48 protein-coding genes are annotated in these 57671 nt (G+C 44.1%); 23 read left to right on the top strand and 25 right to left on the bottom strand.

The annotated features are described in order from the left end of the window. Window positions 1–50: 50 nt before the first annotated feature. Window positions 51–704: a GTP cyclohydrolase I FolE gene (gene folE, locus KIV41_RS13055; protein WP_005373478.1), complete on the bottom strand. Its 654-nt coding sequence runs from the start codon at window positions 702–704 to the stop codon at window positions 51–53. Between the two features lie 286 nt (window positions 705–990). On the opposite strand from folE, the gene moeA reads away from it, so the two are divergent. The 6 genes from moeA to KIV41_RS13085 all read left to right on the top strand — a co-directional run bounded on the left by moeA (window position 991) and on the right by KIV41_RS13085 (window position 9350). Further along, window positions 991–2226, top strand: coding sequence for a molybdopterin molybdotransferase MoeA (gene moeA / locus KIV41_RS13060; protein ID WP_252042556.1), 1236 nt, complete (start codon window positions 991–993; stop codon window positions 2224–2226). Between the two features lie 9 nt (window positions 2227–2235). Continuing rightward, window positions 2236–2985, top strand: a complete 750-nt coding sequence (gene moeB, locus KIV41_RS13065) for a molybdopterin-synthase adenylyltransferase MoeB (RefSeq protein WP_252042555.1) — start codon at window positions 2236–2238, stop codon at window positions 2983–2985. Between the two features lie 206 nt (window positions 2986–3191). Next, the gene (locus tag KIV41_RS13070; protein WP_045394493.1) at window positions 3192–5306 is read left to right on the top strand and encodes an LruC domain-containing protein; all 2115 of its coding nucleotides are present in this window, start codon (window positions 3192–3194) and stop codon (window positions 5304–5306) included. Window positions 5307–5317: 11 nt separating this feature from the next. Continuing rightward, window positions 5318–5749, top strand: a complete 432-nt coding sequence (locus tag KIV41_RS13075; protein WP_252042554.1) for a hypothetical protein — start codon at window positions 5318–5320, stop codon at window positions 5747–5749. Window positions 5750–6205: 456 nt separating this feature from the next. Continuing rightward, entirely contained in the window at window positions 6206–7039 is an 834-nt protein-coding gene (locus KIV41_RS13080) for a sulfurtransferase (protein ID WP_252042553.1), read from the top strand. Window positions 7040–7058: 19 nt separating this feature from the next. Next, window positions 7059–9350: an EAL domain-containing protein gene (locus KIV41_RS13085; RefSeq protein WP_252042552.1), complete on the top strand. Its 2292-nt coding sequence runs from the start codon at window positions 7059–7061 to the stop codon at window positions 9348–9350. Window positions 9351–9379: 29 nt separating this feature from the next. On the opposite strand, the gene KIV41_RS13090 is transcribed toward KIV41_RS13085, so the two are convergent. Both KIV41_RS13090 and KIV41_RS13095 read right to left on the bottom strand, forming a co-directional pair. Further along, window positions 9380–10675 carry a glycoside hydrolase family 18 protein gene (locus tag KIV41_RS13090; protein ID WP_252042550.1) on the bottom strand — a complete coding sequence of 432 codons (1296 nt, stop codon included), beginning with the start codon at window positions 10673–10675 and terminating at the stop codon, window positions 9380–9382. A 126-nt stretch (window positions 10676–10801) separates the two neighbouring features. After that, a complete protein-coding gene (locus KIV41_RS13095; RefSeq protein ID WP_005435602.1) occupies window positions 10802–11803 on the bottom strand; it encodes a sugar-binding transcriptional regulator in 1002 nt (333 codons plus the stop codon). 465 nt (window positions 11804–12268) lie between these two features. Here KIV41_RS13095 and tal point away from each other — a divergent pair, with 465 nt between their 5' ends. Both tal and tkt read left to right on the top strand, forming a co-directional pair. Further along, window positions 12269–13219: a transaldolase gene (gene tal / locus KIV41_RS13100; protein ID WP_005425862.1), complete on the top strand. Its 951-nt coding sequence runs from the start codon at window positions 12269–12271 to the stop codon at window positions 13217–13219. Window positions 13220–13344: 125 nt separating this feature from the next. Continuing rightward, window positions 13345–15336, top strand: coding sequence for a transketolase (tkt, locus tag KIV41_RS13105; protein WP_252042549.1), 1992 nt, complete (start codon window positions 13345–13347; stop codon window positions 15334–15336). Between the two features lie 121 nt (window positions 15337–15457). Here the strand turns inward: tkt and KIV41_RS13110 are convergent, their stop codons facing one another. From KIV41_RS13110 to aroG, 3 genes are all read right to left on the bottom strand, one after another. Then, window positions 15458–17020, bottom strand: coding sequence for a methyl-accepting chemotaxis protein (locus tag KIV41_RS13110; protein WP_045394512.1), 1563 nt, complete (start codon window positions 17018–17020; stop codon window positions 15458–15460). 195 nt (window positions 17021–17215) lie between these two features. After that, window positions 17216–18394 (bottom strand): MFS transporter, encoded by a 1179-nt coding sequence (locus KIV41_RS13115; protein WP_285336644.1) that lies wholly within the window; start codon window positions 18392–18394, stop codon window positions 17216–17218. Between the two features lie 187 nt (window positions 18395–18581). Continuing rightward, complete coding sequence (gene aroG, locus KIV41_RS13120) at window positions 18582–19634, bottom strand: 3-deoxy-7-phosphoheptulonate synthase AroG (protein WP_038882937.1); 1053 nt, start codon at window positions 19632–19634, stop codon at window positions 18582–18584. Window positions 19635–20087: 453 nt separating this feature from the next. On the opposite strand from aroG, the gene KIV41_RS13125 reads away from it, so the two are divergent. Next, window positions 20088–21086: an OmpA family protein gene (locus KIV41_RS13125; protein ID WP_285336645.1), complete on the top strand. Its 999-nt coding sequence runs from the start codon at window positions 20088–20090 to the stop codon at window positions 21084–21086. A gap of 348 nt (window positions 21087–21434) precedes the next feature. Here KIV41_RS13125 and cyoE read toward each other — a convergent pair whose 3' ends face one another. Genes cyoE through KIV41_RS13145 form a run of 4 tightly spaced genes read right to left on the bottom strand, consistent with a single transcriptional unit; the run spans window position 21435 to window position 24674 of the window. Continuing rightward, entirely contained in the window at window positions 21435–22349 is a 915-nt protein-coding gene (cyoE, locus tag KIV41_RS13130; RefSeq protein ID WP_045394523.1) for a heme o synthase, read from the bottom strand. Continuing rightward, complete coding sequence (locus tag KIV41_RS13135) at window positions 22342–23361, bottom strand: heme A synthase (RefSeq protein WP_285336646.1); 1020 nt, start codon at window positions 23359–23361, stop codon at window positions 22342–22344. Before KIV41_RS13135 ends, cyoE begins: the two co-directional genes overlap by 8 nt. A gap of 12 nt (window positions 23362–23373) precedes the next feature. Next, the gene (locus KIV41_RS13140) at window positions 23374–23910 is read right to left on the bottom strand and encodes a cytochrome oxidase biogenesis cluster protein (RefSeq protein ID WP_143693572.1); all 537 of its coding nucleotides are present in this window, start codon (window positions 23908–23910) and stop codon (window positions 23374–23376) included. Further along, entirely contained in the window at window positions 23907–24674 is a 768-nt protein-coding gene (locus KIV41_RS13145) for an SURF1 family protein (protein ID WP_045394532.1), read from the bottom strand. The genes KIV41_RS13140 and KIV41_RS13145 overlap by 4 nt, the downstream gene beginning before the upstream one ends. On the opposite strand from KIV41_RS13145, the gene KIV41_RS13150 reads away from it, so the two are divergent. Continuing rightward, window positions 24673–24909: a DUF2909 family protein gene (locus KIV41_RS13150; RefSeq protein WP_005425979.1), complete on the top strand. Its 237-nt coding sequence runs from the start codon at window positions 24673–24675 to the stop codon at window positions 24907–24909. The genes KIV41_RS13145 and KIV41_RS13150 overlap by 2 nt on opposite strands. A gap of 2 nt (window positions 24910–24911) precedes the next feature. Here the strand turns inward: KIV41_RS13150 and KIV41_RS13155 are convergent, their stop codons facing one another. Genes KIV41_RS13155 through coxB form a run of 4 tightly spaced genes read right to left on the bottom strand, consistent with a single transcriptional unit; the run spans window position 24912 to window position 29219 of the window. Beyond that, entirely contained in the window at window positions 24912–25796 is an 885-nt protein-coding gene (locus tag KIV41_RS13155; RefSeq protein ID WP_285336647.1) for a cytochrome c oxidase subunit 3, read from the bottom strand. Between the two features lie 11 nt (window positions 25797–25807). After that, window positions 25808–26398, bottom strand: a complete 591-nt coding sequence (locus KIV41_RS13160; RefSeq protein ID WP_005535543.1) for a cytochrome c oxidase assembly protein — start codon at window positions 26396–26398, stop codon at window positions 25808–25810. A gap of 20 nt (window positions 26399–26418) precedes the next feature. Beyond that, window positions 26419–28059, bottom strand: coding sequence for a cytochrome c oxidase subunit I (ctaD, locus tag KIV41_RS13165; RefSeq protein WP_005425998.1), 1641 nt, complete (start codon window positions 28057–28059; stop codon window positions 26419–26421). Further along, window positions 28056–29219, bottom strand: coding sequence for a cytochrome c oxidase subunit II (coxB, locus tag KIV41_RS13170; protein WP_045394535.1), 1164 nt, complete (start codon window positions 29217–29219; stop codon window positions 28056–28058). Before coxB ends, ctaD begins: the two co-directional genes overlap by 4 nt. Before the next feature lie 330 nt (window positions 29220–29549). On the opposite strand from coxB, the gene KIV41_RS13175 reads away from it, so the two are divergent. Continuing rightward, window positions 29550–31244, top strand: coding sequence for a phospho-sugar mutase (locus tag KIV41_RS13175; RefSeq protein WP_045394537.1), 1695 nt, complete (start codon window positions 29550–29552; stop codon window positions 31242–31244). An 87-nt stretch (window positions 31245–31331) separates the two neighbouring features. On the opposite strand, the gene KIV41_RS13180 is transcribed toward KIV41_RS13175, so the two are convergent. Then, the gene (locus tag KIV41_RS13180; RefSeq protein ID WP_045394539.1) at window positions 31332–31751 is read right to left on the bottom strand and encodes a GNAT family N-acetyltransferase; all 420 of its coding nucleotides are present in this window, start codon (window positions 31749–31751) and stop codon (window positions 31332–31334) included. Window positions 31752–31839: 88 nt separating this feature from the next. Next, window positions 31840–32472 (bottom strand): LysE family translocator, encoded by a 633-nt coding sequence (locus KIV41_RS13185; RefSeq protein ID WP_285336648.1) that lies wholly within the window; start codon window positions 32470–32472, stop codon window positions 31840–31842. Between the two features lie 244 nt (window positions 32473–32716). On the opposite strand from KIV41_RS13185, the gene KIV41_RS13190 reads away from it, so the two are divergent. The 3 genes from KIV41_RS13190 to KIV41_RS13200 all read left to right on the top strand — a co-directional run bounded on the left by KIV41_RS13190 (window position 32717) and on the right by KIV41_RS13200 (window position 34668). Beyond that, window positions 32717–33544, top strand: coding sequence for an AraC family transcriptional regulator (locus tag KIV41_RS13190; protein WP_010452583.1), 828 nt, complete (start codon window positions 32717–32719; stop codon window positions 33542–33544). Window positions 33545–33616: 72 nt separating this feature from the next. After that, a complete protein-coding gene (locus KIV41_RS13195) occupies window positions 33617–34360 on the top strand; it encodes an AzlC family ABC transporter permease (protein ID WP_045394541.1) in 744 nt (247 codons plus the stop codon). Further along, on the top strand, window positions 34357–34668 hold the full coding sequence (locus KIV41_RS13200; protein ID WP_010452587.1) for an AzlD domain-containing protein: 312 nt from the start codon (window positions 34357–34359) through the stop codon (window positions 34666–34668). Before KIV41_RS13195 ends, KIV41_RS13200 begins: the two co-directional genes overlap by 4 nt. Before the next feature lie 8 nt (window positions 34669–34676). Here the strand turns inward: KIV41_RS13200 and KIV41_RS13205 are convergent, their stop codons facing one another. Together KIV41_RS13205 and KIV41_RS13210 are read right to left on the bottom strand one after the other, a co-directional pair. Continuing rightward, window positions 34677–35291 carry a fumarylacetoacetate hydrolase family protein gene (locus KIV41_RS13205; protein WP_010452589.1) on the bottom strand — a complete coding sequence of 205 codons (615 nt, stop codon included), beginning with the start codon at window positions 35289–35291 and terminating at the stop codon, window positions 34677–34679. Between the two features lie 206 nt (window positions 35292–35497). Then, complete coding sequence (locus KIV41_RS13210) at window positions 35498–36574, bottom strand: porin (RefSeq protein ID WP_045394543.1); 1077 nt, start codon at window positions 36572–36574, stop codon at window positions 35498–35500. Between the two features lie 564 nt (window positions 36575–37138). On the opposite strand from KIV41_RS13210, the gene KIV41_RS13215 reads away from it, so the two are divergent. From KIV41_RS13215 to KIV41_RS13225, 3 genes are all read left to right on the top strand, one after another. Next, window positions 37139–38071, top strand: coding sequence for a porin (locus KIV41_RS13215; RefSeq protein WP_045394544.1), 933 nt, complete (start codon window positions 37139–37141; stop codon window positions 38069–38071). Window positions 38072–38475: 404 nt separating this feature from the next. Continuing rightward, window positions 38476–39321 (top strand): DMT family transporter, encoded by an 846-nt coding sequence (locus KIV41_RS13220; protein WP_045394545.1) that lies wholly within the window; start codon window positions 38476–38478, stop codon window positions 39319–39321. Window positions 39322–39377: 56 nt separating this feature from the next. After that, entirely contained in the window at window positions 39378–39992 is a 615-nt protein-coding gene (locus KIV41_RS13225) for a glutaredoxin domain-containing protein (protein ID WP_045394546.1), read from the top strand. A gap of 71 nt (window positions 39993–40063) precedes the next feature. Here KIV41_RS13225 and KIV41_RS13230 read toward each other — a convergent pair whose 3' ends face one another. The 3 genes from KIV41_RS13230 to KIV41_RS13240 form a co-directional block, all read right to left on the bottom strand. After that, window positions 40064–40198 (bottom strand): hypothetical protein, encoded by a 135-nt coding sequence (locus tag KIV41_RS13230; RefSeq protein ID WP_010452602.1) that lies wholly within the window; start codon window positions 40196–40198, stop codon window positions 40064–40066. A 134-nt stretch (window positions 40199–40332) separates the two neighbouring features. After that, window positions 40333–40680 (bottom strand): hypothetical protein, encoded by a 348-nt coding sequence (locus tag KIV41_RS13235; protein WP_045394547.1) that lies wholly within the window; start codon window positions 40678–40680, stop codon window positions 40333–40335. A gap of 116 nt (window positions 40681–40796) precedes the next feature. Continuing rightward, window positions 40797–41990 (bottom strand): multidrug effflux MFS transporter, encoded by a 1194-nt coding sequence (locus KIV41_RS13240; protein ID WP_285336649.1) that lies wholly within the window; start codon window positions 41988–41990, stop codon window positions 40797–40799. 111 nt (window positions 41991–42101) lie between these two features. Here KIV41_RS13240 and KIV41_RS13245 point away from each other — a divergent pair, with 111 nt between their 5' ends. Both KIV41_RS13245 and KIV41_RS13250 read left to right on the top strand, forming a co-directional pair. Further along, window positions 42102–43001 carry a LysR family transcriptional regulator gene (locus KIV41_RS13245; RefSeq protein ID WP_010452610.1) on the top strand — a complete coding sequence of 300 codons (900 nt, stop codon included), beginning with the start codon at window positions 42102–42104 and terminating at the stop codon, window positions 42999–43001. A gap of 198 nt (window positions 43002–43199) precedes the next feature. Next, window positions 43200–45032 (top strand): bifunctional diguanylate cyclase/phosphodiesterase, encoded by a 1833-nt coding sequence (locus KIV41_RS13250; protein WP_285336650.1) that lies wholly within the window; start codon window positions 43200–43202, stop codon window positions 45030–45032. Between the two features lie 32 nt (window positions 45033–45064). Here KIV41_RS13250 and KIV41_RS13255 read toward each other — a convergent pair whose 3' ends face one another. Next, window positions 45065–46354 (bottom strand): peptidoglycan DD-metalloendopeptidase family protein, encoded by a 1290-nt coding sequence (locus KIV41_RS13255; protein ID WP_071235019.1) that lies wholly within the window; start codon window positions 46352–46354, stop codon window positions 45065–45067. 123 nt (window positions 46355–46477) lie between these two features. Further along, a complete protein-coding gene (locus KIV41_RS13260) occupies window positions 46478–47107 on the bottom strand; it encodes a hypothetical protein (protein WP_285336651.1) in 630 nt (209 codons plus the stop codon). 198 nt (window positions 47108–47305) lie between these two features. On the opposite strand from KIV41_RS13260, the gene KIV41_RS13265 reads away from it, so the two are divergent. From KIV41_RS13265 to KIV41_RS13280, 4 genes are all read left to right on the top strand, one after another. After that, a complete protein-coding gene (locus KIV41_RS13265; RefSeq protein WP_045394554.1) occupies window positions 47306–47707 on the top strand; it encodes a GFA family protein in 402 nt (133 codons plus the stop codon). A gap of 152 nt (window positions 47708–47859) precedes the next feature. Further along, on the top strand, window positions 47860–48531 hold the full coding sequence (locus KIV41_RS13270) for a YoaK family protein (RefSeq protein WP_038882723.1): 672 nt from the start codon (window positions 47860–47862) through the stop codon (window positions 48529–48531). 459 nt (window positions 48532–48990) lie between these two features. After that, a complete protein-coding gene (locus tag KIV41_RS13275; RefSeq protein WP_045394555.1) occupies window positions 48991–50355 on the top strand; it encodes a YjiH family protein in 1365 nt (454 codons plus the stop codon). A 456-nt stretch (window positions 50356–50811) separates the two neighbouring features. Then, complete coding sequence (locus tag KIV41_RS13280) at window positions 50812–52683, top strand: methyl-accepting chemotaxis protein (RefSeq protein WP_038882720.1); 1872 nt, start codon at window positions 50812–50814, stop codon at window positions 52681–52683. A gap of 355 nt (window positions 52684–53038) precedes the next feature. Here the strand turns inward: KIV41_RS13280 and KIV41_RS13285 are convergent, their stop codons facing one another. Together KIV41_RS13285 and KIV41_RS13290 are read right to left on the bottom strand one after the other, a co-directional pair. Then, complete coding sequence (locus KIV41_RS13285) at window positions 53039–54196, bottom strand: aromatic amino acid transport family protein (protein WP_285336652.1); 1158 nt, start codon at window positions 54194–54196, stop codon at window positions 53039–53041. 990 nt (window positions 54197–55186) lie between these two features. Further along, complete coding sequence (locus tag KIV41_RS13290) at window positions 55187–57283, bottom strand: methyl-accepting chemotaxis protein (RefSeq protein ID WP_285336653.1); 2097 nt, start codon at window positions 57281–57283, stop codon at window positions 55187–55189. Between the last annotated feature and the right edge of the window lie 388 nt (window positions 57284–57671).

Below are 57671 nucleotides of genomic sequence, written 5' to 3' on the forward strand. Positions count from 1 at the left end.
ATATAATTAAGGATGGCGTTTGCCATCCTCTTAGAAACTTGCTTAGTTACTTAACGTAAACCGTGGAGAAACTCAGCACGTGTCGCTGGGTTGCTTTTGAAAATACCGCCCAATGCTGTTGTTGTCGTTTCGCTAGTTGCATCCATCACACCGCGAGATTTCACACAGTAGTGGGTTGCGTCGATCGTCACTGCCACATCATCGGACTCAAGTAACGTTTGAAGTGCTACAAGAATTTGCTGAGTCATACGCTCTTGCACTTGTGGACGCTGCGCGAAGAAGCGAACAATACGGTTGATCTTCGATAAACCAATGATTTTACCACGCGGGATGTACGCTACGGCAGCTTTGCCATCGATCGTCACAAGGTGGTGCTCACAGGTACTGGTCACCGTGATGTCTTTCACACGAACCATCTCACTTACGTTCATCTTGTTTTCGATCACAGTAATTTTAGGGAAGTTGGAGTAATCCAGACCAGAGAAGATTTCGTCCACGTACATCTTAGCGATACGATGCGGCGTTTCCTCTAAACTATCGTCAGTAAGGTCAAGTTGAAGTAGACCTAAGATCTCACGCATATGGTGCTCGATCTTCTCTTTCTTCTCTTCACGACTTACGTTGTTTGGACGCATTGGCGTTTCCAAACCGCGTTGCTCTAGCGCTTCTTTTACTAACTTCGCTGACTCGCTAAGACCTGACATTCCACTTCCTCTTTTGTTACTTCCGCTTTGATACGAACCCAATCAAAATTGCATTCATACTTTTCGCTTTGCGCTGCTCAGTTCGTGTCTTCACACCAAGGCACATCAAATGTAGGTACTGAGCTGATTTTCTTGAGCTCCGCAGGTTTTTTACCCCTTTCGGATGGCTGACAAGGATACTCGGATTTTTGAATAATTACACCCATATTTTATAGGTGGACATTCTTACTCAGTCCCCTTTTTATGGTAAAGTTGCCACAAAACAAAAGAACACAGGATTTTCTCAATGGGCTGCTGCGACGCACCTGGCTTGATGCCAATTGAAGAAGCGATGGACAAAATGCTATCGCGAATCAAACCTATCCAAACTACGCTTTCTCTTCCACTTGCTGAAGCACTCGGTTTTGTACTGGCGGAAGACATCTTGTCTCCTATTCACGTACCGCCATTCGATAACTCAGCAATGGATGGTTACGCAATTCGCATTCAAGATCTTGAGTCGTCTTCTGTATTGCCTCTAGCAGGTAAATCATTTGCAGGACAACCTTTTGAAGGTGAATGGCCACAAGGCACTTGTGTTCGTATCATGACTGGCGCCAAAATCCCTGAAGGTTGCGACGCCGTTATCATGCAAGAAAACACAGAAGTCACGGATGCTGGCATTCAGTTCAACCAAACTGATGTGAAACTGCAAAACAACATCCGCCCAACAGGTGACGACATCAAGCAGGGCGACATCGTGCTTGCACAAGGTGCGCGTTTAACACCTCGCGATATTCCGATGATTGCGTCTCTTGGTGTAAGCCATGTGACGGTAGTGCGTAAACCGAAAGTTGCTTTCTTCTCTACTGGTGATGAACTTAAACCACTAGGCGAACCATTAGACGAAGGTCAGATCTACGACAGCAACCGTTACGGTATTAAGCCGCTTATCGAGAACTTCGGTTGTGAGGCGATTGATCTTGGCATCATTCCAGATTGCCCAGAGACTCTGAAAGCAACTTTTGAACAAGCGCAAACGTTGGCTGATGTCGTTGTTACCTCTGGTGGTGTTAGCGTCGGCGAAGCGGATTACACCAAGGACATTCTTGAAGAGCTTGGTGAAATTGGCTTCTGGAAGCTAGCAATCAAGCCGGGTAAACCTTTCGCATTTGGCAAGCTAAGTACTGCTTGGTTCTGTGGCCTGCCGGGTAACCCTGTTTCTGCTGTACTTACCATGTACGTACTTGTTCAACCAATGCTGGCAAAACTTGCAGGCCATACAGAATTGAAAGCACCTGAGTCTATTCCTGCAACAACCAAAACCGCCTTTAAGAAAGCGCCAGGTCGTACCGATTACCAACGTGGTATCTACACATTGGAAGATGGCAAGTTTGTAGTTGAAACAACCGGTAACCAAAGCTCTGGCGCATTCCGCTCCATGAGCCTAGCGAACTGTTTTGTTGTGTTAGAGCGTGAGCGCGGCCGTGTTGAAGTAGGTGAAACGGTTCAGATCCAACTATTCAACTCAACCCTATACTAGGAAATCGTTGTGGATATTCTTTCCGATCAGGAAATGCTGCGTTACAACCGCCAGATCATTCTTCGTCAATTTGACTTTGAAGGGCAAGAGGCGCTCAAACAAGCGTCAGTATTGATGCTTGGTGCTGGCGGCTTAGGTTGTGCATCAAGCCAATATTTGGCCACTGCTGGTGTCGGTAAAATCACGCTGATTGATGATGATATCGTCGAGTTGTCTAACCTTCAGCGCCAAGTGCTGCATCACGATGCGGATATTGGTCGTAAGAAAGTAGACTCGGCGGCCGATGCACTGCGCGAGCTTAACCCGCACATCATTGTAGATACCATCGCAAAACGTCTTGATGATACAGCGTTAGAGAGCCTAATTAAGCAACACACTATTGTTGTCGATGCATCAGATAACGTCGATACGCGCAATCAACTTAACCGCCTATGTTTTGCGACCAAAACACCGCTGATTTCAGGTGCGGCCATTCGCATGGAGGGGCAAGTAAGCGTGTTTACTTACGATGACCCAGCGCAACCATGTTATCAGTGCCTGAGTGCCTTGTTTGGCAGCGGTGCACTAAGTTGCGTTGAAGCTGGAGTAATGGCGCCTGTTGTCGGTATTGTCGGTGCAGTCCAAGCGATGGAAGCGATTAAAGTGATTGCTAACTACGGGCAACCAAAAAAAGGTAAAATCCTGATTTTGGATGCGCTCAGCATGTCTTGGCGAGAAATGAATCTGATGAAAATGCCAACCTGTCCGGTTTGCGGTTAGTTCTATACCCAAGTCACCCCAAGATGCTTGGGTATACACTTCAAATCACTCCCAAAAAGCCCAACACCGAGTTGGGCTTTTTCTCATTTTGACAATCATAAATAAAACCCCTTCTCACTTCAAAAACAATTCGTTTAAAATCATAACTTTAAAACATGGCACATTCCTTTCATTGCATATATCACAAACCAATGAGAGGGCGAATTATGGAAAGGACATCACTACTACTTGGGTCTCTAATAGTGAGCGCTTATGCACAAGCGGCGCCATTTGACACATGCCCAAGCAAAGCATACCTATTTCAATCAACCCCCGTTCAAATCTATGGCGTCAATTTGGTTACAGGTTCAACGACTCTTTTAGAGGACGACACAGGTTTGGCTTCGGGCATCAACGGTGTTGGCTTTAACTTCACCGACCGTTATATCTACGGCTACGACACCACAAACAAAAAGATTGTTCGTCTTGGTCAAGACTTCCAAGCAGAGACGCTTGATGTTTCAGGCCTGCCAACAAGCCACACATTTTACGTAGGTGACGTTTACAACCACGTTTACTACTTGTACCGCAAAGGCAAAGGACTTTTTTCTATTGACCTTTCTCCGCTCGATTCTGATCCAAATGCGACATTGAGCATCGTGAAAATTAGCTCTACAGCGACTGTGAACCTAACCGACTTTGCATTCCATCCAGGCGACGGTTCCCTTTACGGCATCGACAATAACTCTGGAGTTCTATACCAGTTCAACCCATCGGATGGTAGTACGACTGCGATAGGTGACACCGGCGAGTTAGGCACATTTGGTGCTGGCTACTTCGACGTAAATGGTAACTATTACGTGTCACGCAACCAAGATGGCAAAATCTATCGCGTTGACCTTTCGGAAGGCAACGCAGCCAATATCGCAGCGGGTATCGTTCCTGCAGTTGAGTTTGTATCAAACGGACCAAGCTCAAGTCAGAATGATGGTGCACGATGTGCAAATGCCCCTGTTATTGATGAAGACGATCCTATCGATTTTGGTGACGCACCCGATAGTTACAGTACAACGCTTGCTTCGAATGGCCCCCGCCACGAAGTGGACGGCGTAACTTGGTTGGGCCCTTTAGGGCCAGACGGCGACGCTGATGGTCAAGTCGCACCTTCAGGCGATAACAAGGTCGGCATTGCAGATGAAGATGGTGTGGGTTTTGTCTTCGCTCTTGATCCAGGCGTCGGATCTGTAGTGACAGTGAACGCGTCAACTTCCGGTTATTTGAACGCTTGGTTCGATTGGAATCGTGATGGTGATTTTGATGATGAAAACGAACATGTATTCACTGACCAGCTTCTATCACCAGGCAACAATGTCTTGCCATTTACTGTATCCATGACCGCCACTGCTGGTAACAGTTGGAGCCGTTTCCGCTTTAGCCAACAAACTGGGCTCAACTACGATGGAGGTTCGACATCTGGCGAGGTAGAAGATCATCCCATTACGATTACCAATAACGGTTACTCTATTCAGCATTTTCCAAGTGCAAGTGGCTACGCGACTGTTGCTTATGAAGATAACTGGCCGTATACCGCAGACTACGATATGAATGATCTCGTTATGAAATTTAATATCAAGGAAACCAGTTTAAGCGGCGAAGTAAAAAACATTAAGATTGTTGGGGATTTGGCTGCGTATGGCGCAAGTTATAGCAACGGTTTTGCGTTTCGACTGCCAGGAATATCTAGAAGTGATATTAACTCATCCATCTCAACGCTCTCTTACAATGACGTTATTCAAGACAGTAACGGTTTAGAAAATGACGCCAGTGAAGCAATTTTTATTATTCACGAAAACTTAAGTGACTATGCTTCATCCAGTTGTAAGTTCTTCCGAACACAAGAAGGATGCAACGATAATACAACATTCTCGTTCACTTTAGATATCTACCTAAATGATGATGTGGATACCAGTAGCCTGCAGGCTATGCCGTATGACCCTTTCATATTCGCAACACCAAACACATATCACGGAGATGGGATTACTTTTCAGCCCGGGCGTAAGTGGGAAGTACACCTCGCCGATCAAAGCCCTACAGAAAAGTTTGATGGAAACAACTTGTTCGGCATTGGCGTAGATGCTAGCAACCCTTCTACAGGTACCTACTTTAAAACAGCCAACAACCTCCCCTGGGCACTACTCATTGTAGAAAGCTGGCAATGGCCTCTAGAAACCGTCGATCTTGTTGAAGCCTACCCCTCATTTGCAGGTTATGCAGAATCAGGAGGAACCCAATCAACAAGTTGGCATCAACTCCCTCAAGCAAGCAAATGTTATACGCCATAGGAGGCCGTAATATGAAACGTTATTTTGCTCTAAATACTATCCTATTACTGGCCGCATGTGGCGGCGGTGACAGTGGTGGTAGCTCAACACCACCGACTACGCCAACTCCTGTGAAGGCACCTACAATGCACGAACTTGAAGTGCCTGATGGATTTGACTATAACCCAGTGGTTAAGGGGACGTTAAGGGTAGACATTAGCAACTATTCGACTAAAAGAGCTCATTTAACTATCTACACAAACTTTAAGAGTGATGGTTCAGACCGCTATATAGCAGACTACAACAGTGTTATTGCATCTGCTTCACTCAACCAAGGAGCCACCAAACTTAGGTATTCAACATCAGATAGCCAAGGACAGTTATTAGTAGAAATTTGGTTGCTCGACCAAACTCAACCACTACAGAAAGTCATTACTAAAGAAGAAACAAACTGGGCACTTTAAATTGTTCAAATATTGAACTGGAGCGCATTATCTCTTTGATAGTGTGCTTTTTTTATTGTAAAACAAATAGGTGTTAAAAAAGCAAGGACGTAAATGGATAACGCAAAGATATACATTTATTCGTTTCTGGGATTAACCGTTGTATTGCTAGTGTTTTTACTGCTTAGCAAGTCAGAAAGTGAGCAAAGTATAGTAACGATGACGGTAGAAAGTAATACTTTGACGCAATCTCTCGACGGTCACAGGCGATACTTAGTTGTGCGATCCGAACAATATGGTCAGCAAAGAGTATCTGTACCACCATCCTCAGACTGCCCTGTAGGTGCCAATGCCTCATTCGAAGTAACGTCTACACTAATTTCTGCTACGCATTTCAAGTTTCTAAGCTGCCGATACGAATAGTTACGAATACATTCATATAATCTCACTGCCCCGTAAAAAAGATAGGTTCACAAAATGAGTAATCTGATTTCAGCAATACAACTTAAAGAGTTAATGGAAACCAGATCGGTAAAACTCCTAGATGCGAGCATCACATTCCAGATACCTTCAGAAGCACCAAAAATAACCGACCAATGGATAGCTGGCTCAATACGATTTGATTATGACCATGAGTTTTGTGCACTCGATTCAGACCTACCTCATATGATGCCCAGCGTAACGGTATTTCAAAAAAAAGCTCGAGCGCTAGGGCTAAATAACAGCGATTGTATCGTTGTTTATGACAACTCAGGAACACTCGCGTCACCTCGAGCATGGTGGATGTTATCCGCGATGGGGGCAACAAATGTATTAGTGTTGAACGGAGGTTTACCCGCTTGGATTGAAGCAGGGTTTGAAACCGTTGAAAAACTTAATGAACCGCAAGGTGGTGGAAGTTTTTTGGCCAAAAACAACGCATCTGCATTTATCTCCGCTGCAGAGGTACTCAAATTTTCAACAGATCAATCTGCCAATATTCTAGACGCGCGATCTAAAGCTCGTTTTTATGGGGAAGTGCCTGAACCAAGAGAAGGTTTACGTAGTGGTCACATACCATATTCAATAAATTTGCCGTTTGGTCGCCTACTCAATAATGGGGCTTTTAAACCGCTTGAAGATCTTAGAGATGCATATGCGGATTTAGATTTAGATGCTGATAAGCCACTGGTGTTCAGTTGTGGGTCTGGCGTAACTGCATGCATTCTATTGCTTGCTGCTCACGAAATAGGGTTTCGTAGCCTCTCCATATACGATGGGTCATGGACAGAATGGGGCGCAGACACCTCACTGCCAATTAAATGCGAATAAGATAACTAAGAAGTAATGTATGGCTGGAATTAAGAAAAATATTTGGACTCTTTACCTAATACTGCTAGCAGCCAGTATCGGATTATTCCTTCTATTTGGCCATTATCATTACGAATCAAATCTAAACAAGTACAAAGACAAGCAACTGCTCCAGCTTGAACTTTTTTCCAACTCTGTTGAATCGCTTTTAAAAGGGCAGGAATCATTACTTGAAGTTGTTGGGTACCAGCTTGTTAGCCAAAATGATTTTACTCGCACAGCGGCACTGCAAATTCGCCCAATTTTAGACAACCTATTGAATATTCACCCTGTAATTGCAGGGTTCGGTCTGGCAAACCCTAATGGTGACTTTCTTGCGGTTAGTTCAAACTTAAACTTATCCAAACTACATAACCTTAAGCAAGATCCTGTAACAAGAGATACATTCATTGAAGCTTTAGGCTCCGATAGAATGATCCTTGGCAGAACCTACTTTATGCCAGCGCTGGACTCTTTGGTTATTCCAATAAGAAAAGCCATTCGAGATAGCAGAGGTAATACACTTGCCGTCATGACGGCAGGATTGAAAATGAACTCCACACTGGTTTTTCGAAGTGATGTTCATGCCCATCAACATAATCAAGTGAGCCTAATACGTGAGGACGGCTACCTCATGTTTACTTCTTCAGCAGGAGCTTCTTACAGAAACTATCAACAACCAGTAACGACCTCGAACCAAAAAATTCTAAAATCTTTATTCGAAAAGGAGCTAGGCTTAACCCCGGAGCAAGTTAGAACATCAAATAAGACATACAATATCGTTAGCTCCGATCCAAAAGTAGACAAGCTAATCACACTAAAATATCTACCCGACTACTCTTTATGGGCAATTTCGTCCACTAGCCTGAGTTATATTCAAAGCACATTTCTAGAACAATTTTCGCTATATTTCTTGGTTTTCATCTTTATTCAAGCGAGTTTCTATGCACTGGTTAAGTCCATTGCGAGCAATGAATTGGCGACTAGACAACAACTCTATTTTCAGGCGACTCACGACACATTAACAGCCCTGCCTAATAGAGAATACTTAAGGGATAATATTCACAAATGGACAGACGGCAAAGCCGAGCCATTTGCTCTCTTGTTTGTTGATATGGATAACTTCAAATCAGTCAACGATACGCATGGCCATGAGTTTGGCGATCTTGTTTTGAAGCAAATAGCCAGACGACTCAAACATTTTGACTCTCACAGACACCTGATCGTTCGAGAGGCCAGTGATGAGTTCATTATTTTGACCAAAGCGATAGATGAAGAGCAATTGCAGCAATTTGCTCGCGAACTAATTATGGCTTTATCGCAACCTTATGCTATTACAGACAACCAATTCTTGTTGAGTTGCAGCATCGGGGTTTCTCACTATCCTGAGCACGGAAAAGATTTAGACGCTTTGTTGCTTTCTTCCGATATTGCCATGTACAAAGCGAAGCAAGAAAGAAACGCATACTGCCTTTTTAATGAAGAGATGCAGGCTCAACACCTAAGAAAAATGAGAATTGAGCAACGCCTACGTATTGCGGTTGAGCATCGAGATATCTTTATGGTTTACCAACCGCAACTGTGTAAACAAGGTAAAGTGTATGGAGCAGAAGCGTTGGTGCGCTGGATTGACCATGAATTAGGCTTTGTACCACCAAATGAGTTTATCCCAGTTGCCGAAAGCTCTGGGTTAATGGTTAGATTAGGCAGACTGATTCTAGAAAAAAGCATCGAAGATATCGCCAGCTTATACGCAAATGTAGAGCAGCCAATCCGCATATCGGTAAATATATCGGTCAAACAATTTCTACAAAGAGACTTTATTGAACACCTAGTATCAACACTTAATGCTCACAATGTATCTAGTCACGTTATAACGCTTGAGATTACAGAAAACTTATTTATTGAAGATCTAGATAAGTTTTCACCAATCTGTCAGCAATTACACCTGATGGGTTTCCAAATATCGCTTGACGACTTTGGTACAGGTTACTCCTCTTTGAGTATGCTTAAAGCCTTGCCAATTGATGAGCTGAAAATTGACAAAAGCTTCATCGACAACATTGAAACTGATGAGAAAGCCCTCAACATGGCAAAAAACATCATCGATATTGGCAAAAACTTTGGTATGACTGTACTCGCCGAAGGCGTCGAAACCTTAAAACAGCAAGAAAAACTAACCCAATGTGGGTGCGATTTGTATCAAGGGTATCTTTTTTCAAAACCAATACCAATTGATGAGTTAGAGAGCTATGTAATGCAAAACCAAAAAACAAAAGAAGCCGCCATATAGGCAGCTTCTGCTCGGCTTGAAGCACTGTTCTAGTTTTGCATTTCCTGATACATGACTTCAACAAGCTCGCCTTTCGGGTCACCTGATAACTCCCACGTAAAGATACCGCCAAGATTAGTTTGCTTCGCCCAATCTGCTTTGGCTTTGATAGAACGTTTATCTTCAAATGAGATGAACACTTTCTTGTCTGGGTTCCATAAGTAAGGGGCTTGAGACTGTTCATCGTACTTATATTGGTAACCTTGTTTTTCGCTGTAGTTCTTCATAAGGTCCCAGAACATGAAGTAGCCATTCTCACCAGTACCGAACTGCGCGCCTTGTTCAGAAACTAGGTCTTGCGTTGGTAGGTCACCAGAGAAGTCTTTAGTTCCTTGCCAACCACGACCATAAAACGCAGCACCAATGACTAACTTTTCACTCGGAATACCCAGCTCAATCATTTGATTAATGAACACGTCAGCGCCCATGCCCCACCAACTGCGGTCCGTGGCATGCAAGTTTGTTGTGTGCCCTGTTTGTTGTCCCCAGCCGCCAAGGAAGTCATACGTCATAGCAAACATATTGGTTAAGTAAGGCTGGGCAGCTTTCCAGTCAATGCCCGCGGCTTTTGGACCGACACCCACCGCTGTTGAAAGCTCATACTCTCGCTTGGTCTGTTTCGCTAGAGCATCTAGATCACCACGCATGGTTTTAACGAGGTAAGTGAAAGCGTCGCGCTCTAAAGCTTTCTGCTCATCCGTAAGCTTGGTATCTGGATTCCAAGGCGAAGTCGTTAAGCCGCCGCCACCTGGGTATTCCCAATCCAAATCTATACCATCAAAGAAATCGTACTTTGCAATCAACTCGACAGCCGTTTTAGAGAACTGATCCATGGCTTGCTGGTTTTTAGCCATCGCGTGGAAAGGCTCTGACATGGTCCAGCCACCAAAAGAAGGGAGAATTTTTAGGTCAGGGTGTTGCTTCTTAAGCTCGGCGAGTTGAGCGAAGTGGCCTTTATATGGCACATCAACAGAAACAGGACCAAAGTCTTTTTCGAGTGCCGCCTCGGTATCAACCAGAATCGCGCTATACGGTTCTTTACCTTCACACTGTTTTGCGACCAGTTTTTGTATGGTTTCTGACGCGCCAGTATGAGGACCACACATGCTCAAAAACGCGTAGATAATATGAGTCAGGTTATTAGCTGGAATGTCTTTTACCGTATATGGGTTATCTGCGTTAGCGTACTGCCAGTCAGCAAAATAGCCTGCCACGACTTTTTGCTCGGCTTGCGCCATGCCTGTTAACCCCGTAAATAGTGCAGCTGCGAGAAGTGCCTTTTTCATAATTTCCTCCAGATTAATTAACTACAAACTACTCCTGAGGATTATTTTTAACTTGGAAACGAAATCAGGCTGCGAGTCATTTATAAATCCTCGCAGCCTGATTACATAGTTTGCATATTATTTGTGCTAAACCTCTGATGTGCTGTTGCCATGCATCTGCTCATCCAAGTTAAGAACCGTCAGTGCATTACTAACGCTGGTTGCAATAACATCTATCGCCCCAGTTCTTAAAGCACCTAATAGTGCGAGTGGCTTACTGTTTTCCGCCGCAATCGCAATCACTTCTGCAATCGGTCTAAACTCTTCGATACCTAAACCGATTACTCGGTCACTCATCACGGTGTTTGCGACGTTGCCATGGATATCAAAGAAGTCGTAGCCAGCAAAATCCCCGACGACACCTTGCATTAAACGAGATTGCACCACTTCATCTGGAGTGAACCATCCAAGGTCGACCATATAGCTGTTTTCACTCATATCGCCTATACCGACAAGGGCTACATCTGCTTTACGTGCAAGATCGAGCGTTTGTTTAACCGTAGCATTTTGCATGAAGGCAATTTTCTGCTCTCGGTTTTCAGCGTAAGCTGGTGCATAAAGGGTTTCGGAGGTTCCGCCATATTTCTTAGCAAACTGTCGGCAAATGTGGTCGGCGTTAAACATACCGCCACGTGGGTGGATCCCGCCGATACCACACACAAACTTACAATCACGCGGCGTAATAACACCAATGTGGTGAGCCACGGAAGATACGTTACGCCCTTGCCCAACCGTTACTACCATGCCGTTCTTGAGCGTGCTAGTGAGATAGTTAGAGACCAAACCTGACACTTGAAGGCGCTGCGCTTCTTCATTGGGCTGATCCAATGCCACCAGCGCACGTTTCACACCAAAGCGGTCAATCAAGCGTTGCTCGATCTTGGCGCTGAACACTGGATGGTACTTTACTGTGATTTCAACAATCCCTTCATCACGTGCCTGCTTGAGCATTCGCCCTACTTTGGCACGAGAAATGGAAAATTTTCTGGATATCTCTTCCTGTGTTGCACCATCTTGATAATAAGCAACGGAAATTTCCGTTAGTAAGTCTGTGCTTTCAATAGAAATATCTTGGTTAGAACTGCTCATGGTTTTTCTCGCCCTTTTAGAGGATCGACATTATATGCATTGGTGAGCATCCGCTCATTGACTTAGCATATGTTACCCTCCAATTTTACTGCGACATTTGCTCACTGCAATGACATTTTCTCACTGCGTGATTTTATTAATATCAGCACTGCTCAAGCCTTGAACAATAAGGGCAAACGTTTATTTCGGCCATGCTCTGAACACACAGCAAAAAAACGTTGATGAACTTCACTTAAAGTCGGTTTCGGCGATTGACTTTCAGCATGGATAGGATAAATATGGATTCATCATTTACTCAGCTACCGATCAAATGTTCATAGCAAATGTTCGGTACCGAAATTTTCCGTAGTTGGCTGAGCAGATGTCTCGTTAAATATGATGAGACGATTAGCCGACACGCTTGCAAATGCACAAGCTGTGGTATTGAAAACCACACTTAAGCCCATTTATATAGGATGATCGATTATGAGCAACAAGTTAGAGCAACTTCGTAAACTAACAACTGTAGTAGCGGACACTGGTGAAATTGACGCAATCAAAAAGTACCAACCTGAAGATGCAACAACGAACCCATCTCTTATCCTAAAAGCGGCTCAAATCGAAGAGTACGCACCTCTAATCGACGCTTCTATCGAATACGCAAAAGCACAAAGCAACGACAAAGCACAACAAGTACAAGACACTTGTGACATGCTTGCAGTAAACATCGGTAAAGAGATCCTAAAAACTATCCCTGGCCGTATCTCTACAGAAGTAGATGCTCGTCTTTCTTACGACACAGAAGGCAGCGTTGCTAAAGCTCGCCAGCTTGTAAAAATGTACAACGACGCAGGCATCACTAACGACCGCATCCTAATCAAACTGGCTTCTACTTGGGAAGGTATCCGCGCTGCAGAGATCCTAGAGAAAGAAGGCATCAACTGTAACCTAACGCTTCTATTCTCATTCGCTCAGGCTCGTGCATGTGCTGAAGCAGGCGTATTCCTAATCTCGCCATTCGTTGGCCGCATCATGGACTGGTACAAAGCGAAAGAAGGTCGTGACTTTGAAGCTTCAGAAGATCCAGGTGTAATCTCAGTAACAGACATCTACAACTACTACAAAGACTACGGTTACAACACTGTTGTTATGGGCGCAAGCTTCCGTAACATCGGCGAGATCCTAGAACTTGCTGGCTGTGACCGTCTAACTATCGCTCCTGCTCTTCTTGCTGAGCTAGAAGCTGCTGAAGGCGAAGTTGTAGAGAAACTGGTTGATTCTAAAGGTTCTAAAGAGCGTCCAGCTCCAATGTCTCACGCTGAGTTCCTATGGGAGCACAACCTAGACGCAATGGCTGTTGAGAAAGTAGCTGAAGGTATCCGTAACTTCGCGGTAGACCAAGGCAAACTAGAAGACATGATCGCAGCTAAGCTTTAATTGCTTACCAAAAGCGAGTAGCCAGCCTACTCGCTTTTAGCATCAGCGCTTTATTCAGAAAATTCTATTTGAACTTGTTCCGACGAGTTCCCTCTATTTAAATCAAATATCGAGAAGTAACTACTATGGATCGTAAATATCTAGCTAATGCAATCCGTGCACTAAGCATGGACGGTGTTCAACAAGCTAACTCTGGTCACCCAGGTGCACCTATGGGTATGGCTGACATCGCTGAAGTTCTTTGGCGCTCTCACCTAAACCACAACCCATCAAACCCAGAGTGGGCTGATCGCGACCGTTTCGTACTGTCTAACGGCCACGGCTCTATGCTCATCTACTCTCTACTGCACCTTGCAGGCTACGAGCTATCTATCGACGATCTGAAGAACTTCCGTCAGCTTCACTCTAAGACTCCTGGTCACCCAGAGTACGGTTACGCACCTGGTATCGAGACAACAACAGGCCCTCTAGGTCAAGGCATCACTAATGCTGTTGGTATGGCAATGGCTGAGAAAGCACTAGCGGCTCAGTTCAACAAAGAAGGCCACGACATCGTTGACCACTTCACTTACGTGTTCATGGGTGACGGCTGTCTGATGGAAGGCATCTCGCACGAGGCATGTTCTCTTGCTGGTACACTAGGCCTTGGTAAACTGATCGCATTCTGGGATGACAACGGCATCTCTATCGACGGTCACGTTGAAGGTTGGTTCTCTGACGATACACCTAAGCGTTTTGAATCGTACGGCTGGCACGTAATCCCTGCTGTAGATGGTCACGATGCAGAAGCAATCAACGCAGCAATCGAAGCGGCAAAAGCAGATCCACGCCCTACGCTTATCTGTACTAAAACTATCATCGGTTTTGGTTCTCCAAACAAATCTGGTTCACACGACTGTCACGGTGCGCCACTAGGTGCTGAAGAAATTGCAGCAACACGTAAAGAACTAGGTTGGGAGCACGGTCCTTTTGAAATTCCGCAGGAAGTCTACGCAGAATGGTCAGCGAAAGAAGCAGGCGCAGCTAAGGAAGCTGCGTGGGACGAGAAATTTGCAGCTTATGAAGCAGCGCACCCTGAGCTGGCAGCTGAATTCAAACGCCGCGTAAACGGTGACCTACCTGCACAGTGGGAAGAGAAAGCAAACCAAATCATTGCTGACCTTCAAGCAAACCCAGCGAACATCGCATCACGTAAAGCATCTCAAAACGCACTAGAAGCGTTTGGTCAAATGCTTCCAGAATTCATGGGCGGCTCTGCTGACCTAGCGCCTTCTAACCTTACTATGTGGTCTGGTTCTAAATCTCTAGAAGCGAACGACTTCTCTGGTAACTACATCCACTACGGTGTACGTGAATTCGGTATGACTGCAATCATGAACGGTATCGCACTACACGGTGGTTTCGTTCCTTACGGCGCGACATTCCTAATGTTCATGGAATACGCACGTAATGCAATGCGTATGGCTGCTCTGATGAAAGTTCAGAACATCCAAGTTTACACGCACGACTCTATCGGTCTTGGCGAAGATGGTCCAACTCACCAACCAGTTGAGCAAATCGCGTCTCTACGCCTGACTCCAAACATGAGCACATGGCGTCCATGTGACCAAGTTGAGTCTGCGGTAGCTTGGAAACTAGCAATTGAACGTAAAGATGGTCCATCAGCACTTATCTTCTCTCGTCAAAACCTAGCACAACAAGAGCGTACTGCTGAACAAGTTGCAGACATCGCAAAAGGTGGTTACATCCTGAAAGACAGCGATGGTAAGCCTGAGCTAATCCTAATCGCGACTGGTTCAGAAGTTGAGCTAGCTGTGAAAGCGGCAGAACAACTAACCGCTGAAGGTAAGAAAGTACGCGTGGTTTCAATGCCAGCTACTGATACTTTCGACAAGCAAGACGCGGCTTACCGTGAATCTGTGCTGCCTTCAGACGTGACTGCACGTGTTGCTGTAGAAGCAGGTATTGCAGACTTCTGGTACAAGTACGTTGGCTTCGAAGGTCGCATCGTCGGTATGACAACATTCGGTGAATCTGCGCCAGCAGACCAATTGTTCGAAATGTTTGGTTTCACTGTAGAAAATGTAGTGAATACAGCAAAAGAAGTTCTAGCTTAACCGCTTAGTATTATCAGTTTTCTCTATTGCGAAATTGAAAACTGCAAAGCCCCGCTTAGGCGGGGCTTTATTTTATCTATCCATTTTCAACAATGATTCAACGATCTAGTTCTAGTCCGAATCACTTCTCTTCAAACTGATTCGCAAGTCGATAGAAGTCTTGAACTTGCTCTTTCAACTGCTGACTGTTTTGCTCTACAGAGTGCGTCGCCGCTAGATTCTGCTCCGCTGTCGAGGCAATAGAATGAATGTGCTGATTCACGTCACTAGATAACTGCAACTGTTTATTGGCAGAGTCCGCGACATTAACCATCAAGCCACTCATGGTTTGCATCATTTGCTCTACCTCAGATAAACGCAATGCGCTTTGCTCAGCGACATTTGAGCATGTGTCAGTTTGTTCTTTGTTAGCAATAATATCTTTCTGCCAGCCATGAATCGTTGTCAACATGGTGTCGATGGATGCTTTAATTTGCTCAGTCGCGTTTGAAGTACGCCCAGAAAGCGCTCTTACTTCATCAGCAACAACAGCGAAGCCGCGACCTTGTTCACCCGCTCGCGCTGCTTCGATTGCAGCATTAAGCGCTAACAGGTTAGTTTGATCGGCTATCCCCCCAATCTCTTCCATTAATTGACTTACCTTTTGTGCTTGATCGCTCAATTGATATGTCGTTTCGGTCGCTTTCTCAGCCTGTAAGCTAAGTTGGGCTAAGTTGGTATGGGTTTGGTCGATGGTCTCTTTCGCCATCAGGCATGACTGCAACGTATCATCTATCAATAGATGCGCATCGTTCGTGCTGGATGACACCGAGTTTGCAGAAGCTTCCATCGACTCTGTCGCGTCTCGAACTTGCCTTATGTCTTTGTTCTGCTGAGTTAACGCCGCTGATACTTCTGCTGTGGTACTGTTAAGCTCTTCCGCACAACTTTGCAATGGTAGAGCGGAATCGGTCATACGCCCTAGAACGGTACGGATTCGAGCTGAAAGCATCTTGATGTGAAAGTCCGCAATCGAGAATTGATGATTACCGGAATACACTAGGCGACTAACACTATCGTATTGAGCTTGCAGCTTTTTAAACTGCTGAGGTGTATCGATAAGCTCTTGGCGAAATAGTACAGCCAAAACACTAGCAGGAAGCAATGTAGCAAGCCAAGCTAGTGGTCCTTCTAATGACAGAGCAAAGCTCGTTACGGGTGCTGCTAACGCCCCAAGAAGAATCGCATAGCGCAAGGTGTCATTTAACTTCAATGCCCACGCTCGACCAGATTTCTCTGCTTTTAACAGCCCTTGGTACGCTTTAGAAGCAATATCTACCCACTCTCGCTTGGGCTTAACACGAACCGATTGATAGCCCACTACTTGGCGGCCTTCATAAATGGGCGTTACATAAGCATCAACCCAGTAGTAACCACCTGATTTAGTGCTATTTTTTACAATTCCTCGCCACGCTTTTCCTTGTTTTAGGCGCGCCCACATATCACCAAATGCAGCTTTTGGCATATCTCCGTGACGAACGATATTGTGGTTTTGTCCGAGCAATTCATCGTGACTGTATTCAGCAATTCTGCAAAACGCGTCATTACAGTAAGTGATAACACCTTTGAGATCCGTAGTGGAGACCAGTTCGTCAGAATCTCCTACGAGGGTTTCTTGAGCTTTATTGGAAAGAGTGGCTGACATATATAATTTTCTTTGAAATTTCTATTTTTGTGGCGAGATATATACACAAATATCAAACTTATTACAAAATATTAGAGAAAAAGTCTTAACCAAACGACACTTTTTACTCAAAATTGGTTGTTTTTATTACAATCTTTCGCCAAAGATAAGCAGGTGAGCCAAATAACAAAAATATGACTTACTCAACAAGTAGCACTATTCGTTAATCGTCTCTTGTTGGGCTGTGCTTCTTTCCTTCGCTAAGAATATTGCCATCACCAGTAAAACAAAGGGCAATACATATAAGTTCAATTTCTGCCATCCCACAGTGGACTCTAACCAACCAGATAAAAGTGCGGTAATGGTGACGCAACTGAACACGAAAAACTCGTTGAGCGCCTGTGCTTTACTCTTATTCTTTGCTTTATAGCTCTGACTAAACAAGCTGGTTGCTGCAATGAACATAAAATTCCATCCAACCCCAAGTAAGATCAACGCCGCACTGAAATGCCAAATAGAAAGCCCATGCATATTAATCGCAATACAAGCAATAAAAAGTACACCGCCAGCCAATATCATCTTCTTTGCACCAAACTTCTCAATCAAGCTGCCGGTAAAGAAAGCGGGAACAAACATCCCCAATACATGCCATTCAATAACCCCAGCAGCTCTTGTAAAATCAAAGCCACAGCCAATCATTGCTAGCGGTGTTGCCGTCATTAGTATATTCATTACGGCATAAGCAACCATCGCTGCTAAGACCGCAATCATAAAGTTAGGGCGATAGATTATTTCTTTGAGAGTGTCGGGCTTTGCATGGACATTTTGAGCATGCGCCGGCGGAAATCGTATCGTTTGCAGTAATACTAATGCCGTGATGTACAAAACAATGAGTACCGCAAAAGCACTAATATAGAGTCCATCACCTGACCACTTTTGTGAGTAGACTGCAAGGTTTGGTCCTAATACTGCCGCTAATACCCCGCCCGCCATTGAAATAGAAATGGCGCGGTGTCTAGCGGATTCATCACAAACTTCAATCGCTGCAAATCGATAGAGTGTACCGAAGCCAATCCCTACTCCCAATAAAAAAGTAGAAGTACAAAACAAGGTGAAGTTCTCTAACGACAAAGCATACGTTGCCAATGATGCGCCAAGGATGCCAATAACGTTACCCAAACTGAAACCTAAACGGCGGCCAAGTTTGCCCATAATTAAAGAAGCAGGAATAGTCGCAGACATCAATCCTAAAAACTGAAATGCGACAGGGAGCGTGATCATACTTGGAGAAGGCGCGATTTGTTTGCCGATAAGAGCAATGACGGAAATAAGAAGTATGTTCCCAGTCATTAATAAAGCTTGGCAAAGTGAGAGTAGCCAGACGTTTTTATTCATCTCAATCCTTGAGTATATTTTAATCTATTCAGACACCATAACGGATTTGAGATTAAAACACATCGGATATGTGCAACAGATTGGCCTATGTAATCGAGTCATTTCGGCTATCAATGGGATAAAACAATTTCGAGCACTAAAAAAGCCAGCTGAGTGCTGGCTTTTCAAGGATTTGAAACGCTTACGTTTACTTGGCGCGACGTGCTTTCACTGCATCGGATAGCTGACGTAGAACTGTTTCTGTATCTTCCCAGCCGATACATGCATCAGTAATCGATTGACCGTATGTTGCAGTTTTTCCATCAACCAAATCTTGGCGACCTTCAATCAGGTGAGATTCAATCATCACACCGAAGATTGCCTCTTCACCACCAGTAATCTGCTCCGATACGTCATCAGAAACCAGCATTTGACGCTTGAACTGCTTAGAGCTGTTCGCGTGGCTAAAGTCGATCATCACTTTCTTCGGTAGACCTGCAGCGCCTAGCTCATCTTTGATTTGCGCTACATGAGATGCACTGTAGTTCGGCTCTTTACCACCACGCAGAATAATATGACAGTCAGGGTTACCTGCCGTTTCGACAATCGCAGAGTGACCGTACTTAGTAACTGATAAGAAGTGGTGCGATGCGCTTGCTGAGCGGATTGCATCACTCGCGATCTTGATGTTGCCGTCTGTGCCGTTTTTGAAGCCAACTGGGCAAGACAAACCTGACGCTAGCTCACGGTGTACCTGAGATTCAGTCGTACGTGCACCGATAGCACCCCAGCTAATAAGGTCCGCTACGTACTGTGGCGTGATCATATCTAAAAACTCACTTGCTGTAGGAAGCCCCATATCTGTTAGATCAAGTAACAGCTTACGACCAATTCGAAGACCGTCATTCAGCTTGTAAGTGTCGTTTAGATAAGGGTCATTAATGAGTCCTTTCCAACCTACTGTGGTACGCGGTTTTTCAAAGTAAACACGCATTACAACTTCCAGCTGCTCGCCGAGTTCATCACGAAGTATTTTGAGTTTTTTTCCGTATTCCACCGCTGCGTCTGGATCATGAATTGAACACGGGCCAACAATCACCAGAAGACGGTCATCTTTTCCTTCAAGGATATTATGAATCGCATTGCGGCATTCAAATGTTGTTGTGGAAGCTGTTTCAGTTGCCGGAAACTTCTCTAATACTGCTACAGGTGGCAATAACTCTTTTACTCTATTAATTCTTACATCATCAGTTTGAAACATTACTTCTACTTCCTAGTTGCTATCCCTGTCCCACAATTTCTTTCAATTTTGCTCAGGGCATACCTGCTCAGAATGCAAGCAAACACAAAGGCTGTGGGCTCATTTTATCTTATCGATACAGTTAACTTATCGGCTCAGGAGAATAGTTGCAAACACTTTTTTATATAAAATGCAATTCATGGAAGAGCGTTAACCTTAAAACACAGTGTAAATTATTACTTACACCCTCTCATCAGATTGTTCCTACTTTTTAATCAAGTACAAAAAAGCGTCTACAATGTAAGAAATATCAGAAGTTTGTCGCGGTTTATAGGAAAAAAGATGCATCAGGATATAAGATTATGTAGCGCAATGTTAAATGGCGTAAATATTAAACTAATATCCTATGACCAATAATCGCTCTGATTTGTCAGGAAAGTAAGAGTTAATATGCAATCAATACAAGGAAATACTATGAATAAAGTAGCAATTGCAATAGCAGCAGTGGTAGCAAGTGGTGGTGCCCTTATCGGCTCAGTTAACGCTGAACCGTATATTGGCGGCAAGATTGGACTTGGTACCTTAGATGACTCATGTTATGCAAGCAGCCCATGTGACGAAGAATCGTTCGCTGCAGGTTTACACATCGGCTACAGCTTTAATGATTATATTGATGCTGAATTTGGCGCTGATTACCTAGGCAACTTTGATAGTAATTTTAAAGTGCCTGCGGGATACAGCGGAGTGATAGATGACGACCTTTGGGCTCTTACCCTAGCACCTAAGTTTAACTTGCCTCTCAATGACTCTTGGCAACTATTCGCTAAAGTAGGTGCTGCATACATGATGTATGACAATGGTAAAGACTTCGTACCAACTGGCTCATTAGGTGTTGAGTACACATTGAACTATAACTTCAGCTTAAGGGCTGAATATCAACGATATCAAGATATGTCTGACGATATCATCGATGATATGGATGCAAACTTCTTCGGTATAGGATTCAGCTACAAATTCGGAGCAGCTCCTATCGCAGCTCCTATTATCGTAGAGGAAGTGGTAGAAGAAACTGTTGTCGAAGAAGCTGTTATGATGACAAAGATGCACAAAGAAGAGTACGGTACAGGTACGTTTGAATTCGACAGTGCTAAACTAACCGATTCAGTATCTGAACGTCTAGACAACTTCGTAAACTTCTTGAATGAGTACCCTCAAGCTCAAGTTGAAATCACTGGTTACACAGATAGCTCTGGTTCAGCTGTTTACAACCAAGAACTGTCTGAACGTCGTGCTCAATCTGTTGCTGACTACCTAATCGCAGCAGGTATTGACGCAGACCGCTTTACAGTTAAAGGTTTGGGCGAAGAAAACCCTGTTGCCGACAACAGCACACATGAAGGTCGAGAGAAGAACCGTCGTGTTGAAGTACTCGTTCCTGAGTTCCAATATGAAGAACTTGTACAACCAGAATAGGAGTTTGTGCTCTAATTCCTAGTCAAAGGGGTGCTTCAGCATCCCTTTTTGTTTACCTCCTATTTGTATTTACCACTCGAACCTCCCGAACTAGCATATGGCTTAACACAATATAGTTGTTCGCTCTCACACACTCTTGCTTCAAGCTCTTCTTCGTAAACAGCAATGCATAACCTGATACTCCCATAGCCAACCAGAGAACACTTCAAAGGTTACCAATAGCTAGCGAATAAGCTTAGGTAAGCAGTTTCAAAACGGTGTAGATTCCATAAAGTATGGCAATCAATGTGGGATACAAATAAAAACCGCGCCTCTTAAGCACGGTTTAATGCCGTTGACAAAGCGCATTTATTGCGCAAAGAACAAGCTAATATAGTGATCAGCTAACAAGGCTACAAACAGAGCGAGTAAGTGATAAATGGAGAATTTAAAGGTTTCCATTGCGCTGTTTTGCTCTGGGGAAAACTTCAACTTCCAAGCATGATACATAAAACCTGCATTGAGAAGCAGCGAAGAGAAAAGATAAACCGAACCAACCATACCCACCAACACAGGAAGAATACAAACAAGCGTGAGTAGAATCGTGTACAGAAGAATCGAAGTTTTGGTGTATTCAATGCCATGAGTCACGGGGAGCATCGGAATATCCACTTTGCGATAATCTTCAACTCGATGAATCGCGAGCGCCCAGAAATGTGGTGGTGTCCAAATAAAAATAATCATCACCAACAACCAAGCGTGAGCGTGTAACTCTCCCGTCACTGCAGTCCACCCTAAAAGTGGCGGCATAGCACCTGCAATTCCGGCAATTACAATGTTTTGTGGGGTCGCTCGTTTGAGATACATGGTGTAAACCACTGCGTAACCGAGCAAGCTTAAAAACGTCATCCAAGCTGTTAACGGATTAACCAGTGCGTACAAAAGTACAAAACCAACAACACCTAACGTAACAGCAAACAACGCGACTGATAACGGATTCGTGTCACCAGAAGGCAGAGGGCGCTTGTGAGTTCGAGCCATTCGCGCATCAATTCGGCGATCGATGAGGTGATTAAACGCTGCCGCGGAGCCAGCCATTAAGCCAATCCCGATAAGGCCAATCGCCGCTTGTAGCCAAGGAAAACTGGCCACCGGCGCTAAGCTCATTCCGACAATGGCGGTAATCAACATAAGCGCGACGACTTTAGGCTTTGTCAGTTTTAAATAGGTTGAACCAATCTTTTTCTTACCACTTTCCAGAGGTAACGCGATTTCTTTACTCATAGCGAACTCCTTTCGCTTGATGACTCCAACGAGCCTTACCCTGCCATAAATAGAACTGACTAACGCAGATAAGTGTAAGCATGATGGCTGCACCAAGATTGTGCGCCACCGCTACATAGATAGGCAGTTGGAACACAACATTACTAACGCCTAATAGGATTTGGCAAACCAAAGCTAAGCCAATCCAAACACCTAAGCGCTGAGAATGATGTGAATCTTGTTTTAGTAGTAGAATGCAATATGTCAACACAACGAACGCAGTAACAATCGCACCAATGCGGTGACTGACATGGATCGTCATTCGAGCTGGATAATCTAATACACCAAATTCATAGTTATCAACCCCTGTCTGCCAGAACGAAAACGCCTCTTTCCATGATAAATAGCTTGTCCAGTTCCCTTCACATATTGGTAAAGCAGTGCACATTAGAGCGGCATAGTTTGATGAGGTCCAACCGCCAAGCAAAACCTGCATCAGCACCACTCCAAAAGCCAGCAAGGAGAAGGTTCTTACATTTTTAGAGGAGGGAGAAAAGTAAACGCTGTGTCGAGTTTGTAATTGGCAATAGAATATCGCTTGCAGTGCAAGCAGCGTAAAGCCACCCAGTAGATGCAGCATCACAATCACTGGCATCAATTTTAACGTCACTGTCCACATTCCTAATGCCGCTTGCCCAAGGACAAGGATACAAAGCAAGACAGGAATCGTCGGATCGACTCGCTCTGCTCTCACCGCCATGATTGCCATCATCAGAATGACTAAGCCTAAAGTTCCAGCGAAGTAACGATGAATCATCTCTAACCATGCTTTCCCTTGCTCCACTGCGCGCTCTGGAAACAACGCATTTGCCTTCGTGACTTCGGCTTCGGTTTGAGGAACGAATAACTGACCGTAGCAACCCGGCCAATCTGGACACCCCAAACCTGCATCAGCCAGTCGCGTATATGCGCCTAACATGATGACCACAAGAGTAAGACACAGGCTGAACCTAACCAAACCACTTAACGTCATATTGCCCCCTCCCTAGCCTACGCGTGACAACTTCAATAGTTTTCGTAAGTCCGCCAATACGTCCTTACTTAACCGCACCAAATCCTCGTTTGCTTCTGGCGTATAGGACATTACAAGCTGCCCGAGCGGATCGACGATCAACACCTGACCTGCTTTCACTCTCGATGAAAGCGCGTCATTCATTTGCATCACGACAATGCTCTGGTCAACGTCATTCGCCTCTTCCGAAGTCCATATAACAGGCACAACACGCTCCTGATATTTACCTAATGCAATATGGCTTTGCTGCATCAAGTGTATTTGTTGCTGGCATTGTTCTTTACACTCCGATGGCAACACATAGGCTAATAGCCAACCTTTTTCGTCTAGCGGGGATGGCTGACCTAGTTGTTCGAGCGTGACATATGGCTCAACCAATTCACCTCGATTGGTTACCCCCGTTTCGTACCAACCTTGACTCAATACAACCTTGGCAATAATCGCAGGGAGCGCAAATAGACAAATAAGAGACACCAATACAATTCGTCCTTTCGTGACTGCATTTGTCATTTCTCACCTCCTTGTGAGCGTGGTTGTCGAATCCAACGAATAAAAATCAGGATTGTGATAAGCAAAAATACAACTGCCATAGCAAACCACTGAAAAGCATAACCAAAGTGCTTTGCGCTGGTTAACGGTAAGGGATTCCAAGGAAATGAATACGGCCACTGCGCTAAATTGTCGGGTTGAATGACCGTGGGCATTAACTCAACGTTAAGAAGTTGGCTAAGTTGATTGATGTTTAGGTTTTGCACTCTGATCGTATCGCCGATTTCAGCCATTAGGTCTGAGCTTAGCGGATTAGTCGATTTACGATACAAACGCCCGGTGATGCCATATGGCGCTGTCAGATGTTCAACCTTCGGTAACACGGCTCTGGAGCGTTCTCCCTTCACAAACCCAAGTTCAAGCAACGTCAGAGTCGCAGGATCATGAGACATCGACACGATTTGAAACGCAAGGTAACCCACTTCGCTCTGATATGTCTGGTTATCTAATAAAATGATTGGTAGTGGTTCAGGTGTCACATTCGCTTTTACTTTAATCCCTATAACACTCTCTTCTCGCCAATCGTTCATTTCCAATACTTCAAACATGTCCTGATATGAGGTATTTACCCTTGCTAAAATCGCTTGCTCCAAAAGCTGCTTTTCATTGCCACGTTCCAATTGCCAATAGCCCAGTTTGACCAATAGAGAAAACACAGCCACAGTTAAAAAGACAGCAACCCAAACCCATTTCGATAATATCGACGACGAAACCGGAGGTGCCATGTCCACCGTATTTCTGTTCAAATTAACGCTTGTCCTTTTGCTGCTTTTCATCATCTTTAACCTCGCAAAAGCGCTTATCGAAATGGTTCGCGAAGACCCAGAGGATTCATCGAAAAAAGGCAAACCAATGAGCCATTACCTCGGTCGTCGTGTCATGTTTTCTGCGTTAGTCGTGATACTCCTCTTGATTGCTCTAGGGGCTGGGTGGATAGCCCCTAACCCTCGCCCTTACTAGCTTTACAGCACATAAACGAAAACAAACAAGCATAGCCAAACCACATCAACGAAGTGCCAATACCAACTACCCGCTTGGAATGCAAAATGGTCTTTCGGCGAGAAATGGTCTTTGGCGATGCGGAACAACAATACAATGAGAAAAATGGTGCCGAGACAAACGTGCAATCCATGAAAGCCCGTCAGCATAAAGAAGGTGTTTCCGTAAATACCGGATTGCAGCGTTAGTCCAATGTCTTGATAAGCGTGCGCATACTCAACGGCTTGGTAATAAAGGAAGAAGCCCGCCAAGACGATAGTGATTTCCAACCAAACAATCAGTGCGGTTCGTTTGTCTTGTTCTAAGCTGATGTGCGCCATATGTAAGGTAATCGAAGACAATAACAGCAATATAGTGTTGGTTAATGGAATCCCTTTCCATGGCATAGCTTGCGTTGTTTCCCCACCTGGTGTCGTGGTGAGTGGCCATATCGCCTCAAAACTTGGCCACAACACTTCATGGGTCATGAAGTTGTTGTCGGCACCGCCTAACCAAGGTACCGAAATCATTCTTGCGTAAAACAGAGCACCAAAGAACGCGCCAAAGAACATCACTTCTGAAAAGATGAACCAACTCATTCCTTGTCTAAATGAACGCGTGATTTGCGCACTGTATTTTCCGGTAAGGGACTCCGTGATAACGTTACTGAACCACCCTGCTAGCATGTAAAGCAGAAACAGCATACCAACCGCGAGAATAATGCCGCCAAGTGTGCCAACCGCTCCATCACTTTGGGTACCTTGAACCGTCATCCCAGCACCGACCGCAACAAGGAATAACGCAAATGCCCCAACAATAGGCCAGCTGCTCTGTGCAGGAACATAATAGGTCTCAGGCTTGTTACTCATAAGTTCTCTCCTTACAGACGCTCACCCGCCTGTTGCTCACTCCTTGAGAGGCTAACTACCGACGACTCGCCCGATTGAGGAGGAAATTTGTAGAGTGTGTAAGACAAGGTCAATGTATGAATTGAATCCGGCACATCCGGTTCAATGTAGAAAATCAAAGGCATACTCGCTTGTTGCTTACCTTCCAATGGTTGTTGATTGAAGCAAAAACACTCGATTTTATTGAAGTAAGCCGCACCAGTACCCGGCGATACGGATGGTACAGCTTGCCCTACCAAGTCTTCACCACTTTGATTAAATGCAAGATATTCAGTTTGAATCACTTCGCCCGGGTGAACATCCATGGATACAACCTTGGGTTTGAATTCCCAAGGCATATCTGGGCTTACGTGAGCCATAAACTCCACACGAATGGTTCTGGTGATATCCGCTTGCATGCCCGTTGGTTGAATCGCTGCCACATCACTGGTTTTACCGTTAATGCCAAGCGCATCGCACATGATGTCGTAGAGTGGCACAAGAGCAAAACCGAAGCCGAACATCAGCGCAGTCGCTAACAGCAACTTGATAGTGAGTTTCTTATTGGATGAATTACTTTGCATCTCACTCACCTCACGCTTTCTTAATCAACTTTTGGCGGTGTTGTGAACGTATGATGAGGAGCAGGACTTGGCACCGTCCACTCCAAACCTTCTGCACGTTCCCACGGCTTGGCTGTTGCTTTTTCACCACCACGAATACATTTGATCACCAGCCACAGAAAGATAAGTTGAGACAAGCCAAAGGCGAAACCACCTATCGATACGATTTGGTTAATGTCCGCAAACTGGATGGCGTAATCAGGAATACGTCTTGGCATCCCCGCTAAACCCAAGAAGTGCATTGGGAAGAACAAGACGTTGACCGAGATGATGGAACACCAGAAATGCCACAGACTGAGCTTTTGGTCGTACATATTGCCCGTCCACTTCGGTAGCCAGTAATACGCCGCTGCCATAATCGAGAACACCGCACCGGATACCAAGACATAATGGAAGTGAGCGACAACAAAGTACGTGTCGTGGTATTGGAAGTCTGCTGGCACAATGGCCAACATCAAGCCGGAGAAACCACCTATCGTGAATAAGACAATAAAGGCGATAGCAAATAACATCGGCGTCTCAAACGTCATGGCTCCGCGCCACATGGTCGCCACCCAGTTAAACACTTTCACCCCAGTTGGCACCGCAATCAACATGGTGCAGTACATAAAGAAGAGTTCCGCGAATACTGGCATCCCCGTGGTAAACATATGGTGTGCCCAGACTAGGAATGAAAGCAACGCAATACTACAAGTCGCGTAAACCATCGAATGGTAACCAAACAGTTTTTTACCACTGAAAGCCGGAATGATTGCCGAAATAATCCCAAACGAAGGCAAGATCATGATGTATACCTCTGGGTGACCAAAGAACCAGAAGATGTGTTGGAACATCACCGGGTCACCGCCACCAGCGGCATCAAAGAAGCTGGTACCGAAGTATTTATCGGTCAGTACCATGGTCACCGCACCGGCTAGTACGGGCATCACAGCTATCAACAAGAACGCCGTGATTAGCCAAGTCCAGACAAACATAGGTAGCTTGAACCAAGTCATGCCCGGTGCACGCATATTTACAATCGTCACGATGACGTTGATGGCCCCCATGATGGAACTGATACCCATGATATGGACTGAGAATACAAACAACGCCGTGCTGTCAGGACCATAAGTTGTAGAAAGCGGCGCGTAGAAGGTCCAGCCGAAATCAGGGCCACCACCCGGTAAGAACAAAGAGCCGATCAAAATGAGGAACGCAAAAGGTAAGATCCAAAAACTCAAGTTGTTCATTCGTGGCAAAGCCATGTCCGGTGCGCCAATCATCATTGGAATCATCCAGTTGGCTAAGCCAGTAAACGCAGGCATCACGGCACCAAATACCATTACAAGCCCATGCACGGTAGTCATCTGGTTAAAGAACTGAGGATCAACCAATTGCAAACCCGGTTGGAATAGCTCAGCGCGAATGATCATCGCCATTGCTCCGCCTGTAAGGAACATGGCAAAGCTAAACCACAAGTAAAGCGTACCGATGTCTTTATGGCTGGTGGAGTAGAGCCAACGCGTTAGTCCTTTCGGCGCGTGATGATGGTCGTGATCGTCTTCAATCGCAATGGTGGTATTTGCGGTCGTTTGCGCTTCTGCAGGAGCAGACTTCACCGCTTTTTCAATTGGCTTACTCATATTTCCTCCTTGGCACTGTCTTGTACCTTAAAGGCGTTAACATCGGATGCTTGAACGGTATCGCCAGTGTCATTTCCCCAAGCATTTCGTTGATAGGTAATAACAGCAGCAATTTCCTGGTCGCTAAGTTGGTTAGCAAAAGCTTGCATCGCTGTCCCTGCACGACCGTTTACTAGTACATCGATGTGAGCCATAACCGGGCCTTTAGCTATTTCGCTGCCTTTAATCGCCGGGAATGCGCCCGGAATGCCTTCACCATTTGCTTGATGACACACGGCACAACGCGCGGTGTAAATCGACTCGCCTTGCCCCATCAAATCTTCCATCGACAGATCTTGCGTCAACGCTTCTTGTGCGGCCGCTTTTTGTAAAGCAAGCTCTTGCTTCTTGTCTGACATCCACTGGTCAAAGTCGTCTTCTGCCATTGCATGAACAACTACTGGCATAAAACCATGTGCTCGACCACAAAGCTCGGCACACTGACCGCGATAGACGCCCGGCTCATCAATCTTGGTCCACGCTTCATTGATAAACCCCGGGATGGTGTCTTTCTTAACCGCGAAGTCAGGCACCCACCATGAATGAATAACGTCATCTGAGGTCATTAAGAAGCGAACTTTACGATTGATAGGCAGAACGAGCGGATTATCCACTTCAAGTAAGTAGTGCGCCCCTTTTGCTTCAATGCCATCAATTTCTTTTTGACTGGTTGCGAGCAAACTAAAAAATTCGACATCCTCGCCGAAGTAGCTGTAATGCCACTTCCATTGAGAGCCTGTGATCTTAATAGTGAGGTCAGATTGGCTAGTATCTTCCATTGCCACCAGTGTTTTGGTTGCTGGAATCGCCATCGCGATAAGAATAATAACGGGGATGACAGTCCAGATAATCTCCACTTTGGTGCTTTCGTGGAAATTAGCCGCAACTGCCCCTTTTGACTTGCGGTGTCGGAAGATGGAATAGAACATCACACCGAATACAACAAAGGCAATGGCGCAGCATATGTAGAAGATCAGCATATGTAATTCATACACTTGCTCACTGATCCCCGTAACACCCCGCGTCATGTTGTAATCATTTTGCTCTGACCAACCTGACGAAGAAAATGTGATAAAAATCACATTCGTTAATAAGGCTAGAGTAGTTGCTAATCTTTTCAAAAGATCTCTCCTCTGCTCAGCCGCTGCGCTTACGCGAGCTTCCTTGCTTCCCGATGCAAATATCGAACAAATTTACGAAAAATCACAAAAACTACGATTTCAGCACTCTTTGTTATATTTATGTTAAAAGGCTAGTTATAGTTCAATAGTTCTTCAAGAAATTAACTATGAATAAATTCTGTACAGGTTGAAAAAATAAATTCGGTTTATCGATTGCCCTCTTTGAAATGTAATTGATAACCATTTACATTAGTAAATAGAAAACATTGAGACACTTTCTAGATAAAAGTGTCTAAACAAGTAGGCTCCCCCTGCTAAGGAAAGACGAATATGACAGCACAAATTACCCAATGGCTAGCACGAGACCCTGACCCTAAAACTCGCGAAGAGCTTCAGCAGCTCGTCGATGCGAATAACGAACTGGAACTGACAGATCGATTCGGATCACGCCTAGCTTTTGGTACTGCAGGCCTACGTGGCAAAGTGGGCGCGGGCCCAAATCGCATGAACCGCTTAGTGATTCAAGAAACCGCGACAGGTCTCGGCCACTACCTGATTGAACAAGTGAAAGATGCATCGTCTCGCGGTGTTGTTATCGGCTATGATGGGCGTCCGGATTCTAAACAGTTCGCACACGATACAGCTTCCGTACTGACTGCTTTGGGCATCAAGGTCTACCTGACCTATAAAGTAGCGGCGACGCCGATTGTTGCTTTTGGTGTCCGTGAACTGAATGCAGCAGCTGCTGTCGTCGTTACCGCAAGCCATAACCCGCCTGAGTACAATGGCTTTAAAGTCTACTGGGAAAATGGCGCACAGATTATTCCACCGCACGATTCTGGTATTGCTGCAAAAATTGATGATGCAACAACTAAACCGCTTCCTCTGATGTCTCTAGATGATGCAAAGCAAAAAGGATTGTTGGTTTGGCTTGAAGACAAGTACTACCAAACGTACCGCAAATCAATGAATGACAACGCACTGCTTACGCCAGATAACAACACAGATATCTCGATCGTTTACACGGCAATGCATGGTGTCGGAGCGGAAATGGCAGAAACGTTACTTGCAGATGCTGGCTTTGAGAAAGTGGCAAGTGTTTCGGAACAGCGTGAACCAGACGGCACATTCCCTACCGTAAACTTCCCGAACCCGGAAGAAGCAGGCGCGATGGACATGGTGATGGCGCTAGGTAAATCTGTCGATGCCGATATTGCCTGTGCAAACGACCCTGACGCAGACCGCTTTGCGGTGGCAGTAAAACGCCCAGATGGCGAATACCAAATGCTGACGGGTGACCAAGTGGGTTCATTGTTTGGTGATTACTTACTGCAAGGTCAACCAAACGCGCTCGTTGGTAATACAATTGTGTCTTCTCGCCTATTGAGCAGCATTGCCAAAGCACACGGTGCAGAATACTACCAAACGCTAACGGGCTTTAAATGGCTAACCAACGTAGCAATGACGCAAGAGACAGAAGCTAATCCATTCCTATTCGCTTACGAAGAAGCGCTTGGCTACACCGTAGGGAACAAAGTATGGGATAAAGATGGCTTGTCAGCACTGGTCGCTTTCTCTCAATTGACAGGTAAGCTAAAAGCACAAGGCAAAACGCTTTGGGATAAGTTAGAAGAGTTATACCGCCAACACGGTTTCTACTTTAACGCACAGCGCAGCATTGCTCTTGATCCTAAATCACCACCAATCGGTGACAAGCTTCGCGCAAATCCACCGAAAGAGATCGCCGGTAAGCGTATTGAAGTTATTGAGGATCTAAAGTCATCACTACGCTTCGTAACCGACGGTCCAACAGAAGCCATCAACTTACCAGCGAGTGACGTACTTATCTACCACCTAGAAGATAAATCACGTGTGATTGTTCGCCCTTCAGGTACGGAGCCTAAGTTGAAGTGTTACTACGAAGTTATCAGCGACTTCCCTGCAGAGATGGATTACGCACAAGCTAACCAAGCAGCGGAAGCGAAGATGAATGCCCTGATCGAAGCACATCAACAAAGTTTGTAATCCAAGCTTGAAGCATCGACTCTGTGACAACAGTAAATAGCAAAAGAGGCGCATCGAGCGCCTCTTTTTTGTTCTATTCAAAACGAATCAAACAATCTGCTTTTGCAAGAAGTGTTTATCGATACCCGCGGCAGGGTAACCCGAATACTGACCGACTTTTTCAAAGCCCAGTTTCAAGTAAAAGTCGAGCGCTTGGAAGCTATAAGTATCGAGATACAAATGCGTCACCCCGTGTGGCTTCACTTGCTCTTCTAGTAAAGCAATCAGCTTGCTTCCTACCCCCGACGTGCGCACCTCTGCATCAACCCAAAGGTATTCAACGAACACAGTGCTATTGAACATTTCACCCGTGAGCCCGCCAACAATCTTGCCCTCGTCATTACGAGCAAAACAACCAACAGCGTCTACATCCCCATCCGGAAGGTGCATGTTGTTATAAGCACGGATGCCATCACGGATAAAGTCGAGATCGTTTTGTTCTGGATTGAGTTTAAATTCAAGTTTCATACAGCCACTCCTTGGAAATCAGTGTGATACTAAAACAAAAAGCCAGCGAGTGCTGGCTTTTGTTTAAAAATCTGATTGTTCCTACACATTACATCGCGAAGCTACTGAGCATCCATACCGCAAGGATAACGAAAACCAAGCCCATTAACTTGCCTTGGTACATGCGGAATTTTTCATTTTCCAGTAACCCTTTGCCTAATGTACCCGCCAGCGCAACCAACAAGATGTTGAATAGCAATCCCAATACGTTTAAAAGCAAACCAAGCGCAAGCATCTGCTCACCCGAGGATGCGGTAATGTTGCTAGATACAAACTGTGGCAAAAACATCACGAAGAACACTAAGGCTTTAGGGTTCAGCAGGTTACTCATCAATGCACGCTGATAGTAAGTCGACGCCATTTTGTTCTTCTGATATAGCTCTGGTGCAGCTGAAGCGTCCGCTCGTAAGCAGTCCCATCCCATTTTTAGTAAGTACGCGCCACCAAGTAGATGAAGCACTTTTAACGCGATTGGACTCATCGCAATTAAGGTCGATACGCCCATTGCTGCCAGCAAGGTTAAGATTACGCCTGATGTTGCATTGCCTAAACTTGCGAACAAACCGACTTTCTTGCCATAACTCATGCTAGAGCTGGCTATTAGCAGCATGTCTGGCCCAGGCAATAGAAGAAGTGCAATAACAGCGGTGAGATAAACAGGAAGTACAGATAAATCGATCATGGTGGAACTAGCTATTCAAAAACAGGCGGCGGATCTTATACCAATGAATGGATAACAACCAGACCAAATACCTTTGCCACAAGATAAAATCAGAAAATACAAAAGGTTTTATGCTCAATTTAAAAACAATTAACCTTTTTTATGTTTATTTTTAATACCGATAGCAATTTTGTACAAAAATAAGCAGGATGTATCCGGTAGACTTCAAAGCAACAAGCCTGACACTTGAGCAAAACAAAAAGAGATGAAAGAAAAGAATAAGGAAATCGCGACTTTTAAAATTGCTCAAGAGCTGGGTGGCTTGGAGCTGCTCGATGCAAAATACGAAAAGCAAAACTTCTCTCGCCATAGTCATGAAGGCTACACCATTGGCGTAATCGAAAAAGGCGCACAACAGTTCTTTCGCACTGGCGGCAACCATATTGCGCCGCAAGACAGCATCATTCTGGTGAATGCAGACGAAGTACATAACGGGCATTCAGCGTCAGAGGGTGGCTGGGAATACAAGGCCATGTACCCCGTGCCAGAGCAATTTCAAACACTCGGTGAAGAACTCGGCGCACCTAATGTAGCTCAACCATACTTCCCCCAACCCGTTGTTTACGATCCAGAACTCGCAAACCAACTGCGGTTGGTATTCGATACTCTAGAGAAGTCCGATAACCGCTTACTAAGAGAGACACTTGTCTACGGTACGCTAGTCAAACTTGCCAGCAAGCACAGTACACATCGAGCTCCGCTTCAAGACGCAACAAAAGCACAAAGGCAAGTACAGTTGGTCAAAGAGTTTCTTGAAGACTTTCCTCAAACCGATGTCTCTTTAGAAGAACTTGCCAAATTGGCGGGCTTGAGCCCTTTTCACCTGTTGCGTGAGTTTCAAAAGCAGTTTGGCTTTCCGCCGCACGCGTTTCAAATTCAACAAAGACTAAGAATGGCGAAAAAGCTACTCAAGCTAGGGCAAAAGATTTCCGATGTTGCTCAAGAATGCGGCTTTCACGACCAAAGCCATTTGCATCGTCACTTTAAAAAAGCCATGGGAGTAACACCCGGGCAGTACATCAAGCATTGTTAGCAATTTTGTACAAGGCAACATGCTGAGGTCAGCCTACCTTAACAGCATGTTTTTTCTATTCAAGTTGAAGTTATGGATACTACTTTGCCAACGCATCAAGACTCAAAAACCTCGCTCTTTTTACAAGGCACCATCGCAATGATGCCACTGAGCATCGCTGTATTGCCTTGGGGGTTACTCGCGGGCTCATTTGCCATTGATACCGGCTTACACCCTTTGGAAGGTCAGGCACTTTCCGCCATTCTGTTTGCAGGCTCCGCACAGCTTGTGGCCATGGGGATGATTAAAGCAGGCGCGGGCTTGACTACCATGTTGCTGACGACCTTTTTCATTACGTCTCGACATTTTCTTTATAGTGTTTCGATGCGCAGTAAAATTTCGCCTTTGCCATTAAAGTGGCGTCTTTCACTTGGCTTCTTACTCACTGACGAGCTGTTTGCCATCGTCGGGCATCAATCCGATAAACAGTTTGATCGATGGTACGCCCTTGGCGCTGGATTAAGCTTCTACTTATTTTGGAACTTCGCAACGCTAGCAGGCATAGTCGCTGGCAGTTTGATACCTGAATTGAATGAGCTCGGGTTGGAATTTGCCGTTGCTGCAACCTTTATCGCGATTGTAGTGCCAACGATCAAAAGTATGCCCGTGTTGTTTAGTGTGCTGGTGGCGTTAGTCAGCTCAGTGGCGCTGAATTATTTCCAAGTGGAAGGAAGCTTGATGTTCGCGAGTGTTCTCGCCATGTTGACGGGCTATTTTGTGGAACCATTGACGACGAAAGCACCAAACCTTGGGGATACCTCGGAGAAACGCCAATGATCTTTTTATCTATCTTAGCCATGACAGCCTTGGTATTCACTAGCCGTTATCTATTTCTAGAACCAAAATTGCCGCTTAAGTTAGGGGTTAGAACTCAGAAAGTCTTGAGCTATGCAAGCCCTGCAGTACTCACTGCTATTTGGGCTCCAATTGTTTTTCTACCAGAAGGTGAACTGAGCGTCAGTTGGCAAAACCCATTTCTATTGGCTGCGCTATTAGCCGCTGTGATTGCATACCTCACTAAGAATGTATTGCTCACCACCATTGTGAGTATGGTGGCGTTTTTACTACTTCGAATTTGGTTGTAGGGGGGTTACTAACCCGCTAACCATTCAATCTCTAACAAGGTGATGTCTCCACACTTCAAACGCCCAAGGAAGACATCGCCTTGATGTACTTCTCCCACGCCTTTTGGTGTGCCTGTCATCACAACATCGCCATCTTCTAGCGTTGTGTAGCTCTTCAGTTCGTCGAGGATTTTCATTGGTGGGTAAAGCATCTGTTTAACGTGCCCTTTTTGAACATGAACACAGTTAATCAAAAGCTCTAAGTTGAGGTCATCTATATTGACACCTTGGAGGGAACGGAAACGACTGAACACTGCAGCTCCATCAAACGCTTTGGCGCGCTCCCAAGGTAATCCTTTTTCTTTGAGGGTAGATTGTAAACCGCGTTTGGTCAGATCCAGACCGAGTCCAACCGCACTGTATTGACCATCTTTGATCAGAAAGCAGATTTCTGCTTCGTAATGCAAAGGCTCTTGATGGAATGCGATGAGTTTGGTTGAAACAGAAGTCGCAGGTTTATTGAATACCACCATTTGCTCAGGCATGGCATTATCCAGCTCTTTTATGTGCTCAACGTAATTACGCCCAACACAAAGAACTTTACCGACTTTGACTTTCTTCTCTTCAACCTGAATGACGCTCATTGCTCTTCCCTGCAAAACAAAAAACGCATAATAATCCAACACGTTACGTTGTTGACACTAGTTATCTTTTCGAGATGTTAAAAACAAGACATTCAGCCCGTTTTGAGAGAGTATAAACTTAATCGGGTTACCCCAATTCTTACAATGGCGAGTATGAAAAAAGCCAGCACGAGGCTGGCTTTTATAGTAACTAGGACAGGTTACTATTATAGGTAGTAACGAGCACCGATTGCCCATTTGTCGTCTGTTTTGCGGTTATTTTCGTTATTAAGATCGAATTGGTAACCAGCAAAACCTACAAACTTAGAAGTGAAGTTGTACTCTGCTTGTACCGCCATCTCTTCACGAGTTGTTTCTGTCTTGTCACCCTTAGTCGCTTCGCCTTCAACCATCTCGTAGTTCAAGCTTAGGTTTAGGCTGCTTGGCAATGCGTAGGCAATTAGAGCTTCGTACGCTTTGCTCTCTTCAAGGCCTGAGTTCATGTTTTCGTTAGAAGCGTATACACCTGCTACGTATAAGCCTTGACCGTAAGAACCGTAAGCCGCAGAGATTAGGTGAGATTCAGCTGTTTCTTTTTTGCCTGCACCAGAGCTTGTGAAATCACCAGTGTTGTATGTGTAGCCAAGCTGCGCGCCGAAAACAGTGTATGAAAGCGCTAGTTGGTAGCGATCATCGTAATCAGCACCTGAGTATGTTTTCTCATATACTGGCTCACCATTAGCTTCACCTACAATTTCCCAAGCTGACGATGCATCACTGTTGCTGCCTTGCCAACCTAAACCGAAGTTAATAGCACCGGCTTCACCCAGCTCAATCGCATTACGGTAAGAAAGCATTTTTTCTGCACGACCAGTACCTAGGTTACCGTGGTTGTCGTAAATAAAGTCGTTCGCAAACGCGATTGGCATATCAGCAACGCCAGCGATATCGTAGTAAGGTGCCCACTGAGTACCAGCTACTGCACGGCCATATGCTTCATGGGTAAGACCTAGGTAGCCAAGACGAGTAGTAAAAGAGTTTTCGCCACCTTCTAGATAGTTTAGAGCCCATTCACCACGAGCATCGGCAGTGAAGCCATTACCAATATCATGAGTTGCATTGAAGTTGATACGAGGTGAGTTTTGACCCACATCAGTGTCACCTTGCTCTGAACCATTCACATTAACAGAAACGTGACCACCGATAGAGAAAGTAGTGCCGTCGTTGTTGTAAAGCTCCACTGCTACTGCTTGAGTACCGAACGTTGCTGCTGCGATCGCTGCTGCTAATAATTTCTTGTTCATTATAAAATCCATGTATTTATGTATTAGTTTATAAGTCATTTTTATACAAAAGCGGGCTGGCTCATCTCTTCCACCAATGTTGCGTCACTTTTGCTTAACAACTGCTAATCAATGTATTTCAGAAGTTCCCAAGAGCAGAGTGAAAAGATGTAAGAAAAAAGAAAACGGGCAAACGTTTACCTGTTTTTCATATGTAAACTTGGCTACGAGCATCAAACTCAAGAAACATTTCGTTACATTTAATGAGCAATAAATAGATAAGTGATTGTTTATTGGTAAAACAATGAACAGAACTTGAAACTTAATGTTACATTTTGAGGTAAGAAATATGATTAGGAACTTTTATAAAAATACCCTGTCAATTAGAAAGAACAGAAACATCAAAAAAGCTAAAACCCCTTATCCCTTTACCTTCATGAATAGAATGTGGTTCATGCATTTGAAATAAAAATGCAACCAAATCATAACTTAACGGAAATCTATCTTTCATTTTCACGATTTACCTTAGCGTCATCAATTCATCGGGCAAGTAAGCCCATCGATTACAACTAGGGTAATAAGAAAATGAAAAAGGCAGCACTCTCTACTGCAGTTTTAACAGCATTGGTATCGGCACCATCATTCGCAGCAACTGTTTACGATAACGAAGGAACAACTTTAAAAGTTGGCGGCCGTGCAGAAGCGCGTTTTAATGTTTCTGACAAACATGAAAAAGACGGTAACAGCTCTTTCAAAGACAAATCACGAGCTCGTGTTAACTTAAAGGGCAAGTCTCAAATCTCTGACGACTTATATGGCTTTGGTAAATACGAAGCGGAGTTTGATGATAGCTCAGACATCACAAACCGTTACTTCTTCGCAGGCTTGGGCACCTCTATCGGTGAGTTTTCTTACGGTAAGCAAGACTCTGCTCAGGTAATGCTTACAGATATTACGGATACAATGGCAACATTTGGTGCTGAAGCGGCGGATATCGTTGCTGGCAACAAAGACAAACGTGAAAACAACTTCCTTTACTCTGGTGAGTTTGACGCACTGACTATTAAGGCAAACTTCATCGCTTCTGATGCCAAAGACAAAGATAGCTTTGGTCTTGCTGGCCTATACAACTTTGGCGCGTTTGATATCGGTGCAGGTTACGTATCTCAAAGTAATGGTGACAATGATGACGACCAATTTAACCTCGTCGGCCAATACTCAATGGATGCGTTCACTCTAGGTGCCCTCTTTACTATCGGCACAATTGCGGACGATGATTACACAGGTTACGAGTTGTCAGCTATCTACAAACCAATGAAAAACCTATCGCTAGTTGGTGTTTATAACTTCCAAGAAGTGGATCCAAAAGCAGGCTCTAAAGAAGACACCGTAGATGAATTTGCTATCGAAGCCGTTTATAAGTTCAATGGTCACCTACGTACATATGCAGGATACAAGTTCCAGCAAATCGACTCGGGTGATGACGAGTTACAAGCAGGTATTCGCTACGACTTCTAAACGAGTTGGCCAGTTCAATAATAATCAGACGGCTAGCATTTGATGCTAGCCTCTTTTATTTCCTCTGACACTTTAACACTGCTCCATTTTAATGCACCGAATCCCGAAGTTAGTGCATTTTCTCTAGTTCCTCCAGAGCAAGACCGCTCTAGCCCTTTAAAATCAATAAATTCAAAGTTGGCACGCTAGCTGCAACAGTAAAATCGAGCAAATGCATGGCAGCGTTTGTGCTTCTCGTTCTTTGTACCTACTTAGGTAGGCACGTCCTTTGAATTGGTAATGTCGCCTCCCTCCGGGAGGCATTTTTTTATTGGCTCCCCCATCAATAGAACGTATGATCCTTCCCATTGTTTAAAACCGGAAATATCCAATTGAATCATCATCCTGTCCAAGGAGCATCTTGGATGCTTACCGCAGGCTTGGCTTTTGCCATCGTTAATAGCTTTGCTCAAATCGCAAGTATTCACTTTGGTGTGTCATCCACAACATTTGCACTCTTCCAATACGCTATCGCATTTTTTGCAATCTTGCCGTACCTGCGCACATTAGGCATTCGTCAATCTTTACGCACTAACCACTTTGGGTGGCACGCATTACGCATTTTCCTAGCAGTCATTGGCATCCAACTATGGCTATGGGCTCTCGCTTACCCCGTCCCAATTTGGCAAGGTATCGCACTGCTGATGACCTCCCCTTTATTTGCGACGGTTGGCTCAGGTTTAATCCTTAAAGAGAAAGTTGGCGTCGCTCGGTGGATTGCGACACTTACAGGTTTTATCGGTGCCATGATTATTCTCGAACCATGGTCAGACTCATTTACATGGGCAACGCTACTGCCTGTCGGTGCTGCTTTTTTCTGGGCATCCTATTCTTTATTGGTAAAGAAGCTATCAGTGAATGATCCACCGTCAACCATGGTGGTATATCTGCTTTTACTGATTACACCATTTAATATTTTATTAGCGATTCCTACTTTTGCGATGCCAGAAGGTTGGAGTATCTGGGGCATTTTAGTTGCCGCAGGCGTGCTCACTGCTTTAGCGCAATGGGCTGTAGTCAAAGCTTACGCGGTCGCTGACGCATCATTTGTACAACCATTTGACCATGCAAAATTGCCTCTAAACGTCTTCGCAGGTTGGCTAGTATTTAACTGGGTGCCACCTGGTCGGTTATGGCTTGGCGCTGCCATTATTGTCGGCTCAATTGCTTTCATTACCCATTGGGAAGCAAAAAAAAAGAAAGTAAGTTGAAAGAAATATTCAAGTTTTAGGTTCTATATTTTCAGGAAAGAAATGAGGAGCAATGTATGACACAGCCAATCAAAATGACACTATATCGTTGGGGCGGAAGCTGGGGACCATTCAAAGTAAATATCCCATGTGGAGAATGCACATTAACCAAAGATATTCTTGCTGACACATTTGAAAATGAACTCGCAGATGTACCAGTTGAGCTAGAAGTGAAAGATTGGTTGTCTCACTGGTGGGAGCCATTAAAACTTGGAGCATGGCACGCCCCGATACTCGTCGTTGAAGGTAAAGTCGTCAGCCAAGGGGAAGCGCTAAACCGAGGCGTGCTTGTTCAATCTGTTATTGCTGAATGGACTAAACGAGACCAGCTGAAAGGGAACATCGTTTACGGGAAAGCGACTTGCCCTTACTGTGTAAAAGCCAAAAAGCTGCTTGATGAAGCCGGTGTTGAGTACAAATACCATGACGTTGTCAAAGACAGTGCAGCACTTTATCGAATGATCCCTGAAGTGAAAGCGATCATAGGAGAGAAAACACCGGTAACTGTACCGCAGATTTGGTTAGATGGTGAGTACATCGGGGGTGCCGATAACTTGGAAAAGTGGTTAGCAGAGAAAGGGTTAGATAGTGTTCCAGATAACGTGGTTGAGATCCCTAGTCAAAGCGCATAAATATCACTCATCGAAAAAATAATACATACATAAAAGCAAAAAGCCCTGATATCACATCAGGGCTTTTCTTATTAATTCGCTAGTTTTTTCATTAGGCGAGTAAACATCGAAGGTTTTTTCTTCTTTGCTTTACCGTAAAGCGCTTTATGCATTGCGTCTTTAGCTATCATTTGGCCAATGTAAGCGCCACCTAGTTCGTTACCCATGACCTTCTCCTAAGATATAATTGACTGGTTTATGTTGTAATTTTACACCAAGAAACCACAATTACAAGACTCAGATCACACTTTTCTGTAATTAAATTACAAGAACTTCTAACCTTAGCGATAAATTTTGATTATCAACGTTTAGGCTGTTGGTAAGTTTTACCCGCAGCTTTATATGTATCTTTCTGTTTGATTTCAAAGAAAGTTTCAAAGAACCAAGCAGCAAACTTTATCAAGTGATCGCCTTCATTCATAACATGCTCGACAAACTCTTTTTCTTCACCAGACTCATCAGCTTGGATCGTGATATGGTAAATACGTTTTTCACCATCGACTTCAGCAAGACCAAATTGACCTGTAAGTGATTCTGCAGCTTGTGCGATCTCTTCTTCATCAGATGCTTTTAGCAGTTCAAGGGCTTGAGGTAGATTCTCTTTTTCACCGATTTCTTTTAGTAGTGCTTCAAATTCGTTCTGTTGCATGGTTTCACCTAACGATTAACTGGTATCTTGCTCACGCGACCCCTTTATGAGTCAACGCAAAGCTAGCGTAACTTACGGCGCATTTTAGAAAGGAGATTGTAAGCTTGCAAGCAGATTCAACGTGAGCTCTCTGGTTCGACAAAGCGATGATAAGGCTTCCGAATCTGACTCAGTAGCAAAACTAGACAACATAGCAGTGCAATCAACATGTAAAAGAAACCTAATTGCTGTTGACTGGTTACCCAATGTTCTACCAAATAACCTCCCAACAAACCTGCGAGACACATTTGTATCGACCCCGACAATGCAGAAACCGCTCCTGCTTGTTTCTTGTGCGGCGACAACAATAAACTTATCGAGACAGGGAATGACATGCCTTGTGCAAAGCTCAAACAAGTAAACGCAATCAATAGTGAAGTCACTGTAAACGGCAGTAGGAGAAGCATTGCCCCAGAAAAAGCTACTATCACAAAGCTCATTAACAATATTTGCTGCTCTTTATACCGAGCATTAATAAAGTTGAGAACCAAGCTTCCCATTAATAACCCAGCCGAAGGCACAATCATCAAAGTGCCATAGTCTGCCGCTGTAAGCCCAAGCTCTTGCTGCATTAAAAAAGGATACAAAGACAAGGTCACCAAAGCAGATAGATAGCTCAGCCAGTTGTAACTGGCACTACCAATTACTTGTTTATTGGTCAGTAAGTCAATGTAACTTAGTATCACTCGCTTTGGCTCAAAGCGTCGCTTTGGATACGGTAGTGTTTCTGGCAGCACCGCAAAACCAAGGGCAAAAATCGTCGCAAGATAAAGGAGAACGAACACAAAAACCGCATGCCAACTGATGTGATAGGCAATCCATCCACCAAATAACGGCGCAACAATCGGCATTACAGAAGCGGTCACAGAGATATAAGAAAGTGCTTTGCTCAACTGTGCCCCATCATAACTGTCTCGTAATACCGAGCGTCCAAGCACAGAAGCGCTTCCTGCCCCCAAACCTTGCAATAATCGCCCTACTTCTAGCGCTGAGATATGGTCTGCAAATGCAATACAGATTACCGTCCCAACCAAATAGACACTTTGACCGATAATAAACACTGGTCTACGCCCTATTGAGTCCGATAATGGACCATAGAACAATTGAGAGACACCAAACCCAACGAGGAATAGTGTGACGAGGTTTTGTATCTCGTGCTGCTGAAGGTTAAGGTCATGACCAATAAGTGGTAAAGAGGGAAGATAAATGCTGACGCCAACTTGACCGGTCGCGATGATCATCATAGCTAACAATAATGGTGTTTTACGCAATATACCCTCCTAACAACATGACAGTTTCACGACAGACAGTGTATATTTGATACTCAAAGATGATAATAAACTAAAATGGAAAGGCATTATTTCCTATTAGGATAGAATGGTATGGATTGGATTCAGAGCGTGCACAGTTACATTCGTGTGGTAGAAGAAGGAAGCTTCAATGCGGCGGCTAGAAAGCTCAACACGACCAGTTCGGCGATTAGTAAGCGTATTCAATGGCTAGAAGACAAGATTGGCGTGCAATTGCTAAAAAGAACAACACGGTCAATAAGCCAAACCGAAGCTGGTGCGCTTTTTTATGAGCGCGCTAAGGTACAGCTCGATTCTTGGCAGTCGGTGTTAGATGAAACACGCTCAGTAAACCAGTCCCCTGCAGGTCTACTTAAAATCGGAGCCACTCTTGCGGTAGGATCAAAGTTTCTAGTGCATTATCTGGATGATTTTCTCGATCAATACCCAGACATTAAACTTCAGTTGTTTACAACGTTACCAGGGCAACTTCCAGAACTGAGTTTGGATTTATTTATTAGCCGAGAACTGGAACAGCTCAACTCACTTAGTTTCAAAGCAACGCCCCTTTTCGAGCACAAAGCCCAGTTTTATGCGGCACCCAAGTACTTAGAGAAATATGGTTCCCCTCGCTCAATAGAAGAGCTAAGCACCCACAACGTACTTATTTGGGGTGAAAAACCATCTAGAGACGTTAAGACCATTCATGGCCATCGGTTTACTATATCTGGCAACTTCTCTACCACTAATCCTGAAGCCTTATTTCACGGCGCTAAGAGAGGAATGGGAATTATACTGACTAACAATGTCATGATCAGAGAAGAGTTGAAGCAAGGCAACCTTGTCCCTGTATTGCCCGAAATTACAGCAGACGAAGCGACTGTGTATGCATACTACCCCAAGCTAGACTACCAACACACTCGTACTAAGTTATTTCTAGACTACCTAAGGAAACGCTTAGAAGATGAAAAAAATGAGCTGCTTGCATTGTAATTCATCATAGTGCCGATGCTCATACCGATTGATACCCAGTGTGAAGGAAGTTCTTTTAGGTATTTTCTCAACATTGAGATAAGTTGAATTTGAAAAATATTTAGTTTTCACCGATATTTAACGTGATGCATATCGAAATAATTTGAGATTTAGCGTGTAACAAAAATATCAAAATCACGAACAAAGAGATAACGTCAGATGAAGTATTCACTAGATGAGTCACACATCAGCGTCTCGGACCTAGAAGAAACGTTAAGCCTTGATGGACTCGACTTACTAAATAAAACGACATTAGACCTACATCAGAGGTTTGATAGCTATTGCACATGTGTGGTGGAGGTGGCGCATTTGTACCACCATGCCGTCACCCTATCGTTCGCTGAGAACAATCAAATTATTGACAACAGCACCTACGGACTTGAAAAAACGCCTTGCGAACAGGTATGTGCGGATATTGGCAAACAAGTATTCTATCAGGATGAAGTCTACAAACTCTTTCCAGAAGACGCTCTGTTACAAGACGTAGGAATACAAGCTTACATTGGGTTACCGCTAAAGAACCACAATGGTGATGTTCTCGGCATTATTCATTCCACATATCAACGGCCAATACTCGATGAAGAAGCCAGAGAAATAATCCGGCATCATCAATTCTATGCGAGCTTAATCGTCCATAGTTTAAGAGAAAAGTGGATCAGCGAACGATCTGATAAATTGCTCAATCAGCTCAGTTATGAAGTTTCCCACGATAACTTGACTGGCCTTCTCAACCGTAGTTGTTTGGCCGACTCACTAGAAATGCTAACGCAGCAATCGACAAAGCCCTTTCACCTTGCCTACCTTGATATTGACAATTTCAAATCCATCAACGATATCAACGGCAACTACATTGGCGATCAAATCATTAAGTTTACCGCCAATGTCATTCAGCAAACTTTGGGGGAACAAAATAGCGCGTTCAGAGTCGCCGGTGATGAATTTGCTTTTATCACTTTTGAAAAAGACCCCGTGACGATCTGCCAAGAAATACTCGATAAAATTGAGTCCGGATATCAAGACAACGCTAATCGAATCAACTTTACCGTCAGTATCGGATTGGCGAAAGCAAGTACAAGTCTGACAAACAGCGATGAGTTAATCTTGAATGCCAGCCTTGCCTTAAAAGACTGTAAGAAGCATCGAGACATTTCAATTCAACATTATGACACGCATCTGAGCGCGATATACCATAAACAAACTCAGCTTATTGAAGCGCTTAGAGATATTTTACGCCATCCAACTTCTGAAAATGAAGAGCTATATGTCGTCGTGCAGCCTATTGTCGATATCACTCAAGACCGATGGGATTACTTTGAAGTTCTTGCACGTTGGAACAGTAGAAATTTCGGCCCAATATCGCCGATGGAGTTTATTGGAGCAGCAGAGCAATCTGGTCTCATCGTAGAACTCGGTGAACGGATCATTGAACTGGCTTGTCAAGCAAAACAGCAATTGGAATCTCAACTTGGCTATCCGATCAAACTTAGCGTGAACTGTTCCGCCTATGAGCTACTCAACTCAAAGCGCTATATTAACCATCTGACTGATACAATCGAAAAATACGGGCATCAGCCTAGCGATTTCGTTATCGAGTTAACTGAGACAGTATTGCTTGCTCAGTCAGGGCAGGAAAGACTGGTTCTTGACTCACTTCGCTACCTCGGGTTCAAAGTCGCTCTAGATGATTTTGGTACTGGTTACTCAAGCTTAAACTATATCCATAGTTACCCAATTGATAGCATAAAAATAGACGCAACATTTATTCGAAATATGCTAACCAATCAAACGTCAGAGCAGGTGGTTAAGCTCATCACTCAACTAGCACAATTGCTTGGTGTCGATTTGGTCGCAGAAGGGGTCGAAGACGATATTGCACTCAATAAACTTATAGATATTGGCTGCCATCAAATACAAGGGTATCACTTCTCTAAACCAATGGAAGTATCAGAAATGGTCTGCATCATAAATGAAAGAGATATTAAAAGCGCATAAAAAAGGCCAAACACTGTTTGGCCTTTTTCAGATTAAAGAGATGCTAATTCTTGTTTATGCAGCAAACGATCCATTTCATCTCGTTTCGCAATAAACGCAGCCATATCTTTCTTAGGTACCGAGCTCGCCATTGGTATATTCGCTCGCATTGCATTCACCGGGCGCCCATATTCAATTAACTCGTAATGAAGGTGCGGTCCAGTTACGCGACCAGTTTTACCCGACAAACCAATTCGTTGACCACGAGATACTTTCTGCCCTTTCTTCACTAGAATTTTGCTCAAGTGTAAGTAGCGCGTCTTATATTTACTGCCGTGTTCAATCACAACATAGTTACCAGCATAAGGGTGTTTACGGGTCATAATCACTGTGCCATCCCCCGTAGCCTCGACAGGAGTACCAATAGGCACTGCCCAGTCTGTACCATTATGCGGCGCAACACGCCCAGTTACAGGGTGAAGACGTTTTGGGTTAAAGCTTGAGCTTATACGCCAACTACGACTTACTGGGTAACGTTGGAATGCGCGTTGAAGACTCTCGCCCTTAGCATTATAGAACTGACCATCGGTATGAAGGTATGCAGAAATCTCACGACCACGATTGTAAATCTTAATCGCTTCAATTTCATTCTTACCTGTAGCAATACCATCAATCGTTTGAGAACGGCGAACCACTTCAAAACGATCACCCGCACGCAGGTCCTTTCCAAAATTGACTTGCTCTTTAAGCAAATTGACGACTTGACCTATTTCAGCTGTCGTCAAACCTAATCGGTTGGCAGAAGATGAAAAACTGCCATTTATAACACCAACTAAAGGTTGTTGATGCCACACACCAGGAATAGAAACGTCTTTGAAGTCATAGCTACCATCATTGTTTCTTTGATACACCGCTTTATCAGCAATGGAGAACTGAAGTTCCATTTTTTCTAGGTCACCCGTTTCTTCATTTCGCCAAAAGCGGAGTGTATTACCAGGTTTTAGTGTATCTAGTGCTAAGAAGTTGAGGTCTGTTTCCATGACCTTCATTAAAGAGCTATAACCAAAGCCAAGCTGGCTAAAAATTGAACTTAGATTATCACCAGCTTGAATTTGATACTCAAAACTTGGAGGCGTGGTCACAGCCAGAGATGCCGTTTTAGCATCTAGAATTCTTTCTACAACCTGTGATTCAGGTAAATTGAGGGCAATCGTTTTGGTAAGAGAAGACTCGTTGATCGAGTGAGAAACACCAATCGCAACAAACACAGGTAAGGAGTACAGCAGTAACGCTTTACGGCTTGTGAAGCTAGGAAACCGCTTTGTTGACACATTTTCAGACACGGGAATTACTATCTCCTTATTAATAAGGCTCATAGCTTATGCATTCCCGAATCAGAAATCACTAGCAAATTACGAGATCTAGCGCAGAAAATGCCTATTTTTTACAGAAGCAAAAAAAAATCATCACTGTTGCATACTCAAGCTATTACCTACACGAAGAATTGTCGCTGAGATCAATTGATTTGGTTGCTCCGCGAGCGCTTGTTCTTTGCCATGTTCAAGATAAGAAAGCGAAACTTTCGTATCACTCACCCATTCCAGCGATGATATTTTGATGCGGTCTCCAAGAAAAACACTATTGAGCAACACTACTCGACTTGGCACTGCATCAAACTTGAACAATCCGAGATAATAAAATGCGCCTGAACCCTGTGTTGTTACAATCACTGGCGCAATAATCCAAGGTGTACCATTGATGTCTCGTTGAGCAATAAACTCGGTAGGCACCAGCACTTCACCCTTGGTAGCGCCCGCATCGTATTGACCTTTCAATAAGCCATGTTCTTTGTCCCATTCATCTAAAAACGTCACCGCACCTTGTTCAGGGACTTGAACCGTCCACGGATTTCGTGACTGAATCCCAAGTACTTCCGCTACGATTGAATTAGTTTGGGTCTGAGTTTGAGGAAACTTCGCCATGATGTCTTCATCGGAAAGGCTAAAACGGTAAATACCAGCAATCACCACAATGGCCAACAACAGCACAGGGATAAGAAGTATAAGTGGAATAGGTAGAATTCTCTTACGAGTCATGCGGGCTTCCTTGTGTTTGTTCTCATAATTCTGCGCTGAGTATATACCAATTCAATCGTTAAGACCGCAGTACGATTTTGACTCAAGTGTTTCAAAGTTAAACTAAACTATACTCAAGTGATTCGCTAGCAGCCTAGTTGCTCCCAGCACTACAACATCACTTCAATCACAATAACTGACATCCAATAGGTAATAACAATGACAACAATCACCCACACATGCGAGTGTGCCTGTGGTTTGGTTCAACTACGTTGTATGGCAGAACCCATTAGGACTTCAATTTGTCATTGCTTCGAGTGTCAGAAACGCACTGGAAGCGTCTTTGGCGTGCAAGCCAAGTTCAATAAAGAGCAAGTGATCTTAGACGGTGACGTGACGAGTTATACGCGATTATGTGATTCTGGCAACCAAGTACAATATGAGTTTTGTCCAGCTTGCGGCACCACAATGCGTTTATTATTGTCAGATTCGACTGACTTTGTCGTCGTTCCGGTAGGTTTGTTTAATAACAATGAGTTCCCACAGCCTACTATCTCTATTTATGAGCAAAGGAAGCATGGATGGGTGCATTTTGAATGTACTATGGAGCATATCGAATAGAAAAGTGTGTAAGGTCGCAGGCCATAATATTTGAATCCGCTCAACAATAGTTGAAATTTTATTGAGAATGATCAACCGAGTATCGTGTGAAAGGCTTTCGTTATAACTTGTAAGCGCTATAATCTGCTCCTAACATTTGGTGAGGCTTCATTGTGATTTCCAGACTTCCTCGTTGGGTGGAATATGGCGCGTTTCTGCTGGCTCTTCTGGCTGGTTGCGTCAATGCCGTAGGACTACTCGGCTTTCAACATCAAGCGATAACACATCTTTCCGGAACGGTAACTCAGCTAGGGAACAGCCTTTTAGTCGGTGTGGACAGTACCATCCACCTACTACTCATTGTATTCAGCTTTTTAATTGGCTCAGCATTTAGTGGCTTCTTTATTGAAAGTAGCGCGCTAAAACTAGGACGCCGCTACGGTGTAGCGCTTTGTATTGAAGGAAGCTTACTACTTCTAAGTTTGGGCTTCTTAGTGCAGGGCGACGTATACGGCCAATATCTCGCTTCGGCGGCTTGTGGCTTACAAAACGCAATGATTACAACGTTTAGCGGTGCCGTAGTGCGAACAACACACATGACGGGGATTATCACTGATCTTGGGATAATGATTGGCGAAAGTTTACGTGGACGCCAGTTTGATAGAAGAAAAGCAAAACTATTTATCTTTATCTTCTTAGGTTTTTTACTTGGTGGTACAGCGGGAGCTGCGCTTTTTAACGTCTATGAGCTTTATGCTTTGGTGTTTCCTGCATTATTGGCATTTGTTATTGCTATCGCTTACTGGGGCTACCTTTACTTGCTCAGCCGAAAACAGGCCGCATAGCACCTATCTCTGATCTAATTTCAATGACGGTTTAAGTAATACACCTAGGCCGTCCTTCCCTACTTCTTGTGCTCGTTTCCAAACATGTTTATCAAAGTCTGATCTGACTCCTTACAATTAGTGCCACCAGGATGAGAAGCTCCTGAGGCGCCCTTGAGATCCGAATCACATTTACTATGCTTTTTATTGCTCTAGTCACATTGTGTTGTCTAGCCGAATGCAACGAGCAGTTTGCGTGCTACAATTTTCTAACACGAGCAACAATTTCATATACAAGATTCTAGTTTTGATTAAATTAGCCGAAAAAACGGCTGAATAACTAGATGTATTTAATGAATAGTATTGCAAAGGGTGCAGTTTGCGGGTAATCTCCGCACACTGTGATTAAATACGGATGTTTAGTGAATATTTATGTCATGGAATATGGCGAGTATTGACTAGTAGTAACACGAGACAAATATGCATAACAACACTAATGCTGCTGAAGCGCCTAAGGGCAATTTCTGGATGTTCTTCATCCCATCCCTTATTGGTCTTCTACTCTTCATGGCTCCTATCTCTTACGATGGTGGCCTGACAATTCCAGTTGCAGTAATGGCAAAAGTCATTCCTGCAGTTCTTGGCGATACATTAATTGCTATTGTAACCGCTATTATTGCTTTTATGGCTGTCGCTTCTGTTCTTTGCAAAATTTTCAAGCCTGCAGCAATCCTGCGTAACAGTTTCTTAAACGGTTTGTTTAACCCATCACCTCTCTGGTTGTTTGTTCGTCTCATTGGTGCTGCGGCAGTATTGATGACATTCTTCCAAGTTGGTCCCAAAGCAATCTGGGAAGAGAATACTGGTGGTCTTGTTTTAACTGGTCTTCTACCGACACTATTTGCAGTGTTCATTTTTGCGGGTCTTCTACTGCCACTGCTATTGAACTTCGGTCTACTTGAACTATTTGGAGCACTGCTCAGTAAAGTAATGCGTCCAGTGTTTAACCTACCTGGCCGTAGTGCGATTGACTGTATGGCTTCTTGGCTAGGTGACGGCAGCGTTGGTATCCTGCTAACCAGTAAGCAATACGAAAACAACTTCTACACTCAACGTGAAGCGGCGGTTGTTGGTACTACCTTCTCCGCAGTATCCATCACTTTCAGTTTGGTTGTTCTTGCTCAAGTTCAGCTAGAACACCTGTTCCTACCTTTCTACGGTGCAATCTGTTTGGCAGGTGTCATCGCCGCGATCATTATTCCTCGCTTACCACCATTAAGCCTGAAGAAAGATCGTTACATAGACGGAAGTGAACCAAAGAAAGACGCTGATGCAGTTCCAGCAGGTCACACAACATTCTCTTGGGGCATGGATCTTGCGCTAAAACGCGCTGGTCAAGTGACTTCTGTACAGTCGGTATTTAAAGAAGGCGTACATAACGCTATCGATATGGTGTTTGGTGTACTGCCTGTTGTAATGGGTCTTGGTACCGTGGCTTTAGTAATTGCCGAATACACATCCGTATTTGAAATCCTAGGTCAACCATTTATCCCGTATCTAGAGCTTCTACAAGTACCGGAAGCGGCGGCAGCATCTCAAACTATCGTTGTTGGCTTTGCAGACATGTTTATCCCTGCAATTCTTGCTGCCTCAATTGACAATGAAATGACGCGTTTTGTCGTTGCTGCAATGTCAGTAACCCAGCTTATCTACATGTCTGAAGTTGGTGCTCTACTACTAGGTAGCAAGATTCCGGTAAATATTGTCGAGCTATTTGTTATCTTCATCCTGCGAACACTAATTACACTGCCTGTAATTGCAGGTGTAGCGCATTTGATTTTCTAAAGTTCTTTTTCCTAAAGCCCTGCTTTTGCAGGGCTTTTTATTACGCCCAACCCTGAGATCAGCATAAAAAGTAAACACAATAAAATAGAGTTCTAGCTAATATCTCTCCCACTTAGTCTCATAAGTGAAACACACAAATCACATTTAATCGATTCAATTCCCCAATAAGATTGATTTTATAAACCTCACACCATCCCATTTCGATTGACAGCAAGCGACAAATATTTCGTTTTTTGACACTTTTATTATCAAACTTTATCAAGATGACCAAACTCACACATTTAGCTCAATGTTGCTGTGAAAGTTAAAAAACATGAAAAATCCATTCAGGAATCTGATAAAACTGTCGATAACAAAATAACAACAACACGTTTTTTGCTATCTGTTGTCGTAAATCATCCCCCCAATAAGAGATGAATCAGAGATAGTGTAAACAGGGAGACTTGAGGAAAATCTATGAAATTCAGTCATAAAGTAGTAACCGCGTCCTCGATTTTATTGTTAGTGACAGTTTCGCTTCTGTCTATTCAACAGGTAATGACGGTACGTTCAGAAATCGAAGATCATATCAATGAATCACTAGGGGAGATTCTAACGAGTGTTGGGAACACCGTTGAGTCTCAAATGGATGCAAAAAAAGCACTGGCACAATCTCTAACAGAAGTAATTGAGTTAGCTCCTAAAGACCGACAGTATGTAAAGGACATTCTTGAGCAACCCAAGCCTAAGTCAAGCTTTCTTGCGATAGGTTTCGGTTACCAGGCTGACGGTTCGGTCATCGAAAATGATGACAACTGGGAAGCTGGTTCTGATTATGACCCTCGCCAACGTCCGTGGTTCCAAGCTGCAAAGAATCAAGGTAGCCTTGTCGTTACTGACCCTTATGTCGATGCCTCCTCAAAAAATGTCATTATCTCTATCGGCACCCCAGTAAAAGAGAATGGTCGATTCATTGCAGGTATGTTCTACGACTTAGAGCTTACTAAGCTGGCTGAATTGGTAAACCAGGTAGATGTATTTGATGCGGGATACTTATTCCTTGTAACCAACGACGGTACAACTATCGCGCACCCAGAAGCTGCAAACAATGGCAAAAAGCTGTCTAGCTATCTACCACAGATTGACTTAGGTAAACGTGAGCAACATATCGAAGTCAATGGCCAAAGCTTTATGGTGAGCTTATCTCACATTAAAAGCGAGAATTGGTACGTAGGTGCAATTGTTGATGAGAGTATCGCTTACGCAGCCGTAGATAAGTTACGTACCAGCGCAATCATTTACTCACTTATTGCCGTAGTATTTTCAATTGCTGCGCTTACTATGTTGATTCGATTCTTGATGCGACCATTAGATGAGCTGAATTCCGCTATTCAAGGTGTTGCTTCCGGTAAGGGAGATCTAACTCAACGCTTGTCTACAGAGACTGATAAAGAGTTTTCCGAGTTAGCACATGGCTTCAATACCTTTATGGAGAACCTTCAGCATCAAATCATCGAGTCCAAGCAAATCTCTGATGAGATCTTAACGGGAACTCAGTTAACTGCAGAAGGGGCGAAAGGATCTGCTTCCGCGATGCAAACTCAGTTGCAAGAGCTTGAGCAATTAGCAACAGCTATGCACGAGATGTCTGTCACGGCGACAGAAGTTGCGAATAATGCTCAAGGCGCAGCAAGTGCAGCGAAAGAAGCGGACGAGGCCACCATACAAGGTTCCAATGTAGTTAATGAATCAACTGCAACAATTAACCTACTTTCAGACAACATCGACCAAGCAGTTGAGGAAGTTCAAGGCCTTGAGTCTGCAACAGCGAATATTGAGACAATCTTGAAAGTAATTAACGATATTGCTGATCAAACTAACTTACTAGCACTGAATGCAGCCATCGAAGCTGCTCGCGCAGGCGAATCCGGTCGAGGATTTGCCGTTGTAGCTGATGAAGTTCGTACCCTAGCACAGCGTACGCAAGAATCTACGACGGAAATTCGCAGCATGATTGAACAACTTCAATCCGGCGCATCTTCTGTGGCGAGTGCGATGCACCAAAGTAAAAATAGTGCCGTTGAGGCGGTTGATAAAGCGGAACAAGCAAACGGCGCTCTGCAACGAATCCGTGATTCAATTCAGCAGATCTCTGATATGAACTTGCAAATTGCCTCTGCTGCAGAAGAGCAAAGCTTGGTTGCTGAAGAAATCAACAATAACACGGTCAATATTAAAGATTTGTCGACACAAGTATCTCACTCAGCTGACCTTGCCGATGAAGCTATGCAGAAACAAAATGAAAACGTTCGTAAACAAGATGAAATTCTAAACCGCTTTACGGTTTAGATACTTCTCTTTTTTAACCGACACGCAAGCAAACAGCGAGCCCATGTGCTCGCTGTTTTTCTACTTATAGAAAGAAAGCATCATTCCAACGACTGTGAAAGAAAATCGCTTCGACACTCAGTTCCCCTTTATTTTATAACTTGTTCGTCACCATAAAGAGCGTAGCAGCAAGTCATGTCAGCCTTTGTCGAAACAGTTTCGCATTAACGTCAAATACCATCGCGATTTATCAGGCAATGCTCAGGCCATACACACAGCTAATGCGGCACTAACACCTTCGCATAAAAAAGCCGCTTGCCCAATTGTGGACAAGCGGCTTTCTATAGTTCAATTACTGTGTGTTCGTCGAGTCGATTTATACCGCTTGAGCGAACAGCAAGAAACAGCCGAATAGGAAGATAATGCTCATCCCCATCGCACCACCACCCGCTTCGTACACGCTGCTGTCTTCTACAGGTACACGACGCACTTTCATGGTCATCGATAGTGGAACAAACACCGCTAGGAATACAAGGATGATACCTGCGTAGCTAAGGATCGCTAAGAAGTGCTCTGGAGCGAATACCGCACCAAGTAAGGGCAGAATAAACGTAGTTACGAATACCACTGGCTTACTTGATTTTAGAAGATCTGCATTTTGGTCGTAAAGCGCCATTGCCACACCTAAGAAAGACGTCAATAGTGCCAAGCCAGTAAACATAGACAGGATGAACTCAAGACCTGTGTACTGCTGACCAAGAACAGAGATCAACTCAGACACGTTTGAGAATTGAACAAGTTCATGTGGTGGCAAGTTACCCACTACCGCGAACAACCACAGTAGGTAACACACAAGAGGAATTGTAGAGCCAACAATGATCATGTTGCGTAGTTGGTTTTTGCTCGCTTCTTTGTTGTAAGTGACCAAAGAAGGAATCACCACCATGAAACCAAAGCTTGTGAACAGAACTGAGCTTTGTTTGATCAGTGCCATTTTGTCTGCGTTCACTACTTCACTTAGGCCTTCAAACGATACATTTGGCGCAAGAGAGAGCAGCGTTAGAACAAGCGCGACAATCATACCGATGAACAAGCCACGGTTTAGCTTATCAACAACGCCTGTACCAGCCGATACGATAAGACCAACTAAAACGGTAAAGCCAACTTGGCTAGAAATAGTAGAAAGTGGTAGGCCCAATGACGTGGTCACTTTTTGTACCAAGTCACCAGCACCGATGATGTAGGCCATCAATAAGCAAACAAGCAATGCGTACAAAAGACCGTTAGTAACAAGCTGACCGCCTTTACCAAGGGTTTCACGAGCAATGGCGTTCATACTCACGCCACCACCTACTTTACAGCTTGCTTCCAACAGAAGAAGTGCCGCATAAGTCGTACCTGCCCAGATGAACAGCATGAGAAGAGTGCCCCATAGGAGGCCAAATTGAGCTAGCACCATTGGTATAGCGAGCATACCAGCGCCAAGAGCAGTACCTGCAACGATCAGGGAGCTGCCGACAAGTTTTGAGTTCACGGTTAATACCTCTAAATTTAATCCGTTTTGTTGTGACTTATCGTGCTTTTGGTTCGAAGCACGATCTACGGAGACCCCCTACCCTGCAGCCAATAAATTCACTATGAAACAGAAACTCAAGGTGCAAAAAGCCTAAACTCAAGATGGATCTATCCTGTCTGAGTACATTAGGGATGTAGGGAATCATTTCCGGGCAGAGTTCAATTAACGGAATGTCTCACTTTGGGTTCGAAGCAAAATCAGCGCATCCTTTTTCGTCAATCCCATTCTCTGCTGAATGGATTTGGTTCGAGAGGATTGTAAGGCATAAATAGGACGATTGAAAAGCAAAAGCTCCATCTTATAGCCATATATTTTAACAACTATCAGTTGATGCAACAGATATGTTGTAAAAACGCCGATTATTTAGTCTTTTGTTGCTATAGATAGTAGGAAGTGAGCAGTAGCGCTCAGTTTTTAAGGTGTACATGAAAATGTACACTTTGTTAGAAGGTGTTAGAAACCCGGAACATAGCCTAGATTAAGCAATATCGTTATTATTCGCAACGTACCGACACGTTTCGGTTCACATACCTCTAAACACTGATTTACGGTTCGAAAATATTGGTAAATGAGTGTTCCGAATGCTGGGTTTGGTTCCCCAGCATTTTTATTCTTCTCGCTATTTTTTCTCTGGCTAAGCCTACACTTTCCAGCACCCTGCTACATCTATTTACACGCGTCCTGTTCTCCTATTGAAGATATATATTCAAGTGACTTCAAGATACAGGGTTCAGAGCGTTGTCACTGATTCCCGATTTACCGAAAGTGAGCGATGAAAACAACGAAGCGAAATAGCTAGCTCTTTTCAAATTGTTTGACGAAGCTATTTAGTTAGCAAAGAACGTGCTTCAGTGACACGCTCCCGAAGGGCGGGGTTATTTGAGTATAAAAAAGGCAAGGTGCCTAATGACAACCCTGCCCAATTTCAACAATCGTCTTATATTGCAACTAGGATAATTTGAACTTGCTTAGTTCACCATGTAACTCGGTAGCCTTTCGCGTTAGCTCATTACTGATTTCAACAGAAGATGTCATCGAGTCCATCACATCCATTGCTGTATCGTTGATAGTGACAACGTTGCGATTAATTTCTTCCGACACCGAGCTTTGCTCCTCAGCAGCCGACGCAATCTGATTGTTCATATCATTAATTACTTCGATAGCATGATTGATTTCAGAAAGCGCCTGTTGCGCAGCTTGAGTTTCATCTCGAGTATCGACAGCTTGTTGCTGACTTTGCTCCATCAAAACAACTATTGATTGAGTCTCTTGCTCTAAACGAGCCAGCATAGTACGAATTTCTTCAGTAGAACCTTGAGTCCTTGTTGCCAAATTACGCACTTCATCTGCCACAACCGCAAAGCCTCTACCAGCCTCTCCTGCGCGAGCCGCCTCAATGGCAGCATTTAAAGCAAGTAAATTTGTTTGCTCCGCAATACCGCCGATTTCAGTCAAGATACCTTGGATGGCGGTGCTTGACGCAACAAGGTTTTGCGTTTGGCTCTGTGCATCACTCACTTGACTAGCAAGATGTGCCACCGCGTTGGCTGCGTTGTCCATTCTAGCCATGCCATTCACACTATTGCTTTGCACTTGGCTCGCTGCTGCTGCTGCTTGAACCGCAGAGTTTGCCACTTCATGAGCGGTTGCACTCATTTCATTGATGGCTGTAGCGAGGGAGTTCACCTCATTAACTTGAGCATTTAACTGCTCTTTCGAAATATCAGCACGCGTTTGGCCTTCAGTTGCGCTTTTGTCAACTTGATCAGCCGTTTCAGTGACCGTTAACAGCATTTCCTGTATGCGGGCTAGGAACGAATTGAACCAGTGCGCTAATTGAGCCGTTTCATCTTTACCTTTGACCTCAATTCGATAGGTAAGATCGCTTTCTCCTTGTGCCGCATCTTTAAAACGCTCGACTAAGTTCGTTAGTACTTTGCCTAACGAGTTAGCGATGAATGCCATTGCCAAAATACCGACAAGTGCAGCAATCCCACCAGCCCAAACACCTTTTTCTATGGCTGACTGGTTCTGCTCGTCACTCCATTGCTCATAGTCAGCCACACTTTTTGTTAGGTGGCTACTAGGAACCGAAACAATCACGACCCATGGTGCATCATTGGTATCAATCGAAGTTATGGCGTACTCATTGCCATCAAACGAAATAATTCCGATCTCTTTTTGTGTCGCTAACGATTGGATATTTTTCCACTGTGATAGTAATTCGGAAGGTACTTTCATCCCCACAGAAGCAGAATCATCACTGTTCGCAAGAACAGCACCCTTCCAAGAGGAAATTAGAATCTTACCTTGGCCCTCGAATAAACCGCTCGCTAGGTTCTCACTTTGTCCTTGTAACTCATTTAGTGATAAATCAAAGCCGACAGAACCAATAATCTCGCCATTCATTTTGATTGGCTGGCTGATTGTAGTAATTAGCTCTTCTCGACCACGAACCGGATACATGTACGGCTCCATAACAAACGTTTTACCCGTTTCATATGGTTTCAAATGCCAATCATCTTTACGCTCACCACTACTATTGAGTTCAGTGTTACTGAAGCTTTCCATTGCAACAACATCAAAGCTATTTTTGGAATTAGGAGAGAAGAATGGTGCCAAATAGCCTTTGGTATTGAAGCCGTCTTTTATGTCAAATGCTGTTTCACTAGGCCAAGACATGTCTTGCCACACCATATATCCAGCAAATACAGCTTTATTCTGAGCCTCCAAAGAAGCGATGAACTGTTTTACCACCGCCTGTGGTGTAGCACTAGACTCTGCACTTAATTCGAGAATTGATCGCACTTGTTTCAGGTTGGCAAGCACTGGCTCCAACTGATTTGAAATACTAAGCTCCTGCTGTAGAGCGGCATTTCTTAGATCAGAGGTTGTCGCATTTGTCAGTTGGTTTTTTACTTGTGTTGTAATCTGTTGATTTACTTCAGTGAAGGCACTGGTTGTCATCCCCATCGCAATCAATAAAGTAAAAGCCATTGCACCACCGGCGCTCACTGCAATTCTTGTTCGTATACTGTTAAACATACTTGTTTCTCCAACAGGCTAGTAGCTGGATTAATATTTAAATAAGGTAGGAAGGGAAATTGTATCTAACAGGTGTGAATGGAGAATGTCGCAATGTGAATGAAATACGAACGGATTATGAAATTACATGAACAACACTATATCGTTTAAAGTGTACAAGGCGGAGAAGTAAAGATGTTTATTGAGTGTGAATCTATCTATATCTCAACTAACGCAATGATATTATAAATATTTATCAGAATTTAAAGATCGTTAACGGAGATACCGTGATCTCATGAGTGAACAACTCGCTGCGGCCTATCTAACAAATTTGGGCAACCAATAACGTGACATTGTTCACATAATATTTTTCTTAAATATCTGTAACTTAGCTGTAAATAAATCCTAT

Origin of the sequence: Vibrio sp. D401a, assembly GCF_030248515.1 — a bacterium.
GTDB classification, from domain to species: Bacteria; Pseudomonadota; Gammaproteobacteria; order Enterobacterales; family Vibrionaceae; genus Vibrio; species Vibrio rotiferianus.

Coding starts and splice junctions, on each gene's coding strand:
- KIV41_RS13275 (WP_045394555.1), top strand. CDS start 48,991: ATGCATAACAACACTAATGCTGCTGAAGCGCCTAAGGGCAATTTCTGG.
- KIV41_RS13195 (WP_045394541.1), top strand. CDS start 33,617: ATGGATACTACTTTGCCAACGCATCAAGACTCAAAAACCTCGCTCTTT.
- moeA (WP_252042556.1), top strand. CDS start 991: ATGGGCTGCTGCGACGCACCTGGCTTGATGCCAATTGAAGAAGCGATG.
- KIV41_RS13230 (WP_010452602.1), bottom strand. CDS start 40,198: ATGGGTAACGAACTAGGTGGCGCTTACATTGGCCAAATGATAGCTAAA.
- KIV41_RS13215 (WP_045394544.1), top strand. CDS start 37,139: ATGAAAAAGGCAGCACTCTCTACTGCAGTTTTAACAGCATTGGTATCG.
- KIV41_RS13260 (WP_285336651.1), bottom strand. CDS start 47,107: ATGACTCGTAAGAGAATTCTACCTATTCCACTTATACTTCTTATCCCT.
- KIV41_RS13145 (WP_045394532.1), bottom strand. CDS start 24,674: ATGGCACCTCCGGTTTCGTCGTCGATATTATCGAAATGGGTTTGGGTT.
- KIV41_RS13220 (WP_045394545.1), top strand. CDS start 38,476: ATGCTTACCGCAGGCTTGGCTTTTGCCATCGTTAATAGCTTTGCTCAA.
- KIV41_RS13245 (WP_010452610.1), top strand. CDS start 42,102: ATGGATTGGATTCAGAGCGTGCACAGTTACATTCGTGTGGTAGAAGAA.
- KIV41_RS13180 (WP_045394539.1), bottom strand. CDS start 31,751: ATGAAACTTGAATTTAAACTCAATCCAGAACAAAACGATCTCGACTTT.
- KIV41_RS13080 (WP_252042553.1), top strand. CDS start 6,206: ATGAGTAATCTGATTTCAGCAATACAACTTAAAGAGTTAATGGAAACC.
- KIV41_RS13125 (WP_285336645.1), top strand. CDS start 20,088: ATGAATAAAGTAGCAATTGCAATAGCAGCAGTGGTAGCAAGTGGTGGT.
- KIV41_RS13250 (WP_285336650.1), top strand. CDS start 43,200: ATGAAGTATTCACTAGATGAGTCACACATCAGCGTCTCGGACCTAGAA.
- KIV41_RS13085 (WP_252042552.1), top strand. CDS start 7,059: ATGGCTGGAATTAAGAAAAATATTTGGACTCTTTACCTAATACTGCTA.
- KIV41_RS13190 (WP_010452583.1), top strand. CDS start 32,717: ATGAAAGAAAAGAATAAGGAAATCGCGACTTTTAAAATTGCTCAAGAG.
- KIV41_RS13235 (WP_045394547.1), bottom strand. CDS start 40,680: ATGCAACAGAACGAATTTGAAGCACTACTAAAAGAAATCGGTGAAAAA.
- KIV41_RS13135 (WP_285336646.1), bottom strand. CDS start 23,361: ATGACGTTAAGTGGTTTGGTTAGGTTCAGCCTGTGTCTTACTCTTGTG.
- KIV41_RS13200 (WP_010452587.1), top strand. CDS start 34,357: ATGATCTTTTTATCTATCTTAGCCATGACAGCCTTGGTATTCACTAGC.
- KIV41_RS13110 (WP_045394512.1), bottom strand. CDS start 17,020: ATGTCAGCCACTCTTTCCAATAAAGCTCAAGAAACCCTCGTAGGAGAT.
- KIV41_RS13140 (WP_143693572.1), bottom strand. CDS start 23,910: ATGACAAATGCAGTCACGAAAGGACGAATTGTATTGGTGTCTCTTATT.
- ctaD (WP_005425998.1), bottom strand. CDS start 28,059: ATGAGTAAGCCAATTGAAAAAGCGGTGAAGTCTGCTCCTGCAGAAGCG.
- KIV41_RS13205 (WP_010452589.1), bottom strand. CDS start 35,291: ATGAGCGTCATTCAGGTTGAAGAGAAGAAAGTCAAAGTCGGTAAAGTT.
- KIV41_RS13115 (WP_285336644.1), bottom strand. CDS start 18,394: ATGAATAAAAACGTCTGGCTACTCTCACTTTGCCAAGCTTTATTAATG.
- folE (WP_005373478.1), bottom strand. CDS start 704: ATGTCAGGTCTTAGCGAGTCAGCGAAGTTAGTAAAAGAAGCGCTAGAG.
- KIV41_RS13175 (WP_045394537.1), top strand. CDS start 29,550: ATGACAGCACAAATTACCCAATGGCTAGCACGAGACCCTGACCCTAAA.
- KIV41_RS13075 (WP_252042554.1), top strand. CDS start 5,318: ATGAAACGTTATTTTGCTCTAAATACTATCCTATTACTGGCCGCATGT.
- aroG (WP_038882937.1), bottom strand. CDS start 19,634: ATGTTTCAAACTGATGATGTAAGAATTAATAGAGTAAAAGAGTTATTG.
- KIV41_RS13290 (WP_285336653.1), bottom strand. CDS start 57,283: ATGTTTAACAGTATACGAACAAGAATTGCAGTGAGCGCCGGTGGTGCA.
- tal (WP_005425862.1), top strand. CDS start 12,269: ATGAGCAACAAGTTAGAGCAACTTCGTAAACTAACAACTGTAGTAGCG.
- KIV41_RS13280 (WP_038882720.1), top strand. CDS start 50,812: ATGAAATTCAGTCATAAAGTAGTAACCGCGTCCTCGATTTTATTGTTA.
- KIV41_RS13265 (WP_045394554.1), top strand. CDS start 47,306: ATGACAACAATCACCCACACATGCGAGTGTGCCTGTGGTTTGGTTCAA.
- KIV41_RS13160 (WP_005535543.1), bottom strand. CDS start 26,398: ATGCAAAGTAATTCATCCAATAAGAAACTCACTATCAAGTTGCTGTTA.
- KIV41_RS13090 (WP_252042550.1), bottom strand. CDS start 10,675: ATGAAAAAGGCACTTCTCGCAGCTGCACTATTTACGGGGTTAACAGGC.
- KIV41_RS13210 (WP_045394543.1), bottom strand. CDS start 36,574: ATGAACAAGAAATTATTAGCAGCAGCGATCGCAGCAGCAACGTTCGGT.
- tkt (WP_252042549.1), top strand. CDS start 13,345: ATGGATCGTAAATATCTAGCTAATGCAATCCGTGCACTAAGCATGGAC.
- KIV41_RS13095 (WP_005435602.1), bottom strand. CDS start 11,803: ATGAGCAGTTCTAACCAAGATATTTCTATTGAAAGCACAGACTTACTA.
- KIV41_RS13185 (WP_285336648.1), bottom strand. CDS start 32,472: ATGATCGATTTATCTGTACTTCCTGTTTATCTCACCGCTGTTATTGCA.
- KIV41_RS13225 (WP_045394546.1), top strand. CDS start 39,378: ATGACACAGCCAATCAAAATGACACTATATCGTTGGGGCGGAAGCTGG.
- cyoE (WP_045394523.1), bottom strand. CDS start 22,349: ATGAGTAAAGAAATCGCGTTACCTCTGGAAAGTGGTAAGAAAAAGATT.
- KIV41_RS13070 (WP_045394493.1), top strand. CDS start 3,192: ATGGAAAGGACATCACTACTACTTGGGTCTCTAATAGTGAGCGCTTAT.
- KIV41_RS13155 (WP_285336647.1), bottom strand. CDS start 25,796: ATGAGTAACAAGCCTGAGACCTATTATGTTCCTGCACAGAGCAGCTGG.
- KIV41_RS13150 (WP_005425979.1), top strand. CDS start 24,673: ATGTCCACCGTATTTCTGTTCAAATTAACGCTTGTCCTTTTGCTGCTT.